Origin of the sequence: Neobacillus paridis (assembly GCF_016765675.1) — a bacterium.
GTDB classification, from domain to species: Bacteria; Bacillota; Bacilli; order Bacillales; family Cytobacillaceae; genus Neobacillus; species Neobacillus paridis.
In genome coordinates, this window is sequence record NZ_JAESWB010000134.1 from 113231 (window position 1) to 162700 (window position 49470).

At 39.9% G+C, this 49470-nt stretch carries 62 protein-coding genes, 4 tRNA genes and 1 pseudogene (1 of these 67 running past the window's edge); 56 read left to right on the plus strand and 11 right to left on the minus strand.

Features of this window, described 5'->3' with window-relative positions:
* From JK635_RS07970 to JK635_RS07990, 5 genes are all read right to left on the minus strand, one after another.
* Positions 1-121, minus strand: the 5' portion of a protein-coding gene (locus JK635_RS07970) for a hypothetical protein (protein ID WP_202653430.1). 47 nt of this gene lie to the left of the window's left edge; the window shows 121 of its 168 coding nt (coding positions 1-121); the start codon lies at positions 119-121; its stop codon lies beyond the left edge, outside the window.
* A 25-nt stretch (positions 122-146) separates the two neighbouring features.
* Entirely contained in the window at positions 147-716 is a 570-nt protein-coding gene (locus JK635_RS07975; RefSeq protein ID WP_202653431.1) for a CHC2 zinc finger domain-containing protein, read from the minus strand.
* Positions 713-934, minus strand: a complete 222-nt coding sequence (locus JK635_RS07980) for a hypothetical protein (RefSeq protein ID WP_202653432.1) — start codon at positions 932-934, stop codon at positions 713-715. The genes JK635_RS07975 and JK635_RS07980 overlap by 4 nt, the downstream gene beginning before the upstream one ends.
* A gap of 283 nt (positions 935-1217) precedes the next feature.
* Positions 1218-1445, minus strand: coding sequence for a hypothetical protein (locus JK635_RS07985; protein ID WP_202653433.1), 228 nt, complete (start codon positions 1443-1445; stop codon positions 1218-1220).
* 121 nt (positions 1446-1566) lie between these two features.
* Positions 1567-2154, minus strand: coding sequence for a hypothetical protein (locus tag JK635_RS07990; protein ID WP_202653434.1), 588 nt, complete (start codon positions 2152-2154; stop codon positions 1567-1569).
* 718 nt (positions 2155-2872) lie between these two features.
* Between JK635_RS07990 and JK635_RS07995 the strand changes: the two genes are divergently transcribed.
* Positions 2873-3319: a DUF6788 family protein gene (locus JK635_RS07995; protein ID WP_202653435.1), complete on the plus strand. Its 447-nt coding sequence runs from the start codon at positions 2873-2875 to the stop codon at positions 3317-3319.
* 389 nt (positions 3320-3708) lie between these two features.
* On the opposite strand, the gene JK635_RS08000 is transcribed toward JK635_RS07995, so the two are convergent.
* The gene (locus JK635_RS08000; RefSeq protein WP_202653436.1) at positions 3709-5181 is read right to left on the minus strand and encodes a LysM peptidoglycan-binding domain-containing protein; all 1473 of its coding nucleotides are present in this window, start codon (positions 5179-5181) and stop codon (positions 3709-3711) included.
* Positions 5182-5584: 403 nt separating this feature from the next.
* Here JK635_RS08000 and JK635_RS08005 point away from each other — a divergent pair, with 403 nt between their 5' ends.
* From JK635_RS08005 to JK635_RS08020, 4 genes are all read left to right on the plus strand, one after another.
* Positions 5585-6007, plus strand: a complete 423-nt coding sequence (locus JK635_RS08005) for a DUF4258 domain-containing protein (RefSeq protein WP_202653437.1) — start codon at positions 5585-5587, stop codon at positions 6005-6007.
* A gap of 224 nt (positions 6008-6231) precedes the next feature.
* Positions 6232-6477, plus strand: a complete 246-nt coding sequence (locus tag JK635_RS08010; RefSeq protein WP_202653438.1) for a YgiT-type zinc finger protein — start codon at positions 6232-6234, stop codon at positions 6475-6477.
* Positions 6478-6600: 123 nt separating this feature from the next.
* The gene (locus JK635_RS08015) at positions 6601-6885 is read left to right on the plus strand and encodes a DUF3784 domain-containing protein (RefSeq protein ID WP_235887968.1); all 285 of its coding nucleotides are present in this window, start codon (positions 6601-6603) and stop codon (positions 6883-6885) included.
* Positions 6886-6999: 114 nt separating this feature from the next.
* Positions 7000-8130, plus strand: a complete 1131-nt coding sequence (locus JK635_RS08020) for a DUF5667 domain-containing protein (RefSeq protein WP_202653440.1) — start codon at positions 7000-7002, stop codon at positions 8128-8130.
* 60 nt (positions 8131-8190) lie between these two features.
* Here the strand turns inward: JK635_RS08020 and JK635_RS08025 are convergent, their stop codons facing one another.
* Positions 8191-8466 (minus strand): hypothetical protein, encoded by a 276-nt coding sequence (locus JK635_RS08025; protein WP_202653441.1) that lies wholly within the window; start codon positions 8464-8466, stop codon positions 8191-8193.
* Positions 8467-8478: 12 nt separating this feature from the next.
* Entirely contained in the window at positions 8479-9021 is a 543-nt protein-coding gene (locus tag JK635_RS08030; RefSeq protein WP_235887969.1) for a hypothetical protein, read from the minus strand.
* Positions 9022-9228: 207 nt separating this feature from the next.
* On the opposite strand from JK635_RS08030, the gene JK635_RS24695 reads away from it, so the two are divergent.
* The 3 genes from JK635_RS24695 to dnaE all read left to right on the plus strand — a co-directional run bounded on the left by JK635_RS24695 (position 9229) and on the right by dnaE (position 13355).
* Positions 9229-9357 (plus strand): hypothetical protein, encoded by a 129-nt coding sequence (locus JK635_RS24695; protein WP_306792922.1) that lies wholly within the window; start codon positions 9229-9231, stop codon positions 9355-9357.
* Positions 9358-9369: 12 nt separating this feature from the next.
* On the plus strand, positions 9370-9885 hold the full coding sequence (locus tag JK635_RS08035) for a hypothetical protein (RefSeq protein WP_202653443.1): 516 nt from the start codon (positions 9370-9372) through the stop codon (positions 9883-9885).
* Positions 9886-10031: 146 nt separating this feature from the next.
* A complete protein-coding gene (dnaE, locus tag JK635_RS08040) occupies positions 10032-13355 on the plus strand; it encodes a DNA polymerase III subunit alpha (protein WP_202653444.1) in 3324 nt (1107 codons plus the stop codon).
* Positions 13356-13384: 29 nt separating this feature from the next.
* Here dnaE and JK635_RS08045 read toward each other — a convergent pair whose 3' ends face one another.
* The 3 genes from JK635_RS08045 to JK635_RS08055 form a co-directional block, all read right to left on the minus strand.
* On the minus strand, positions 13385-13816 hold the full coding sequence (locus JK635_RS08045; protein WP_202653445.1) for a hypothetical protein: 432 nt from the start codon (positions 13814-13816) through the stop codon (positions 13385-13387).
* Between the two features lie 10 nt (positions 13817-13826).
* Entirely contained in the window at positions 13827-14957 is a 1131-nt protein-coding gene (locus JK635_RS08050) for an Alp7A family actin-like protein (RefSeq protein WP_202653446.1), read from the minus strand.
* A 187-nt stretch (positions 14958-15144) separates the two neighbouring features.
* On the minus strand, positions 15145-15903 hold the full coding sequence (locus JK635_RS08055) for a MerR family transcriptional regulator (RefSeq protein WP_202653447.1): 759 nt from the start codon (positions 15901-15903) through the stop codon (positions 15145-15147).
* A gap of 510 nt (positions 15904-16413) precedes the next feature.
* Here JK635_RS08055 and JK635_RS08060 point away from each other — a divergent pair.
* The 48 genes and pseudogenes from JK635_RS08060 to JK635_RS08290 form a co-directional block, all read left to right on the plus strand.
* Entirely contained in the window at positions 16414-18315 is a 1902-nt protein-coding gene (locus JK635_RS08060; protein WP_202653448.1) for a DNA cytosine methyltransferase, read from the plus strand.
* A 138-nt stretch (positions 18316-18453) separates the two neighbouring features.
* Positions 18454-19611 (plus strand): hypothetical protein, encoded by a 1158-nt coding sequence (locus JK635_RS08065; RefSeq protein ID WP_202653449.1) that lies wholly within the window; start codon positions 18454-18456, stop codon positions 19609-19611.
* A gap of 107 nt (positions 19612-19718) precedes the next feature.
* Positions 19719-20216, plus strand: a complete 498-nt coding sequence (locus JK635_RS08070) for a hypothetical protein (protein ID WP_202653450.1) — start codon at positions 19719-19721, stop codon at positions 20214-20216.
* Between the two features lie 180 nt (positions 20217-20396).
* Entirely contained in the window at positions 20397-20657 is a 261-nt protein-coding gene (locus tag JK635_RS08075) for a stage V sporulation protein S (protein WP_202653451.1), read from the plus strand.
* Positions 20658-20717: 60 nt separating this feature from the next.
* Positions 20718-21794: a hypothetical protein gene (locus JK635_RS08080; protein ID WP_202653452.1), complete on the plus strand. Its 1077-nt coding sequence runs from the start codon at positions 20718-20720 to the stop codon at positions 21792-21794.
* 217 nt (positions 21795-22011) lie between these two features.
* A complete protein-coding gene (locus JK635_RS08085; RefSeq protein ID WP_202653453.1) occupies positions 22012-23646 on the plus strand; it encodes a hypothetical protein in 1635 nt (544 codons plus the stop codon).
* Positions 23647-23786: 140 nt separating this feature from the next.
* A complete protein-coding gene (locus JK635_RS08090) occupies positions 23787-24647 on the plus strand; it encodes a tetratricopeptide repeat protein (RefSeq protein ID WP_202653454.1) in 861 nt (286 codons plus the stop codon).
* A 69-nt stretch (positions 24648-24716) separates the two neighbouring features.
* Complete coding sequence (locus tag JK635_RS08095; protein WP_202653455.1) at positions 24717-24863, plus strand: hypothetical protein; 147 nt, start codon at positions 24717-24719, stop codon at positions 24861-24863.
* A 67-nt stretch (positions 24864-24930) separates the two neighbouring features.
* Positions 24931-25530, plus strand: coding sequence for a hypothetical protein (locus JK635_RS08100; RefSeq protein ID WP_202653456.1), 600 nt, complete (start codon positions 24931-24933; stop codon positions 25528-25530).
* A 112-nt stretch (positions 25531-25642) separates the two neighbouring features.
* Positions 25643-26110 carry a hypothetical protein gene (locus tag JK635_RS08105; RefSeq protein ID WP_202653457.1) on the plus strand — a complete coding sequence of 156 codons (468 nt, stop codon included), beginning with the start codon at positions 25643-25645 and terminating at the stop codon, positions 26108-26110.
* 318 nt (positions 26111-26428) lie between these two features.
* Positions 26429-26860 (plus strand): hypothetical protein, encoded by a 432-nt coding sequence (locus tag JK635_RS08110; protein WP_202653458.1) that lies wholly within the window; start codon positions 26429-26431, stop codon positions 26858-26860.
* Between the two features lie 244 nt (positions 26861-27104).
* Complete coding sequence (locus JK635_RS08115) at positions 27105-27467, plus strand: hypothetical protein (protein ID WP_202653459.1); 363 nt, start codon at positions 27105-27107, stop codon at positions 27465-27467.
* Positions 27468-27702: 235 nt separating this feature from the next.
* The gene (locus JK635_RS08120) at positions 27703-28050 is read left to right on the plus strand and encodes a hypothetical protein (RefSeq protein ID WP_202653460.1); all 348 of its coding nucleotides are present in this window, start codon (positions 27703-27705) and stop codon (positions 28048-28050) included.
* A complete protein-coding gene (locus JK635_RS08125) occupies positions 28043-28234 on the plus strand; it encodes a hypothetical protein (protein ID WP_202653461.1) in 192 nt (63 codons plus the stop codon). Before JK635_RS08120 ends, JK635_RS08125 begins: the two co-directional genes overlap by 8 nt.
* Positions 28231-28590 carry a hypothetical protein gene (locus JK635_RS08130; protein ID WP_202653462.1) on the plus strand — a complete coding sequence of 120 codons (360 nt, stop codon included), beginning with the start codon at positions 28231-28233 and terminating at the stop codon, positions 28588-28590. Before JK635_RS08125 ends, JK635_RS08130 begins: the two co-directional genes overlap by 4 nt.
* A 124-nt stretch (positions 28591-28714) precedes the next feature.
* Complete coding sequence (gene recJ / locus JK635_RS08135; protein ID WP_202653463.1) at positions 28715-30424, plus strand: single-stranded-DNA-specific exonuclease RecJ; 1710 nt, start codon at positions 28715-28717, stop codon at positions 30422-30424.
* Positions 30425-30557: 133 nt separating this feature from the next.
* Entirely contained in the window at positions 30558-30968 is a 411-nt protein-coding gene (locus tag JK635_RS08140; RefSeq protein WP_202653464.1) for a hypothetical protein, read from the plus strand.
* 113 nt (positions 30969-31081) lie between these two features.
* A complete protein-coding gene (locus JK635_RS08145) occupies positions 31082-31276 on the plus strand; it encodes a hypothetical protein (RefSeq protein WP_202653465.1) in 195 nt (64 codons plus the stop codon).
* The gene (locus JK635_RS08150) at positions 31273-31941 is read left to right on the plus strand and encodes a 3'-5' exonuclease (protein ID WP_202653466.1); all 669 of its coding nucleotides are present in this window, start codon (positions 31273-31275) and stop codon (positions 31939-31941) included. Before JK635_RS08145 ends, JK635_RS08150 begins: the two co-directional genes overlap by 4 nt.
* A 61-nt stretch (positions 31942-32002) precedes the next feature.
* On the plus strand, positions 32003-33109 hold the full coding sequence (locus tag JK635_RS08155; RefSeq protein ID WP_202653467.1) for a S1C family serine protease: 1107 nt from the start codon (positions 32003-32005) through the stop codon (positions 33107-33109).
* Between the two features lie 221 nt (positions 33110-33330).
* Positions 33331-33444, plus strand: a tRNA-OTHER gene (locus JK635_RS08160).
* 1251 nt (positions 33445-34695) lie between these two features.
* Positions 34696-34962: a YosH family protein gene (locus JK635_RS08165; RefSeq protein WP_202653468.1), complete on the plus strand. Its 267-nt coding sequence runs from the start codon at positions 34696-34698 to the stop codon at positions 34960-34962.
* A 312-nt stretch (positions 34963-35274) separates the two neighbouring features.
* Positions 35275-35347: transfer RNA gene (locus JK635_RS08170), tRNA-Leu, on the plus strand.
* A 10-nt stretch (positions 35348-35357) separates the two neighbouring features.
* Positions 35358-35433 (plus strand) — tRNA-Asn (locus tag JK635_RS08175).
* A gap of 24 nt (positions 35434-35457) precedes the next feature.
* A complete protein-coding gene (locus tag JK635_RS08180; RefSeq protein ID WP_202653469.1) occupies positions 35458-35889 on the plus strand; it encodes a hypothetical protein in 432 nt (143 codons plus the stop codon).
* A gap of 112 nt (positions 35890-36001) precedes the next feature.
* Positions 36002-36076: transfer RNA gene (locus JK635_RS08185), tRNA-Gly, on the plus strand.
* 394 nt (positions 36077-36470) lie between these two features.
* Positions 36471-36605, plus strand: coding sequence for a hypothetical protein (locus JK635_RS24700; RefSeq protein ID WP_306792924.1), 135 nt, complete (start codon positions 36471-36473; stop codon positions 36603-36605).
* A gap of 112 nt (positions 36606-36717) precedes the next feature.
* A pseudogene (locus tag JK635_RS24195) lies at positions 36718-36906 on the plus strand (YwbE family protein); the annotation flags it as partial.
* 349 nt (positions 36907-37255) lie between these two features.
* Positions 37256-37690, plus strand: a complete 435-nt coding sequence (locus JK635_RS08195) for a thioredoxin family protein (protein ID WP_202653471.1) — start codon at positions 37256-37258, stop codon at positions 37688-37690.
* Between the two features lie 328 nt (positions 37691-38018).
* Positions 38019-38204 (plus strand): HAD hydrolase-like protein, encoded by a 186-nt coding sequence (locus tag JK635_RS08200; protein WP_202653472.1) that lies wholly within the window; start codon positions 38019-38021, stop codon positions 38202-38204.
* Between the two features lie 162 nt (positions 38205-38366).
* Positions 38367-38828, plus strand: coding sequence for a hypothetical protein (locus JK635_RS08205; protein ID WP_202653473.1), 462 nt, complete (start codon positions 38367-38369; stop codon positions 38826-38828).
* A gap of 304 nt (positions 38829-39132) precedes the next feature.
* The gene (locus tag JK635_RS08210; RefSeq protein WP_202653474.1) at positions 39133-39351 is read left to right on the plus strand and encodes a hypothetical protein; all 219 of its coding nucleotides are present in this window, start codon (positions 39133-39135) and stop codon (positions 39349-39351) included.
* The gene (locus tag JK635_RS08215; RefSeq protein WP_202653475.1) at positions 39352-39792 is read left to right on the plus strand and encodes a hypothetical protein; all 441 of its coding nucleotides are present in this window, start codon (positions 39352-39354) and stop codon (positions 39790-39792) included.
* A 181-nt stretch (positions 39793-39973) separates the two neighbouring features.
* On the plus strand, positions 39974-40258 hold the full coding sequence (locus JK635_RS08220) for a hypothetical protein (RefSeq protein WP_202653476.1): 285 nt from the start codon (positions 39974-39976) through the stop codon (positions 40256-40258).
* Positions 40259-40795: 537 nt separating this feature from the next.
* Positions 40796-41074 carry a hypothetical protein gene (locus JK635_RS08225; RefSeq protein WP_202653477.1) on the plus strand — a complete coding sequence of 93 codons (279 nt, stop codon included), beginning with the start codon at positions 40796-40798 and terminating at the stop codon, positions 41072-41074.
* A complete protein-coding gene (locus JK635_RS08230) occupies positions 41071-41661 on the plus strand; it encodes a hypothetical protein (protein WP_202653478.1) in 591 nt (196 codons plus the stop codon). Before JK635_RS08225 ends, JK635_RS08230 begins: the two co-directional genes overlap by 4 nt.
* An 80-nt stretch (positions 41662-41741) precedes the next feature.
* On the plus strand, positions 41742-42341 hold the full coding sequence (locus tag JK635_RS08235; RefSeq protein WP_202653479.1) for a type II toxin-antitoxin system PemK/MazF family toxin: 600 nt from the start codon (positions 41742-41744) through the stop codon (positions 42339-42341).
* Between the two features lie 494 nt (positions 42342-42835).
* Complete coding sequence (locus JK635_RS08240; RefSeq protein ID WP_202653480.1) at positions 42836-43228, plus strand: hypothetical protein; 393 nt, start codon at positions 42836-42838, stop codon at positions 43226-43228.
* A gap of 151 nt (positions 43229-43379) precedes the next feature.
* Entirely contained in the window at positions 43380-43760 is a 381-nt protein-coding gene (locus JK635_RS08245) for a DNA polymerase beta superfamily protein (RefSeq protein ID WP_202653481.1), read from the plus strand.
* Between the two features lie 15 nt (positions 43761-43775).
* Positions 43776-44156, plus strand: coding sequence for a hypothetical protein (locus tag JK635_RS08250; protein ID WP_202653482.1), 381 nt, complete (start codon positions 43776-43778; stop codon positions 44154-44156).
* A gap of 176 nt (positions 44157-44332) precedes the next feature.
* Positions 44333-44494 (plus strand): hypothetical protein, encoded by a 162-nt coding sequence (locus tag JK635_RS08255; protein ID WP_202653483.1) that lies wholly within the window; start codon positions 44333-44335, stop codon positions 44492-44494.
* A gap of 183 nt (positions 44495-44677) precedes the next feature.
* Positions 44678-45211, plus strand: a complete 534-nt coding sequence (locus JK635_RS08260; protein WP_235887970.1) for a DIP1984 family protein — start codon at positions 44678-44680, stop codon at positions 45209-45211.
* A 228-nt stretch (positions 45212-45439) separates the two neighbouring features.
* The gene (locus JK635_RS08265; protein ID WP_202653484.1) at positions 45440-46003 is read left to right on the plus strand and encodes an RDD family protein; all 564 of its coding nucleotides are present in this window, start codon (positions 45440-45442) and stop codon (positions 46001-46003) included.
* A gap of 56 nt (positions 46004-46059) precedes the next feature.
* Positions 46060-46932, plus strand: a complete 873-nt coding sequence (locus JK635_RS24200; RefSeq protein ID WP_235887971.1) for an RDD family protein — start codon at positions 46060-46062, stop codon at positions 46930-46932.
* A gap of 94 nt (positions 46933-47026) precedes the next feature.
* Entirely contained in the window at positions 47027-47878 is an 852-nt protein-coding gene (locus JK635_RS08275; protein WP_202653485.1) for an ATP-dependent DNA ligase, read from the plus strand.
* Positions 47879-47984: 106 nt separating this feature from the next.
* Positions 47985-48260 (plus strand): hypothetical protein, encoded by a 276-nt coding sequence (locus JK635_RS08280; RefSeq protein ID WP_202653486.1) that lies wholly within the window; start codon positions 47985-47987, stop codon positions 48258-48260.
* Between the two features lie 127 nt (positions 48261-48387).
* A complete protein-coding gene (locus JK635_RS08285; RefSeq protein WP_202653487.1) occupies positions 48388-48630 on the plus strand; it encodes a hypothetical protein in 243 nt (80 codons plus the stop codon).
* Between the two features lie 366 nt (positions 48631-48996).
* Positions 48997-49470, plus strand: a 474-nt coding sequence (locus JK635_RS08290) for a hypothetical protein (RefSeq protein ID WP_202653488.1), incomplete at its 3' end; no start/stop codon positions are given.

Genomic DNA, 49470 nt, shown 5'->3' on the forward strand with positions numbered 1-49470 from the left:
CTTCCTCAAAAGAAAGATGTTCCAAGGAAAGACGTTTTCGGAAGGCTTGTTCAGCGAGGAATCGTTCTTCATCATAGACCTCCTCCACCCCAACAGTTGCTAAAGAATGAATGAATTCCAATTGAATCCCACCTTTTCTGTAAGATTTAGGAAGCATGAGAAGTACGCCATTTTTCCTTATCTTTGACTACCGCTTCAAACCAGAGATTCCAATAGTAATCTTTCCAGGTTTGGATGACCTCTTTCATTTCTTTTGGACCATTCGGTATTGTAGAGAGCATATTGGTCCAGATTAACCATTTTTCACGAATTTTATTGCCCAACACAAAATAATATCCTTCTCGATCTTCCTCATATAATGCGCGCATGCTTTTCGGATGCAAGGAAAGATTTTGAAAATCCTGTGATTTTAATGGGCAATAGCGTTTAGGTTTTGGCGAATCATTCGAGATAAGTCCCAACTCTCTTTCCCAGAAAGAAACGGCTTCGGAAAATGACATTCCGTGGATATGCATATACATATCCAGGCTTGAGCCGGACTTTCCACAGCCAAAACATTTAAACGTGTTTGTGCTTGGCCATACATAAAAGGATGGTGTCTTTTCAGAGTGAAAAGGGCAAAGACCTTTGTAAGAACGGCCAGATTTTTGCAGGGAAGTGACACTTGAGGCAAGAGTGAGTATGTTTAGTTTTTCTTTGATGATGTCAATGTTCATCGTCCGACCACCTTCTGTAAGGTTAATGAAATAGCAGGGATGATCGTCACTTGTTCAAGCAACAAGGTAACAACCCTTTTTTCTTCCAATAGAAGACGGCCATGTTGAATGGACAACGAATCCCCAAAACAAACGACACGGCGATCCAACAATTCTACTCGGTAGCGGCCATTGCTTTCTGTAATGTAGGCGCGCCCCAAATGGCTTTTGACAAACATATTCATATCCCCCTTTAAATCCCTGTTGGCTACTTGAAAGATGGTGTGTCTTTCCAACAAGGCATAAAGGAATTAGAAAAAGAAACCCTTTCCGCACTTGCCCTACCTCTCAAGTGCCACTGCGACTCTCAAATCGCGCCTGACCTTTTCTAAACAAAATCACATTCGTCATTCTGTCCTTACTTCGGAGTGAAAGAGTTTCTTGATATAGTCAAAAAAGAGAACAGGTTCCGTTCTCTTTTTTTGATACTTGATATGTTAGGGAATGTAAAATCAGAGGGGATTATGGGTGAATGATTTGTTTTAATCTGGATTGGCCGCTAGAGGGAACTCCTGGAGTACCGCCTTTTTCAACTTCCAAGGTTGGGGCGAGGTATTGTACCTTTCCGGGGACATCAACCGCTTTTTGCATTTTTAAAACCGAGGCGTTCGCACTTGCTGCCCCCATTAACGCGACCCCAGCCACACTTGCACCGACAATAAGCGCCATGATTCTTTTGTTCCATTTCATTCAAATTCCTCCTTATTATGAAAAAGTGTTATGATTTATTACCAATACCATTTTAACATAAATTATTCCGTTATTCAATATTTATCACGTTATTTATTACCTTTTCACAAGAAAAGGGCTGTTATAGCCCCTTCAGTATTCTCTCCCCTTCTTTGTTTAGGTTTGTTAAATTTTGGTGGTTCACCTTCAATTCTTGGGCCACTTCTTTTAAAAGCTGTTCGTCAACACCGTTTATACTCACACCCATCGCTCTGTTTCCTTTCAACATGGTAGCATGAAGGCTTTCCAGTGAGGAAACCAGCTTTTGATGGTACTTTTTGATTTCTTGGTCAGGAGGAAGAGATTTTCCTTTCTCTTGAATTTTTTTTAGTTCATATCCGAAATCTGATACATACTTCGAAACTCTTCCTCTCGCATCCTCATACGAAAGGTCTTCTGAAGCAAACAGTACAATCGCTTCCACAAAATAAATCGTGTCATTGTTTATTTTCTGTATATATGGAGTAAGCCCGTTAAAATACTTCACTCGATTTTTCATGATTTGAACAGATTTTTTAGCTGTTACAACCGCTTGCTTATCACTTGATTTTTTTTCGACAGTATGGTGAGAGGAAGAGGGTTTGTCTTTCGGGGTTTCTTTGTCACAACCAACAAGGGATAAAAGGCAGATGGATGTAATCAATAATCTTTTCTTCCAGGACATATTCACTTGTTTCACACCTCAACTTCTTTCAAAAATGTTTTGATTGCTCAAAACGATAAAGGGGGAGATTCTGATGTTGTTTTGAGAGTGAGTTTAAAAATAAGAACTCGGCCACAAAACGATCTCCTAGCCAATTCTTCGTTCGTATGCGTCGCGTGAGAACGATAAACATCACCAATCAGCTATGACCCATCCAAAGAAGATGGGGTGTTTGATTGAATGATGATTTTCGAGATGGTTGTCGTATGTTTTTAAAAGACGCCTAAAAAAGTCGCGTATAAGAGGCGGTAAAACCGCCTTAATGGGGAATGTGAATATGCCCCCTCTTTTGCTTCAAAGTAACCAACTGTCCACAAAAGAAGAGGGTTGATTCCGTTCCTTCCTCATTCCCTTTCTAATGAGTGACCAACTTTTCAAAAGGGAGTTTCTGGAATGAACAGATGTAGAATTCGATTTCTCCTAATGAGTGACCAACTTTTCAGAGAAAAGAATTCTTTCTGGTTGATAGGCCTACAACCTCCCATCTATTTAGTTGGCAGCCAAATAGACGGGATTTGCTGTTTCTGTCTATATTTTATATAAAGTCTCTCTTATTTGTCAATGAATAACGTAATATTTTACAAATATATTGAGTTTTACATGAATATTGGAATAAAATAAAAGTATCAACCAGACTGTTCATGAAGATAAAGGAAATGGATACGTAAAAAAAGGGGGAATTAGAATGGTAATAAAGGAGATTTCAAAGGAATTGATTCACCAAATTGAACACTTGAGCAAGAAATACGAAAGTCTTGAGAGCTTGAAACAAACCATCTTGTCAGATCTTCCAACTCTTCGCGACAAGGTTAAAGAACGGATGGAGGGTACAATCGTTATGAAAAAAATATGCTGCCATAAGAAAAATTGCAGCACTTGTGGCGGTACTCGTAACGAACATGGACCATACCCTCACCTTCAGTGGCGTGATGAGAAAACTGGCAAAATCAAAACCCGCTACATCTCCCGCAAAAATCTTCCCTATTTTGAAGAGCAATTAGAGTTGTCTAAAAAGGTCTTCAAAAGAGAGAGGGTCTTGGTGAAAATCAACGAGCGGCAACAAAAAATCTTCCTCACTTTGGATACATGTCTCTTTCGCATGAAGGGAAAGGAAGTGAACCGGGATGTTTAAAGGGTTTAAATCTTTGTCGCCATTTTTTGTGCAAACATTTTTGCTAGTGCAAGGGATTCTCTATTTTTCCTTAAGCCTATTGTTGGTTAAACTTCATTCTCCGTGGTTTTGGATTGTGCTTGTAGCAAGCCTGTTCAGCATCATCATAGGAATGGGAAAGAGGTTCTTCATCCGAACATGTTTGTGGTTTTTCGTATTTTTCTTGGCGAAATGGTTCTTGGGAAGCGGACTCATCGCTTTTATCATCGCCAGCGCATGTGCAAAAATGGTGTCCCCTTTTCTACCCAAAAAGAGACGCCACTCTCCTCCATTTTACGGAGGTACTTACAGAGCAGAAAACCAACTACCGATAAGACAATAAAAAAGTAGTCCTTCGGACTACCTTTTTTTTAGTATTTAAACTGATTTTTAATGGCGACAGGTTTATTCGGATTTGAAAAATCAAACCATTTTGCCTCTGAATAGGTAAATTGCTTGGTGTTTGGATCATAGGCGTATACTCTTATGGCAGCTTTACCTTCTGGCATTGCAGGAGTCACAACGTATTCTCCTTCATCCTTCGCTTCAAAAGATACACTCGACTGATTCTTCACAATAGGCGTTTGACTGGAAGAATATGCCGCATCAGGCTCTGTTTGATCTGACCATTTTGCAAAGTATTGAACCGTCGGGTGATTCGAGTTATGAACAGGTGTGAACTGAATCTTATACAAGGTTATTCCGTAAACAGTAAATGGCGTAATTCCTGTAATTTCCGGGGCTTTTAAAGGCGTTGGATTTGAAATTTTCAACCCTGCCAGTTTCGTCCAGTACTCACGGATCTTGGTGCTTTCAACAGAAGGAATCTGCTGATTTTCAATGACACCGGATAGGGAGACATCGAAAGGCTTCATTTGATCTACATACTGGATGTTCTTTCTTGCCACAGGCGATCCGAACAAATGAGCGTAATCATCGGCCATAATTTCAGAAGGGTCCCAGTAGTGAGTCCACGACCTTTTAACATCTGACCAAAGAACGGGATAAGCACTCAACATTCTTGCCTTTGCCCAACCATTCGTTCGATCCTCTGCATATCGTCTTTCCTTCTTCGCAAGCCAATAGGTTGTAAAAAGATGCCCATATTCATGAGAAAGTGTGAACGCCATGTTGACAACTTGATCGTTGACATCCGCATTGTACAAATTAATGACACGATTCCCAATCAATTTAGTGGGGCGCCCTTTTTCTTCCTCAAAACTTAAGGTTATATCCCCTGCTTGAGAAGGTGAATAAGAGGTGAGAACAACCATGCTTAAAGCCGTAATCTCTTCACCAATTGCATTCCCTTGAAAGTCAGCATCTAAAGCCATCAGTTTTGATTTTGTCCAAGTAGGCGTGCAGCTCACAAATGCTACATTTTGCTTATTAATGTAATAAGCCTCTACCTTCCCTTTAAAACATACTACATTGTTCACGTTAAATTTAGATGGATTTTTAAACGTGGATGATGGTCCTGAAACTGGTTTTTTTTCAGATGTTTTATTGGATGGCTTTTTCGTTGGCTGCTTTTTCTCTGGTTCTTTCTTTGTTGGTTTCACCAATACTTTTTTCTGTTTTGGTATCTTGATAGTTACACCAGCCCGCACTTTTTTCTTGGCGTATTTTGGATTGGATTTCTTCAAAGCTGTCAAACTGACTTTAAACTTTTTTGCAATCTTGGAAAGAGTATCTCCATGTTTTACCTTATACATGACGTAGTAATTTACGGTTGAGTAACTGGATGAAGTTTTAGCATACGTTCTTTCCTCAAATCCCGAAAACGATAGAAGGCTAAAAATTAAAGTGAAAACTAAAAACAACTTGGTGCTAATTTTAAACATTACTATATTCCCCCTTCTTTTTCGTAAATTTTACCTTTTTTGTCAATTTGCTACGATTCTACTATAATTTTATAATGTCTAATAGATTGATGTCAAACATGAATAAAGGAATAAACAGCGAATATTTAAAATAAAGTAATAAAAACATAGACTTTGAATAACGGAATCTTTATAATATAAGTATATAATTTGTTCATATATGAATAAAAACTTGATTTCTATCAAAAAAAGAGTTTTAATGGAAATAGAGGTCCTGAACCTTTCGATTGACTCATAGAAAGGCATTCAACTCTCCATTAAGAGCCAACCACTCTTAAAGTTTGGCGGTTTTCTTTTTTTTGATTGAAATCACTCCCTGTTTTATTCGCCAAACTTAATAAACCAAAGAAGGAGGTAATGCCTTATGACCAAAAGAAACCATTTACACAATCGAGAGAAATGGGAACGTGAACTTCAGGATATCTGCTTTCAGATTCGGAATCGCAAGCATGTAATCTTCACGAATCACTTTTTGGATTCTTTAAAAGAGCGAGAATTGGAAGTTGGAGAAGTATATTCCATTTTCAAAAATGGTACGGCCGAAATCATCCAAGGGCACGCAGTAGGAACCTATGCCTTGAATGGAGGTAAGCTGAATACGGATGAAATTCGTGTATTTTACGGAAAAACAAAGACCAACAAAATTATTCATGTTGTGATGGCTGTTGCTCCAGGAAAATTCAAGTTCGTCACCGTTTACTTCCCTTCCCTTCAATACTTTGAAGAGAATCTAAAAACCCTTCGCAAAGAGTATCAGTTTAAAAAACTTAATTTCCTCGATGATTAGTTTAGGAGAGTTTCTCTCCCCCCTTATGTATGATCCTTTTAGTGTAATAGTTTAATAAATAATTATGGGGAAAATTTCTCCTTTTCCTAGTTTTCTAGAGAATAACGGAATTATTTGGCATTATCCTACACAAATATAAGAAAGTATGATATGATGAAAAAAAACGGAATAAAATTAATGATGTGTTTTTATAGATTCAAAAAACATGTTTGAGGGGGGAAAACATGAAAACATGTAAAAAATGTGGATCCTTAAGAAAAGAAGAATGGGGGAATCTTTCTTTTAAAAAGGATGGAATTGAGATTTTTTTGACAGAAACACCCTATCAAGTTTGTTCCACTTGCGGCAGTACGGTTCTTTCGGATGATGTAAAGAATCTCATCCAAAAACTGTTGGAAGAAAAGAAAGCCTACCCTGATTCTCCGCCAGCCTTGTACATTCATGTAAAAGAGGTTTTAGGGCATAGGTAGGAAGTAGACACGCCCCTTTATGGGTGCAAAAATTGCATAGATCATAACAGATGAAACCTGCAACTTGTTAAGAACGTATCCATATAAAAGTAAATAAACGAATTATTTAGGAGGTGTATGCGTATGCTTGGTGGCATAGCCGTAAGTGCCATTTTCTTTATTGTTGGATATCTTATATGGAAAAAACAAAAATTATGGCTTATTGCTGGTTATCAAGACAGTGAATTTAAAGGTGATAAGAAAAAACTTGCAAGAGACGGAGGGATTTTTTGCGTTATAATTGGTTTATTAACGCTTGGATTATCACTATTCATAGAGTTAGTTGGAAATATTTTAGGCGTAATCTATGCAATTACAGTAGTTATACTATCAATCATCTTTGTTATTAAAGTTAACATAAGTAAATGAATTCTATTAGGGCTGTTCTAATCTAGGGGCCTTTTTTATTTTTATATATTGTGAATATATGAATATTTACTGTATAATTGAATAATCAAAGCACTGAATCCATAGGAGGTGAAAATGTTGAAAAAGAAACAAACATTCCTTTCAAGCCTTTTAGTCGGAGTGCTTACTATTTCGTTTGTATTTGCCCCAGCTGCATCCGCAAAGAAATTGGCAGACGAATCCGACATAGTGCTTACAGAAGAGGCAGGGTTGGTTCCTGGAGATTTCTTTTACTTTGCCGACAGACTATTAGAGGATATCCATTTGGCTTTGACCGTCAATCCCATCAAGGAAGCTAAACTTTTAGCCAGCTATTCCGCTGAACGGGTGGCTGAAGCGAATCAATTGATTGACCAAGGAAAAGACGAGCGAGCCGTTGAAACGCTTCATAAAGCCGTCGAGACAGAAGAAAAAGCCCTTCAAAAAATGGATGAGGCCCAAAAAGAAGATGCCGCCACAATCGACAACATCGCCGGTCCCACACTCCCTCCGGAATTAGTTCCAATTAAAGACTCTCTCACTCAAAATCTTCAGACCCTTCCAATTGTTTTAGCAAAAGTATCCAATCCTAATCCATTAACGAATAAGACGATCGACGAGAACATCAAAGAAATGAGAAGGCAGTTAGCAAGTAAGGTTTCGATGACAGTAGCCGGAACGAAAGGATCCTCCTCTTTTGATCTGACGAGCGGGAAGCAGAAAAAGACGCTTACCTTAAAAGAACAGTCGAACCGTAACAGGAATAAGTTGTATAAAGATGCCAATTCTTTGATGGGCTTCCTTAATCAAACTGGAAAAAATCAAAAAAGTACACTGGAAGGCCGTGCAACCGGTCAAGTGAATAATTCAAAAGGCAGCGGTCAAGGGATACTCGATAGCATAAAAAACCATGACGACACCAATGCCAAACAGGACAAGTTCTATCAAGGTATCGAAGAAAGAAAAAATCAAATCAATAAAGAGAAAAGGCTCCGTGAAGAACTTCGAAAAGGTCAGCATGCACAGATTGACCAATTAGGAGGAAATCACCAAGGAAAAATAAAATATGCTGACGACTTTGCAGCCGACACGAAAGAACAGGAGCGACAAAATTCGACAGATTTTGAAGTCAACAAGCAGAGAAATGCTGAAGCCTTTGAAAACAACAAACGGGAACAGGAAAGTCAAAATCGAGCAAACTATGAAAGCGACAAAGGCAGCCAATAAAAACAAGCCACGAATCCCTTTTCCATCCTTTTGGGGTGTAAAGGGGCGTGGTTTTTTTATTTAATCTAGAAAATCACTCATAATGCGCCTGGTCACTTTTTTTACAGAATCCCCGTAGGCTTGTTCGACAAACACTTCAAGGACTCTTGTCGCCACAAATTCGGGAGTGATATCAAAGTTGCTCTGCACATATTCATTCAAATCATCCGCAATCAACTGTAACTTATGATGATCACTTCTTGACAGTTTCACGACCATGGTTCGGTTTTTTCGTTTATCCTCTATCCAATCCATCGCATCTAGCACCATATCTATTGCCTTTTCAAACAGAGCCAATGCCTTCTCCTCCTATTTCAAAATGCTCCAGCCGTTTTGGTTGGAGATTGTTCTCTTCTTCTGGTCTGCCCTCATTTTTAAATTGGGGATTCTGCGAATCAACCCAGGCTCCACATGGGGTGCAATTGTTTGGATGGTATCATCATCCATGAGAGCAAATTTCAGCAAAGCATACACCGCATGGGCAAGATATGGTGTTCCAAGTGCATATTGAAATTCCTCCACATTTGCGATCTGTTTTTGTGTGAATTTCATTTTAAATCGATCCCTTTCCCCTTGTATGAGCAAAAACACTTCAAGCGATTCTTGCCTGTTCGCCGGAAAAAAGGTGGTTCGATTCAATTGGTATGGCCTTCTAAAATAGGATTGAAAAAACTCCATGCAAGAAGAACTGGTAAGCGCCTCTATCACAAGCATGACCCCGGTATCCCCTTCGGGCTTGTCCAGAATTCTTGAAAGCCGGTGTACCCACAGGCGATGATTGGTTGAAATATGCGGACGAACTTCTCTTTTTTTATCGCTTCTCACTTTCCTTTTTCGTATCTTGTTCTCCACTATATGACCCTACCCTTCTATTTAAGACGGACAAAACTAGAACACTATTTTTTTCCATTTTTAGATTCACTTTTCCCTGCTAAAAGAAGCTAGGGACTCTGGGATTACGTCCCTGCTTTATTTATATGAGATAGCATGTTTACTAGAACAAAAAAGTGGGAAGACTATCATAACAATAAGAGAACCTTTTAAAGGAGAGAGAGAAACATGTGGAAAAAAACAAAATCCAAACCTAAAAAGAACTCTAACCTGACGCAAGCCCAGATGGAGCGCCTGGTGCGCGGAGGGGAAGATACGGCAAAAAGACTTGGATTAAAACCAAAAAAAAGAGCATAAGGAGATCTTCAAATGTATGTTTGTTTACGTTGCGAAAAACAATTAGATTTATATACGTTTATAGAATGTGCAAAACATTCAATTAACATGGATGAAAGCCCTTGCCCTTACTGTAAACAAGGTTCAGTTGTAGAACTAGACGATGTAATTGCTCCAACCGTCATGGAATTGCGAAGAAAAGGCTACGAAACCATGTTTAGTTGCGGCGGTCATTGGTACGAGGAAATGCCTATTATCCAGATTGTATTCTTATTTGGCTGTGATGAAGTACCAGACGTGACAGATTTACCGGATGGATTCTTCTCCATCATCATTCATTATCCTTTTAAAGAAGAAGACCCAAAAGATGTGACCGAACAACTAGAAATTCTTTGTGAAATCAAAGCGGGAACCATTCCAGACAAGATGACGGAAATTAACAGTCGGTGTATTTCTTTGCTAAAATGGGCAGAGAGACTGCCTACATTTGAACAGGCTTCCTACTTGAAGGAATTACAGGATGGATTAAACGACAAGCAAGCGTTGTGATAAAAAATACTATTAAATAGGCAACGTTAAAATGACTTGGTAAAATCCAAGTCTAATTTTTCCTAACTATTATGAACAAAGGAATAATTATGTTATAATGGAATTAGAATTAAAAATAATGATTCGAAAAGAAGGAGGAACAAGGAATGGAATTTGTTCATTTACGAATGCAAAGTGCTTACAGTCTGCAAGATTCCACCGTTCGGATCGAGGAGGCCGTAAAAAAGGCAAAAGAGTTTGGGATGACACATCTCGCCTTAACGGACCACCACAATATGTACGGAGCGTTTCGGTTTCAAGGAGCCTGTAAGAAAGAAGGAATTGCGCCTATTTTTGGGGTAAACGTGATTGTAGATGGATTCCCTCTTATTCTGCTTGCGGAAACCCAAGACGGTTACACCAATTTGGTGAAACTTGTCACCTATGCAAACAGTAAGGGGAAAAAGAAGAATCTTCCTCAAGTCACTAAAGAAGAACTTTCTTTTTTCACAAAAGGGCTAATTGCTCTTTCAGGCGGCGTATCCGGTGAAATCTTTCAAGCATTACTGCAAAATAAACGAGTTAAAGCCTTTCAAATAGCAGAACAATATGTTTCCCTTTTTAGCAAGGACAACTTCTTTTTGGAGATTGCCTATCATGGGCTTCCGGAAGAACATGATTTGCTTTTTGGTCAATTCCACTCCTTTGTAGAAGAAATCAAACAGCGGTTCGACCTTTCCTATGTTGCCACAAACGACATTCATTACCTGTTAAAGGAACACGCTTACGCCCGTTCGGTATTTAATCAACTTCAAGGTGACACTCCTCCGTTTTGGGAACAGTACACCCAATATTCCAATGAATTTTACTTTACTTCTCCCGAAACGATGCACCGAAAATTTAAACTGTTTCAAGAGGCGTTGGAAAACACGGTTCGTATTGCCAAACGCTGCGAAGGAGTTCAAATTCCAACCGAGCGAAGACTGCCCGATTTTCCCGTCCCCAATGGACATACTGTGGAATCCTATTTCGAATACCAAGCATGGGAGGGCTTTAAAAAGCGTTTTCCTGTCCCCAAGCCTGAATACAAGGAACGACTGAAATATGAAATTGACATCATCAAGAAAATGGGGTTTCCTGCCTATTTTCTCATTGTTTGGGACTTCATTCACTATGCTAAACACGTTGCTCACATTTCGGTAGGACCTGGACGGGGTTCAGCTGCAGGAAGTTTGGTGTCTTACTGTTTGGAGATTACGGACCGATTAGACCCGATTGAACATGACCTTCTCTTTGAACGGTTCCTAAATCCGGAGAGAATTTCCATGCCGGATATTGATATAGATTTTGCAGATCACCGGAGGGAAGAAATGGTTGCCTACGTTCAGAAAAAATACGGGGCTGACAGGGTTGCTCAAATCATCACCTTCGGAACAATGGGAACCAAGACCGTTTTACGAGATATTGGCAGAGTTTTGGGTCTTTCCTTTCATGAGACTGCTGAATTGTCAAAAGAAATTGTCGATGAATCGCTTTCGGAAGCCAAACAACTTCCTTTTTTTCAGGAGAAAATCTCAAGTGATGATCGTATTGCCAAACTGTTTGAAATCGGAGAAATCTTGGAGGGTCTACCAAGACATACTTCTGTTCATGCGGCAGGCATCGTGATCAGCCGTCTTCCTGTTCAATCTTACGTCCCGTTAAAGGAAGAGGATGGCGTCATGATTACCCAATGGGATATGTCGGAAATCGAGCAAGTCGGACTCCTTAAAATGGACTTTTTGGGATTAAAAACATTGACCGTTGAAGACTATACATTCCAAAACATTTTGGAGACCACCGGACGAAAGTTGACGGTGAATGACATCCCTTGGCGAGATCAAAAAACATTTGATCTTTTGCAAAAGGGTGCCACCGGGCGTGTTTTTCAGTTGGAATCAGAGGGAATGAAGAAGACCTTGCGGAATATGAAACCGACCTCGTTTGACGACATCGTGGCGGTTCTTGCCTTATACCGGCCAGGTCCAATGGAATTCATCCCCGATTACATCAAGAACAAAGAGAGAGGCTCTTTTGAAGTCCTCCATCCCATCATGAAACCGATTTTAACCAGTACACAGGGAATTCTCGTCTACCAAGAACAAATCATGCAGCTTGCCCAACAGCTCTGCGGATACACACTTGGTCAAGCAGATGTCCTTCGGCGCGCCGTTGGAAAAAAGAAGAAAGAACTGATCGACCAAGAGCGGAACAACTTTGTCCCTCGGGCAGTTGCAAACGGTATTGACGAACAAGTAGCAAACGAAATCTATGATCTCATCGTTCGGTTTGCTAATTACGGCTTTAATAAATCCCACGCCGCTGCCTATGCCGTAATCAGTTACGATACAGCTTACTTAAAAGCTCACTTTCCGGTTGAGTTCATGGCCGCCAACCTTACCGTTGCGATCGGGGATTCAGACAAACTATCCAGCATTTTAGCAGAATGCAAACGGATGGATATTCCAATTCTCCCTCCAAGTTTAATGCATTCGCGGGATGTCTTCTCGGTGGAGAAGCTGTCAAACGGGTGTCTTGGTATTCGTTTTGGTCTGAAAGGAGTCCGAAATGTCGGAGTTCACCTTGCGAAAGCTATTCAAGATTCTCCTGATTTTGAGACGCTGGAAGACTATTTGAAACATATCCCCTCCCATTATTATTCAAAACAATCATGGGAAAATCTAATATATGCTGGGGCATGTGATCATTTAGGAAACCGCGGAACGCTTCTTCACCATTTGTCCGACCTTTTAGATTTAGCAAGAGAACATCAGGAATGGGAAAAGCAGGGGCAAATGTCCTTTTTCGAACTAGGCATGATTGGGGCAACGCCTTTGGAATATGAAGCAGACCCTCCTGCTATGAAATTGTTCAAGGAGGAAAAACGAGTCCTTGAGATTGTCTTAAGCGGACACCCGATGGATGCATGTGAGGATATTGTTTTGCCGTTTACCACTCATTCGATTGCGGAACTGGACAGCACCCACGACAAAGAATTTGTCACGATTGGCGGAATCTTCACCAACATTAAACAAATTGTCACCAAAAAAGGAAGGCGCATGGCGTTTGGTACGCTTGAAGATCAGACAAGTGAAATGGAAGTGGTTCTCTTTCCGAAAACCTATGAAGAGGTAAAAGAGAACATCAAACCGTTTACCCCACTCCTTGTGAAAGGAAAAGTGGAATGGGATACAAAAGAACAACATCCAAAACTCATTGTAGAATCCATAAGAACGGTTTTAACCGGAAGGCAAGTTTTGTATATCAAAGTCAAACACTTGGGACATGCCAAAACCCTAAAGTGGCATCTCTCCCAAGAAAATGGAATCACAGATGTCATATTCTATGATGAACAGAAAAGGATACTTGAAGCCCAAACCTTTAAGGTGCGGTTAAACAAAAAAACACTGGAACTGCTAGGAAAAGAAGTATATGAACTCTATTTGCACTAAAAAGGACTGCTATATGCAGTCCCTTTTTGTTAGTCATCAAAATCAAACAATTGGTAGGCCAATCGTTTCGTATGTTCGCTTTCCACCTTAAACGGCTTCGATTCAGCTGACGCAGGGATTCTCGAACTTTTTTCTTCCCCTTCTTTCTCTGTACTCCATTCTGCCAAGCTGGGAAAAATTTGATTGGGGTGACGCAGTAGATTTTCAATCATTGCTTGAATCAGCGCTTTGGTATGATCATCGTCTAGCCATCGTCTTTCGTCATCCGTCAAGTTTTCTAATGAAACCCGAACTTCATACTTATCCCATTCAGATAAGGCTTGAAAGAATAATTGAATCATTCTTTGCGAGAACCCCCTGCCCTCTTGCTGCTTCAGTTTGTTTAGTGTATCCAGTATTTCTTTTGGTGTGTCGCTGGGCAGGCGGAAGGAAATGGTGGAACCTGCTTGATAGTGAACCATCCCTCTCACCTTACTTTGTTTCTGTCAATTCTTTTTGTTCAAGATACATCTCAAGAAGTTTAAAATAGGCTCTAGCTATCATCCAAATACTATCGTCCGAATCAATAAAATAAAGCGGCAACTCGTCTTGTTCCTGATTAATCTTTTCGATATAAGGGCGAAGAATGAGAGCTCCTCCACCGATTAAATAGGCGCGGCGAATCGAGCGAACCCTTCCCCATAGCTTGTTCACCAATTTATATTCCTCTTTCGCAAGACGAGTTAAAATGGGCTTATAGATGTGCTGGATAGAAGTTCTTTTTCCTTTAATCCAGATATGCCCTCTTTCCTCGGAGTCTGGATGTGTCAAACAATCCACAATCTCCTTCCGGCTCTTAAAATAGGTCATTTTATATTCCTGTTCCACCGCTTCATTAATTTCATCAAGATAAGGAGAAACCCCTTCCCGAATCCCTTCAGAGTGCAAGTTGTCAACCGAACCATCTTTCATAATGATGGCCGCATCTGTTGAAAGTCCGCCAATATCCTGAATTAAAACATCCATTTTCGTCAATTCTTCGTTTCGTAAAGAACCGTCATCATTTGTCGTCAAGTCCACAAGTGCCGCCACCCCTTCGGTGTTGACGAGCACATGTTCAAAGCGGATTCTTACTTTCATTCCTTCGAGTTCCGGGGTTTGAAGAAATGTGACTTCATGGTAATTGTTGAGAAGTTTCTCTTTGAAACTTTTGCGCTTCCCTCTTTTGACTTCATTTAAAGGAAGGCCGGTTGACAGGTCATACGTTACCTCAATCGTCCCATTTACTGGTTCAAAGGAAGTGGCCGCATCGTAAGCAAGACCTGTTAAAAGAACAATGATCGGCTGATCCGATTCCGATTTTTCGCTATCAGGGGTTAATTCATCGTTGCTTTTGTACCCCGATGCAAGTTTCCCTACTGCAAAAGAGCCTTTCCCCTTTTTTAATGCACCTGATACTACTTGCACATGAAGACCACTTAAAATATCCTGCTCCATGTCGATAATATCCCTTTTTTCCACTGCCGCAATGACGTTAGGAATATATAACCTGTTCTTCTGGTTCCCCAGATACATTTTTAAACCATCGTTACCAATATCGCCTGCCACTTTTTTATAATTCACGCCAATTCCTCCTATTTTCTCTCCTTGCAAACATTATGTTTGCAACTAATTGATATTAGCAAACACTTTGTTTGCATTTCTCGCAAACTCTTAAACTATTGCTGTAACAACAATGTATCAATGTTTTATAAACTTGTAAACATTTTGTTTGCATTTGGCTTTTGAATAGCAAACATTTTGTTTGCATTTACCCAAACCAACCAAAAATACCCTTTTTCTCCTTCTTTTTCTCTTTTTCAGTTTGAACTCTGCTTAAAGTGCCAATAACCTCTTGCGCCATTTCTTTTTGCTCTTTTTGAAGCTCCGTTACTGATGATTGAACTTGTTCCGTTGACTCTTTCATGGTCTGGTTATAGTCTTCCACCTTCTTTTCAATGGAAACCATCTTCTCATTGACGGTCTGATGAATGTTTTGAATTTCCCCTCTTATGTCGGTATTAGCAATTGTCTGGATGGTGACAGCCATTTGCGTTATCATTTCCTTCATGTCAGCCACATCCTCCGACAACTCATCGTACTTCTCCGACAATTCGCCGTAACGTTGCGCCATTCTTTTAATCCCGTCAAAAACATCGACCATATATGGCTTTTGTGATTCGTCTTCTTCTGTTATGACGATTTCCTTTACGATTTGCCCCAACTGGTTGCGAATTTCTTCATTCGGTTCATTCGATTCTTTCATTTTTGCAATCAACTGAAACAATTCAATCGCTTCTTTTCTATATCGCATGGCTCTTCCGTGCCCTGTGGTCGGCAAATACTCCTTAAAGAGATCCGACCACTCTTTCAGTGTGGTTCTCGGCTTTTTCATGATGCGGGCAATTTCAGACAAAGAATAATGGACTTTTTCATAAGTGTAGGAAGAATCCTGGTCTTTATAGGTTTCCGTCATATCATCACCTTCTTTCGTCGCCATATCGGCAAATTTTTTCACCATTTTTGGCATCAATGCCACACTTTGCAGCCTTTCTTTGGGGATTGTCCCATCATTTTCTATTATAACAATCCGTCGTCAATTCGTGAACAAGTTTCCTCGTCATATCGTCATTATCTTTCGTCAAATCTACCTTAATTTCGTTATTTCTCAACAATCGTCGTTGTTCGCCTTCGTTATATCTCATCACATCGTCCTGTTATGCAATTTTGTCATTTATTCATCGTCATTCGGCTTCGTCACATCGTTATCTATTTATATAAAAAAATGAACTACCATAACTTCGTCGTTATTCACCTTCGCCTAGTCGTCATTCGTAGACGGAAGATCTATTTCCTAACATCCATTGAGTAGAGCAATTATAAACGGGAGGGGAGAGGGTCAATACTTGTTGAAAATATAAATACCTGAATTATTTGAGAATATCGGAATATTTAGCTATAATAGAAGTAACCCTTTCCAAACAAGCAACTTTCTTATGGGTAGGCAACTACCGATTTTGATTAGAAAGGGGTTTTGTGTTTGCAAAAGAAACCAAAAATCGTCAGTTTCTTTGCAGGCATTGGCGGTATCGACCTTGGCTTTCGTCAAGCGGGGTTTGAAGTAGCCGCCGCCTATGAGATTGATAAATTTGCTGTGCAGACGTATTTGTACAATGTAGGGAGTGAGGTGGTTCAACAGGATATAAAAAATCTAACATGGGAAAACCTTCCCGAAAGCGATGTTTGGACGTTTGGATTCCCATGCCAGGACCTTTCGCTTGCCGGACAGAGGCGGGGGATGAAGATGTATTGTGAAGACTGCAAAGAAGAGATGGACTATCAAGAATACGTTGAAATCCGTCAATGCGGAAGCTGCCAAAGTAAACAGATACGCCCCGCTACTCGTTCTGGGCTGTTTTTTGAAATCATGCGACTTCTTGATGAATGTAAGATTCACGCTCCGGAGAAACTCCCCAAAGTGCTCTTGGCTGAAAATGTTAAACCTCTAAAAACTTACCTCCCGCAACTAGAAGAAGAATTCAAACTCCGCCATTTCTCCATGCAAGCCCAGCTTTTTAACTCCAAATTCTGGGGTGTTCCTCAAAACCGGGAACGCTACTATGTTGTCGGCGTTCACAAATCTCTACGAAAAGACTTTGATTTCCCCAAACAACAATCCGATTTCATTCCTAAACTCTCCAGTGTTTTAGATCCTTTTGTTGATGAAAAGTATTACATCAGTGACGAAAAAGCAGCCAAAATCATCGAACAGGCCTTGAAACGCCTTCCTAAACTGGAAGAAATCCATGCTTGTTTAACTCCCGAACGTATCCATAAACGACAAAATGGCCCGAGAGCCAAAGAAAACGAAGCTCCGTCTTTCACAATTACCACTCAAGACCATCACGGAGTCATAAAAAAAGAAGTGGTCGGGGTATTGGTGTCAGGCAAATCAGGCTTAAGAGAAGTTGAACAATCCTGCACACTAGATGCTTGCTACTATAAAGGACTTGGGTCGAATCAAAACCGTATAGGGGTACTTGAAATCCTCACCGATGTATGGTGTCTAACCGAACAGAGAACAGAAGAAGCAAAACAAATCAGAAGGGAATACCGCCAAAAATACGGAATAGATTTTTGCCCAAGAAGGGGAAAAGAAGTCGCACCTAGAACTGATGATGTAGCGAATTGTATTACCGCTACCCAGTCCATTGAACAGCAATTGTTGGAACAAAGAATTGAGATCATTCCTATCCAAATCCTTTCCTCTAATGATGTTCTTCATGTAACAGAACAACTTCAATCCCTATGGACTACAAAAGACGGGGTTTCCTATGCAATAGACGCTCATTACTCGAAAGGGACTTCACCTCATGAAGTGGAAAAAGGAAAATCCAGAAGTACACAAGTCATTGAACCATCCATTCATATTGTAGGAATGTTAGGGGATGAAGGTTTTGAATCAATCAGACGGGTGTATGGAATCGACGGCATTGCTCCAACTCTCACCACCATGCAGGGAGGAAACCAGCAGCCGAAAGTTCTTGTCGTTGAGCCTGTAAAAAAGACGGAGGGGTGCGAGGGAAACCTTCTATTTGTGGGTGGAATCTCGTCTGAAAAATGGCTCGATGACGGAAAGGAATTCTCCCGAAACTTTAAGCAGGGGTATCGAGTCTATTCCGTCCAAGGAATCGGAGCCGCTCTCACAGCAAGAGGGGGAGGACTAGGAGGTTCCAGCGGTCTCTATCTTGTTGCTGTGGGCGCACGTTACCGCGTCAGAAAACTAACTCCAACGGAATGCGGCAGATTGCAGGGTTTCCCAATGGAGGCATGGGAACAAGTGGTTTCTGATTCCCAAGCATACAAACAATTTGGCAATTCCGTTACCGTTCCGCTGGTCAAAGCCATTGCTGAACAAATAAAAATATGCTGTTTTTCCTAAAAGGAGGAAAATCTTCTTTGTCTTTTTGTATATCGTATTTTTCCTTGAACAAAGGAATTTAATGGGATAAAATAAAAGTATTGAAATCATTTGTTTGTTTGAAATTGCACCATAACTCAACAAAAGGAGGTTTGTTTCGTGAAGAATAAATGGAAAATCCTCGGCTCTTTTCTCCTGATTTTTTCCCTCATTCTAGCCAACAGTTCAGTATCTTTTGCAAAAACCGTCAAAAAAACTAGCACCTCAAAGCCTAAAGTAACCAGCACAAAAATCATTACTGATAAAGACGGGAAACAATATAAAGCGCAGGAGTATAAGTATACCACCACTATCGTTACCACTTCTGTCACATATAAAAACGTGAAAAAACCGTATACCTACTATGATAATGTGAAAGTGAAGAAGACAGGCTATACAACGGTAAAAACAAAGGTTTGGGTACCTAATAAAAGCGGAGTAGACAAACATTGGGTAGCACAACCATGTGGTCTTGAAAGATCATCATGCAGATGGATGGGTGCAAAAATAGAATCATCCTCAAGCGGTGGTAAATACGTCACCAAAGTAATCAAAAAGCCTTACACCTACTACACAACGGTGAAAGTGAAAAAAACAGGTACAAAGACTGTAAAAGTACCTGTCGTTAAAACAAAAAAGGTCACTACCACACACACAGGAGTCAAAAAAGTCCCCATCAAATCCCCACCAAATAAGGATAAACAAACAGATAAACCCTCAACCAAAAATTCTAATAAAGATTCCAAAAACAACGGAAACAATTCAATAAAATCCGGTTCAACTAAACCAACGAATAAGAATCCCGGTAAAAACAGCGATCCCAAAGGTCCTGGAAAGCCAATTCCTCCAGATGTCATCCCTGAATACACGGTGTATTGGGATGTGTACATCTACTATGTCTCTCCATCTGCTGAAAATCCATGTAATGTCAATGGAGCCTCCTCACCTTCAGGTTCAGGAGTAGAAGTGGCAAACCTTAATACGTCTGGCAGCAATTTAAAATTCGACTTTGCTTTCTCTGACGTAGGAACTTACCGAGTAGACGCTTTTCCGATCTCCAATTTTGGAAACTTCAACTGGAACGGAAGAGGAACATCTTTTAATGTGGTAGTTCCATCCAAATATGTAGATGTTGACATGTCCATTCCTCCGCAAAAATGCGTAAAAGAGGTTCAACATTTCCTCTCTGGCGGTGGCGGTGTATTTAAAGGCAACAAGAATCAGATCAAAGACCACGACCAAGAAGTGGATAAAAAAAGTCAAAAAGGCTCAAGGTAAGAAACTACAACAGCTTGTAGAGGAAAGCCGTAAGAACGAATAGGAGAGGGAGATTCCTTCTCCTTTATAAAATTTTTTCTATCATTAACGAGAGGGTGTGTATATTCTTGTCCATTCATATGTATCTGCCTAAAAAAGCGTTCATTCCTATTTCATTTTTTGTCGTGATTCTCCTTTTTTTCGTGTCTTTCTCCTCAAATACCCAGGCAAAGGCTTTGCCTGCGTCTAAAAATCCATCCCTCACCATCCCTCAAACCAATTCCGTTTACAGCACCTTGTATGTGATATTTCCAAAACAAGTGTTTGAACAGTCCAGTCAAACAACCAATGCCTACATTCATAATCCCCAAACTCCTTACCAAAAGGTCATGAACTATGTAGACCAAAACCTTTACTACCGTGTGACTTACTACATAGAACCTTTTGTCCAGTATGCATACGCCAAACAGAGCATCACCATTGGGATAAGAAGTCCTATCGCATCCCCACAGAGTTTTCTCTCTATCAGAAGGGATCAGAAAAGAATGTTGACTTACATTCAATCGATCGCTATTCCACAAGAACGGTCTATTCTAAATAATATTTCAAACTATTCTTCCCGTTAAAATATGAAAAATATTTTCATGAATTACGGAATAATACTTGAAATATGTAATATAATCATTCTACTATAATACAAGAAACCCAAGCTTTCTATCTATTAGACTATTAGATAGAGAGCTCTACTCTTTATAATCCCTTTTTAAGGGTTTCATATACAAAACGATCATCAAGGAGGAAAGATCATGGAAATGAGAGTTAGCGCCAAAACCCATCCAAAAAGTTTAGGAGGGGCTATATTTAAGGCAATAAAAGATCATGGCGAGGTGACATTAATCAGTATTGGCGGGGGAGCGGTCAATGCTTGCAATAAGGCCCTCATTGTTGCCTCAAACCACTTTAAGCATGCGAAATTAAACGTCTCCTTCGAACCCGCTTTCACGGAAACCAATGTTCCTGATAAGGGAACTATTGTGGCGGTCTCATGGATTGTAAAAAAGCTATAAAAGGCTTCTTCTTTACTAATAATCGAAGCATCAAAACAGATGAAATAGAGAGGAGTGAGAATGTTGAAAGGAAAAAAAGTGAAGGAAAATTTTCTTAAAGCTGTAAATGTCATGGCATTAACAGGTCTCATCGCTTCTGGATTCTTGGTATCGTCTGGAGGCCATAAAGCCTATGCGGACACGATTGTTGGCACAAACAAAGGACAGGATGTCTATAAAGATGAGCAATCAGGAAATCTATACAAGATTAACTGGATTACTGAAATGGTGACTGAATATCGGGAAGTTACAACGGTTGTCCCGGAAACGAAGTACCGTGATGTAGAGCAAACAATCACAACGACCGAGTACAAAACAGAAACACGGACCCGCTATGATACGGAGTATTACACGGTTACGGTTCCTGACTATGAAACCCGCTACCGAGATGTGCAGTATTCCACTACATCCTACCGGACAGAGTATCGGACTGAAACCTACCAAGAACCAGTAACAAGGACGATTCAAGTACCACGCACAGTGACGTATATGGAGACATATAACTGTGGGAGATATATTCAGACTGTTTGTACACGTCCAGCAACCAAAACTGTATACGACTATCGACAAGTAACAGAATATGTAACCAAAACACGCCAAGTTGCCGTTGAAGTGCCTTACACTACCTATTACACGGTTAGTGAACCTTACCAAGTCCAAGTCGGCTCCCATGAAGAAACTCGCTCCCGTACAGTCCCCGTGAACTACACCGTTGAAGTGCCTTACACTACCACCAAAACCATCACTGTCCAGGAGCCTTACACAGTGATGACAACGAAAACGGTACAAGAGCCTTACGATGTCATCGTTCGTAGGACTGAAAAAGTGGACTATACCCCTGAACTTTTGGTCAATTCAGAAACCGCTATTAACCTCCAAGACTCCCCTGAAGAGTACAAAGGCAAAACCCCTAATCAGGTTCAAAGTCTTCTTTTGGAAAAACTGAAAAATCACCAATACGACCATGAAGTAAAACAGCAAATCCAACAACAAAAAGCCAATGGAACTCTACGCTTGAATCAGGATAACAAGTTTAATGCTTGGATTGATGAGTGGCTTAATAGAGGAATGGCAGACAACGGTAGTTCGAAAAAGTAATGACATCCCCCTTAAAAGGGGGATTTATTGCTATTATAGAAAACTATTATTGAATATATGAATAATACTTGAAAATAGGAATATATCAGATATAAAATAGAGGCTAGAAATCGTATTTTCTGGTCTTTTTTATTTCATCATAAATAGGAGGGTACTCTTCATGAAACGAAATAGTATGAGTCTATGAAAATCAAAAAAATGGAAAGGAGTGAAGAAAATGAAGGCCAAAAAGAGTGTTAAAAAAGGGCTCATAAAAGTGATGAATATCATGACTTTAACCGGGTTCATTGCCTCTGGAATCTTGATTTCACCATTTCAAACGCAAAAAGCCCATGCGGATACGATTGTCGGTAATTACAATGGAAAAGACATCTTTCAGGATGAAACTGGGAACATGTACACCATCAATTGGGTGTCTGAATTAGTGACAGAATACCGAGATGTTGTCCAAGTTGTTCCGGAAACCAAATATCGCACTGTTGAAATAGAAATCCCCACCGGTGAATACAAGACAGAAACGAGAATCCGCTATGACACCGAATACTACACTGTCCAAGTCCCCGTCTTTGAAACCAGGGCCCGCACCGTCACCGTTGATAAACCAGAGACTAGAACCGATTACACGACGGAATACTACACTGTTACCGTTCCCGACTATGAAACACGCTCCCGAACCGTTACCGAATACAAAACAGAAACTCGATACCGTAATGTGCAAAAAACAGTGACAGAATATGTTACACAAGAAAAAACAGTGACAGAGAAGGTTCCTGTCGTTAAAACGAAAACAGTGCCGTACACTTACTACGTCACAGAAAAAGTGAAAGAAGAGTATACTTACTATGTGACGGAAAAAGAAAAGTACACGTACTACGAAACGGAAAAAGTAAAGAAGACCGGCTATCGTACTGTAACGGTAAAAGTACCACACACAAGAACGGTAATCGTCGACTATAAGTACCAGACTGAACAAATATGTTCCGCACCTCAAGATCGTATATATTGTCGATGGGTTCAAGTAAAGATTCCAGTTTACGGGAAAGAGACCTATTACACCTATGAAACACGAACAGAACCTTACACTTACTACGAGGAAGTAAAAGTGGCCAAAACCGGATACCGTGATGTCAAAGTTAAAAAAACCGGCTATCGTATTGTGGAAGTGCAAGTTAAGAAAACCGGTTATAAGGAAGTAGAATATACGGAAATGGTAACCAAAACCAAAAAAGTAACAGAGAAAGTCCCTGTCACGAAGACCATTACCGTTCAAGAACCTTACACCGTTCAAGTTCCATACACACATACCGAGTATTACACTGTTCAAGTCGGTTCTCATCAAGAAACAAGGTCTCGCCAAGTGCCGTACACCTATACGGTTACAGTTCCATACACTTACACTGAATATTACCAGGTTGAAGTCGGCACAAAAGAGGAAACGAGATCCCGCCAAGTGCCAGTGGAATATACAGTGGAAGTCCCTGTCACTCAAACCATTACCGTAGAGGAGCCTTACACGGTGATGACCACTCAAATCGTGAAAGAGCCTTACCAAACCATCGTCCGTATCCCTCAAAAGGTAGCCTACCATCCTGGAGAACTAGCAGTATCTCCATCTTCCATCCAACTTCAAGACACCCCTGAAGAGTATAAAGGCAAATCAGTCGCAGAAATTCAAAGCATTTTGTCAGAAAAGCTAAAAGACCGAAAATACAATCACGATGTCAAGAATCAATTAAAAGAGGAAAAAGCCAAAGGGTCTCTTCACTTAAAACAGAACCAGTATAATGCTTGGGTGGAGCAATGGCTGAACAGAGAGCAATCTAATCACGATAAGAATAACGGCAAGGATTAAAAGGAAGGTAAAAAAAGAAAGTCCCCCCCCTTTTTTTAGGGGGTCTTTTTATGAATAGATTAGCAAAATATTGAATATCGGAATAATTAATAGTATAATAGGAAAAGAAAACAATCATCATATAGGAGGTTAATGACTCTATGTATGACATGAAAAAAGTCTTCATTTTTCTGCTTTTGCTTATCCTTGTTGGAGGCGGTTCAGGATATTACTTGTATACAATGAAAGATTCACCCAAAGCAAATTCTGAAGTGAGACAAAATAAGGATGTTCCGAAACAAAAGGGAAAAGAGATAAAACAAGGAAATGATTCAGAGCATAAAAATAAAAAAGGAAAAGAAGACGGAAAGAAGACAGACCATAAAAAAGAATATACAACGTCTCCTATTCATTTCCAAAAAGTATATGAATTGTGGAGTAAAAACGACATCCCCGGCGCCCAGAAGGAAGCAGAAAAGATCCTCGCGAAACACCCCGACAATCTAAATGCTGCCATGCAAGCAGCCTACGTCTACAAATCCACCACAGGCAAGCCTGAAAAATCCATTGAAATCTTAAAATCCTTTGATGAAACCTATCAAGATAATGCTCTCCTAAAATCCACATTAGGCTTGTACTATGCAGATACTTTCGATCACACACAATTTGAACAAGCACTTGACTATGCCAAACAGGGATACAAAATAGCCAAAAATGAAAAGAAGTCAGATAATGACATGGTTTTTCATGTGGATGCCTACGCATGGACACTTGGTTTGATGCAAAACTTCGATGAAAGCATCTATTTGTATCAAAAGAAAATTTTTGAAAACAAAAAAGTGACCATAAAAGATCCCAATTCGATGCTTCATTACGGAATGGTGTTGGTTTTAAACAATAAAAAAGAGGAAGCCAAACCAATTTTTGAATCCATACTTGCCTTAAAGGTAGAAGATGTTCCAAAAGAAAAACAAAACGACCTATTTGTTGCTCAAGCAACAGCCAAGGCCAATCTTGAGTAAAAGAAGCCCTTTTTAGGGTTTCTTTGTTATGTTTCTTTTTTATTTAACCGAAGAGAGAAGGGGGCTGGAATGATGAAGAAGGCAAAGAAAACGACGATTGGAGAAATGACGCAAACACGCATGGTGTGGAAGATTCATCCTGGAACGCGAATCGTAAAAAACAAAAAAGGAAAAGGCTCCTACAACCGGCAAAAAATAAAACGGGTGGATTGGTAGCCTCTCATCCGTCTCCTATTTTAAGGGAGATTATGTTTTCTTAATTCTTAAGGAGGTATAACCTTACATGATTTGCCAATCTTGTCACATCAAACACAACCCTGAACAGCCGATTCCCTTTTACCGCTATCATGGAAAGGTTCTTTGTATACGCTGTGCAGAACTGGAGTCCATTGCTGTTATTACTACTGAAAACATTCTCGGAACCCCTCCCAACCGTTTCATTGCGCCTGTTTTCAAGGAGATGGTGCTGATTTTACCAAGTCAAGGAGTACTTGCGATATCCCACTACATGGAAGGAATCAAAAAACAGCTTCTTAATCAGGCCAAAGAGCAGGCAATCAAAGAAAAGGGAAATGCTATTGTGGATGCCAATATGCAAATTTCCCGATTGGAAGGCATGCATTTTCTCGTTTCTTTTTCTGGAACCATTGTTTGGTCAGAGGCATGGGAAACATCCCAAAACGAGGATGAGCCTCCGATTGAAATTCCGACTCCTCAAACAGAACTCTCTGTTCCTGAATCTACCCCAATCCCACATTTAAAAGTAGTACAGCCTACAAAAGAACCTGTAAGTGAAGAGGAAGAAAGTGTGGTCGGAAAATATCCAGATGTTGGCGGAAATAGACAGATGAATCTATTCCGTAAAAAAATCAGTCAAGACTAAACCTAAAAATGGAGTTGTTTTTAGGTTTTTCTTTTTTTGTCTTTTGAATAATGTTATAATATTAATATAGTGTAATAATTTTGATATACGAAGATATAGGAGGGAATTGTTCATGGAAGCAATTAAAAAGATTGGAAGATTGCATGAACTAAAAAAAGAAAAAGAAGAATTAAAGAAACAATTGGATGCGCTTGTTGCCCCTCTTCAAAACCAACTCCACGCTCTTGAAGTGGAAGAAGAGGAGATCCGTTCCTTTTTAGAAGAAGAGGCGATTCAAAACGGGCAACAGGCTGCTTCCAAAACTGGCACTAAAACCTCTTTGTCTTATCCCGGTCTTGGTTCTGTCAGTGTGACAGAAAAAGAAGAATGGGACATTACCGACAAAGACGAAGCAAAAGCGATTGTCCTTGAAAATCCCGTTTTTGTGGATGCACAAAAAATAGACGTGGACAAAAAGGCATTCGTAAAAATTGCTTTGGAAATTCAGAAAGAGACGGGCGATCTTGTGTCTTGCGTTGGAAAAGTGAAAAAACGCACCACTCGCATCACGCTTGCAAAAATTGGGGAAGAAGAGGAGTAAGAGTGAAGAAACTCCCCTATTCGAGGGGAGTATTTTAGTACAATCCAACTATTTTTTTGGGGGTAAAATTTCTATGAATGAAATTTTGAAAGCACTTGTCGCCAAAAACAATGAACTAGAGTCCATGAAAAATATGTCACTGACGAATAGCTTTGAATATCATCAAAGCAAAACAGGATACGATTGAAGACATCTACCAGTTGATAGATAGTAAATGGACACAACAAATATTGAATTTTGGAGAATAAGGTGCTAGGTGAGTAACTCTCTCTTAAGAGGGAGTTGTTTTAAAAATCATAACAGGAAGGAATGAGGAAGATGGGGTTTGGAGAAGTCAAAAAGTTCGAAAATGGATTGATCGTCAAGAGCCGTAAATCCGCCATCATTTTGGAAGCGGATGAAACGAAACTTAATGGATACACCAAGATCTTTAGATTTACAGAAAAAGAGTTTCAGGAGTTTGTCGCGTACATTCAACTTGCCTCCAGTAAAGTATGGAAAAATGTGACCCCCAAAGAAGCACAAAGCGAAGCATCGGATTTCTATGAATATTACGACAAAGAATTAGACAATAATGGCTATTTACGAATTGGTGAAAGTCATTTGTTGATAAATCGACCAAGTTTAGAAAGTAATCGGATGTATCAATTTAATAAGCGAAAAATGGAGTCTTTTCTATATGATTTACGAAAGAGTGCAGGGGGAGTGGCAATGAATTTGGAGGAAATCAAAAAAACAGACGATTCTTGATGGCTTGCTCATTTTACGGATGAACACCATCTTTGATTCAACCCAAATCAAAGCTCAAAAAGACTGGCTTATCAAAGCCGTAGAAGTCCATGAGAAAACTATTCAACTAGCATTAATGACCTTGGAGGACCATCATCTGATGGGTGAAGAATATTGGAAAAATTTAGTCCATCTTGGATGACTTGTATCAATAATCCTAGAATATAGAATACTCATATCACACCAAAATGAGGGGGTATATGAAATGAAGCAAAATAACTATCACCGCTCGGAATCAAACTACGATTTCAGAACAAACAACATTTCTCCACAAGAAGCAGCTCAAAGACGTATATTGCGAAATAAGGAGTTAGAAGAAGAAAAAATAAAAAATGTTTTAGATCGATTAAAACAGCAATATAGAGTATACGAGAGAGAATTGAAAGAAAACAATGAAAATGAAGATAGAATGATTGATTTATCAATTGCATGCATATTGGCAAATTCAATTCCATATCTTCTCAAATTGATTGAAAACGCAGAAAATGAACGAATCAAATCTTTTCACGAAGGGTATAAACAAGGTTTATTTGACGCAGAAATGAAACGCCTTACTGATGAAGACTAATTCACAATACAACACACTAATAAAGTTCAACAACCTCTCAACTGTGAGAGGCTTTCTTTTTTTGTCAAGTAAAAATGAAAAAACTACTAAAAAATACTTGACACAATATATAGTGGCCGTTTAGCATTGGAGATACAAGATACATATTGGAAAATGTTTGCAGCATGATTGCCCATCCTAGAATTGAAAAAAGAAGGAAAAGGGGGGTCGATCAAATCAAAAAGGAGTGAGAGAAATGCTAACAACTTGGATGAGAAAGAAAGTAGAATGGGAAGAAAGCCTGAAACCGGAAACGATCAAGCTGCCAGAAACGATGGATCCCGCATTAAAAGAGCTGGTGTTAAAAGAGCGGGTAAGGATATCTATCATGAGTCTTTTAAAGAAAGCATTCATCATAGAATTCGTTGTTTTGGCTTGGCTCTTCATTAGCCTTGTTTTTCTCCAGCATGTTCTCTTGGTAGGTGGCGCAGCACTGACCCTTGACGTCATTGGCGTCACGTTTTATTTCTATCAAAAATATCGTAAAATCCGTTACACCTTTAATGGAGGAATTGTCGGACCGAGTGGGGTGTACCATGAATAACGAAATCAACCGCATTCTGCTTCATGTAGACCAATGGGAACAAAACAGAAAAAAATGTCTCGCTTTAAAAACCGCTCTTACCCGATTGTTTTCCTTACCAAGCGGGGATGAAGCGGAAGATAGAAAGAAAATCAGAGAATTCATCCATCAAGTGAAGACACGCCCTGAAGATAGAAAAAAGTGATGGAGACTCTTCAGCAACTCTACCATTCTTTTGAAACAGAAAGAGAAGAGATTTTTGATAGTATTATCGCTCATTTGTTTCAATCTCCATTTGGTGTTGTTGTGATTCCTGATGACTTTTGGTTCACCAAAGTCGGGCGAGCGATGTCACAACTCAAAAATGGATTTCCGCTTATTTTGTTGACAGCGGGAGATGTTTCCCATCTGCTTGGGGTAAGCAGGCAATATATCCATGAAGAAATGAAAAAAAGCATTTGCCCTTTCAACAAGTGGGAAAATATGAAATCCTCCAACTTTCAGATGTTCTTCTATATGCCAGAGACAGGTGCTAGAACCTGTTTTTCCATTTTCCTCTAATCCGCTCCCTATTATTAGATGTCGTATTCTCCATGAAAAAATTGACAATTCCTATAAAAACTCCATAAAATGAATATAGGAATAAAGAATGAACGTATGAATGCGACAAGAAAGGTGTGAAAAAATGAACCAGACCAAAGTCCAATCGAAGTGGAAAGTCGCGCCGGAGATAGACCCGTCTTTTCATCAAAGATTGAATCGACAATTGAAAGGATTGGGAAAAAGAAGCATTCACCCGCTTGTGGCGAGACATTTGCAGTCTATGGGAATGACAAGCGTTCGTGAAGCCATTCAATTTCTATTTCCAAAGAAAGACCATTGCCACTCTCCATGGAAACTAAAAGGAATGCGTGAGACAGTTGAGCAATTAGAAAATGCTATTGTAGGCGGGCTACCGATCACGGTGGTAGGGGATTACGATGTTGACGGCGTGATGGCCACTGCCATTGCCTATCAAGCACTTCAGGAGCTTGGAGCTGTTGTGGACACCTACCTTCCGCACCGGACAAAAGAAGGCTATGGAATCAAACCTCTCATCGTGGAAAATCTCAAGAAGCGGGGGACAAAAGTGATCCTTACAGTGGATAACGGAATTGCGGCTCATGAAGCAGCGAGTCTTGCCAAACACTACGGGATGACGGTCCTCATTACCGACCATCATACGCCAGGAGAAAACCTGCCTGTTGCAGATAGCATCATTAACCCTCATCAAGTTGGATGTTCCTACCCCTTTAAACAAATTTGCGGCGGGGCGATTGCTTATAAACTTGCTCAAGCCCTGTTTGAATACATGGGAATGGATGATGAATTAGTTCATCAATTTGATGAGATGCTTGCCATTTGCACGGTGGCGGATGTCATGCCTCTTCGGGATGAAAATCGCTATTTTGTCCTGAATGGGCTTAAAAAAATGAAGAAAAAGCCGTCACGACCTGTAAAAGATTTGTTAAAAGCGCTTGGGATGACCACTCAACAATTAGATGAGACAGCCATCGGCTTTTACATTGGGCCCGCTCTAAATGCACCGGGAAGACTGGATTCAGCAGAGGATTCCCTGAAATTGTTTCTTTCGAAAACCCCTCATGAATCTATCATGATGGCCAACATGTGTGTGGAAATGAATAAAAGGCGAAAAGAATTAGTAGAAAAAACCATGAAAATCGCAGAAACGCTCATTACGCCTACACCTGTCCAAGTCCTGAAAATGGATGTACATGAGGGAATTGCGGGTATCATCGCTGGACAAGTCAAGGAGTCTACCGGTTGTCCGACGTTTGTGTTGACACCAGCTCATACCGAGTCCGGACAAATCATATTAAAAGGATCCGCAAGAAGCCATGAGGGGTTCAGTTTGTATCGGTGTTTGAAAGACATATCCGATAATCACCCTGAATGGTTCCTCGGATGGGGAGGACATGCTGCCGCAGCAGGTCTTTCTATTCGACCAGAATATGTAGAAGAATTTGCGAAATCTGTAAATGACCTCTATCATTCTGTTGAAATAGAAGAATCTGCGCCGTACTATCTGGATACCATTTCCGAAGATGCTATGGAAGATCTCTCTTTTGAACTCGCGCGTCTCGCCCCTTTTGGTATGGGACATCTCCGCCCTGTCTTTAAAGTAGATTGCCATATTGTCGAAAAGAAAATATTTGGCCCGAAACAAAACCATCTTCGCCTTCTTTCAGCAGGCGGCAAGGAATATACTTTGTTTCGCGGGGCAGAGTTGCCTATTACCACTAACCAAAAGGCATCCATCTATGTTTCCATTGGACGTTCAGTTTTTGCTGGAAGAGAAAAAATGGATGTGTTCATTGAAGATATTGAGCAATAGAGGGGATTTCCCTCGATGATGACCCTCAAAATGAGGGTTTATTTTTTGTCTAATTATGAATAACGTGATAAAATAGGAATATATGAATAAATTTCGGTCGATGAAAAAGGAATATATAGGGGGTAATTAAAACATGATCTTGAAAATCATTGTATTGTTAGCAGGACTAGGGATGCTCCTCGCCACCTTTCTTTGGTTAGAAGAGCAGAAAAGACAGAAACAATTGGAAGAAAAGTTGAAGACGTTTTTCATGCAGAAACATATTTCTGCCCAAAACATGCCTCATGAATACCCAAAAGACCAGCAACCATCTGAACAACCAAAAAGGAAATCTATGAAGGTTCCGACATTAAACCAAATGCTTGATACCTTCGACCAACCAGAAGTTTTGGCTATGCAAGAAAGCGGGTTTTCCTCTTTTGAGAGAAAAATGAATGGAGACATCGTAACGTTTCCTTCCCGTCATTTTTTTCATCCAAAAGACCCTGTTTACAATCAATTTTTGATGGATGCATCTGATGATTTTCAGGGGCAATATCATTAACCCAAAAGAAAATCCTCTCATAGGGGATTTTCTTTCATTTTATTGATAAATTATGAATAACGGAATATAATTAGAATATATTCGTAATTTAAGAGAAAGTAGGGAATACTTTGATGTTTGCTCTTCAATCGGTAAAAAAAGAAATTGAAAAGTATGTGGAAGAGGAAATAAAGGAACTCGAATTTCAAGAAAAATGGCTGCTTCAACATTTGGAGGACACCCAAAAAAAATTAAAAAACATCCAAGAGAAAAAAGAAGAAGCGCTTCAGTCTCTAGCCGAACTCAACAAAGAGGAGGAAATGGCATGAAATGTCCTGATTGTGGGAGGGGAGTATTACGTCCTATCCAATCCTTTTTGATTTGCAATCGGTTCCCCGTTTGCCGTCACAAAGAACTGAATACGCATGTTCAGGCAGACCCTTTTAAAGGGAAGACCTATGTCGTGTGGGATACTGAAACTACAGGACTTTCCAATTCAGACCAAATCATTGAGATTGCGGGTGCGAAAGTTGTCAACGGGCAAATCGTGGATGAGTTTGAAGCCTTAATCAATCCCGGCTTTTACATCAACATGAGAATCACCGAAATTACAGGGATCACAAACGACGACTTGAGAGGAAAACCTTCCGAACAAGAAATCATTCCCTCCTTTTTAGAGTGGTTAAACGGAGTGGACTTTTTGGTAGCTCACAATCTTCCTTTTGATGCGAGGATGTTAAAGGCAGCTTGTCGGCGTGTTGGTCTGCCGCTTTTTTCTGGTGATGGGGTTTGTACGCTTCAGATAGCCAAAAAGCTGTTGCCAGGTCAAAAGAGCCATAAACTGGGTATTTTGTGTGACTATTTCGGAATTCCTTTAATTAATGCTCACAGGGCCATCAATGATGTTCGCGGGACGGTAAAGGTATTTGAGAAATTCAAGGAACAAACACAGGACATTCCAATGAAACCATTTCAGGAATTTTGCAAGCGTTAAGCGGTAAGTCCGCTTTTCGGTTATACTGCTTTGCAGTTTACTTCATTTTAGGAGGAAATTCATGTACAGTCTATCTCCGAAATCCTTCATCATATCCATCATTCTTTCTGCTATGCTCGGATCTACTTTTACTCTTTTCATTCAACAGTTTCAAGCAAGACCCATCCCAACCCACCAGACTATTTCGATTCTAAAGCAAAATCCCCCGTCGATTGTGAATGCTGTTGAGACATCCAAAAGAGCGGTTGTGGGAATTTCTGTCATGAGGAAAAACCAATCGGATGGGAACCCATTAACAGAAACAGGCGGCGGTTCCGGCATCTATTTTGATTCTTCAAAAGGCTATATTGTGACAAATAGCCATGTCATCGAGGGGGCTGATGATGTGGAGGTGGTGCTCTATGACGGCTCAAAAGTAAGAGCCAAGGTCATTGGAAGTGATTTTTTCTATGATTTAGCTGTTCTTCAGGTGGATCCCATCATTTTCTACCAAAAAGGCATCGCACCAGCCATATTAGGAGATTCTACCAAACTTAAGCAGGGAGAAACCGCCATCGTAATCGGGAATCCTTTAGGAGAAGATTTTGCTCAAACGGTAACGGCTGGCATCATCAGTTCCACGAACCGAAAATACCCGATGAAAGACGAATATGGGAACACCTTTTGGGAGAGAGTTGTATTGCAGACAGATGCACCGATTAACCCCGGTAATTCCGGAGGGGCTCTCATCAATAAAAAGGGGGAAGTCATTGGCGTCAACAATGCTAAAATAGCGGAACAACATGTAGAAGGCATGGGGTTTGCCATCCCGATTTCACAGGCCAAACCAATCCTTGCTCAACTCATTGAAAATGGGAGTGTTATCCGTCCTGCGCTTGGCATTGAAGCCTATACTTTGCAAGACTTGATGGAAACAAGCAGACCAAATGTACCCGTTCAAGAAGGGGCAGTCATTTTGCATGTGTCCAAAGAAACCACGCAATCTGGCTTGAAAGAAGGGGATTGTATTGTAAAATTGGCCGACAGAGATGTGAAAAACATTGTAGATTTACGCACTATCCTTTTCTCGCACCTCCCCAATGAAATCGTGACAGTAGAATTCTTTCGAGGAAATAAAAAAATGACCCTTCAAGTGAAACTCATTCCGCTAAACCTAGATAAAAAATAGCCATTATACTTGATTGAATAAAGGAATAATAGTATAATAAGTTCATAAATCAAGAGAGAAGTTCTGTTTTTCCTATTCAGAGCTTTCTCTCTTTTGAAGAGATAACATAAACAACCAAGAAGAATGTATCGTTTCCATATGAGTAAGTGCCCAAGCGCTCAAAGGAATCGGACTTCAAATCCTGTAATCGTGGGTTCGAATCCCACCTTACTTCTTTATGTGCATGAATGGTGTAACGGGAAGCACTCTTGGAGGAGGAAGTGGTTGGATTCCACTTGAAAATAGTGTACGCAGCATTCTTCTGGGGAGAGCGGGTTCAAGTCCCGCTTCATGCCATTAGCACCACTGCCAGGTTGTAGTGAGTGTTCCTGGAGATGTTCTTTTCAAAAAAACAGCTCTTGATTATAGAAATCCCATGCAGTTTGTACGTTTGAAGCACGACTCGGTTTCTCTCCTATCCGCTTTGATTCCTGCTAAAAAAAACGGTGAAGGATGAGGGGAACTTAAATGGACAGAAGGTTGCCGCGGTTCCTGCGGAAGTTCCGATGGAATCGTTTGATGGTCACTAGCGTATGTGCAGGAAAAAAATCTTGCCGTTTGGGATTTCTTTTTATTTAGGCTGTTTTCGTAAACTTCGTTGTTTATGTGATATAAAACTTGTGATATATCGAGAAGGAATATTCAGAAAAAGGAAAGGGGTGTCAATTTATGTTGTTTTTCTACTTACTTGTGATACCACTATTAGGAGTTTTATGGTTTTTAACTTTCACTTCTTTTTTGAAGAACTTAAAGAACGGTAAAAGCACTCACAATCAAACTATTTTAGGTGCTGTTTTAACATTTATTTTCCTATTTGCACTCATGTACGTCTTCGTTGCTGTACATTAACAACTAATAGACCTAAAGAGACATACCTTTTATCATTTGTTCTGATTTGCTTAATTCACAGAAATCTTCATATACGACTTCCCTCATACTTGAACGCCTCCTAAACCGCATTATATCATCCTATAAATAGTATATAGTCATGAAAGCCACAATCTATACGAAAACAGCCTTTATTTATGAGTCTCCTTTTATTTGCGGAGAAAAGGGGATTGGGATGAAACACTCCCCGCACAACCGAGTGCCAATCCGCTTGGCGTTAAATGGTTTCCGCCAATTCAAGGGTTACAGTTTTCCTGCTCCTTCAAGCAAAAAAAACGAAACCATTTTAATCGGTGTTTGATGGTTCGCGCCACAGGTAGAACTCCTGATTAAAAAAGTGAAATCATCCCCAGAGCGACAGGGTTATCATGCAAAGCTGAAGGAATGGCTCGGCTTTCCCTGCTTGGAGGGCGTAAAAATGCCAAGTATCCCTGCTTGGGGCTTACCCAAGCCTGCCATTCATTATGTGTCGCCTCACGAGTCCATGTAGACTCCTTTTTTGCGGCAGGGGGAGATTTCCCCTTGTCGTATTTTTATTTCTGTTAAAAAAAATGCCAAATTGTTGAACGAATAACGGAATAATGATAATATAAAGTTATAAAAAAATTACCTCTTGTAACAATTGTTTGATTAGTACGAATGGAGGAGGAAAGAATTCAATGAAATACTTTGAAGTAAATACACCTTATTACGCTTTGATAAAAGCTAAAAACAAAGAAGATGCAATGAATAAGTACGTTGAATTTGTAGCAGAAGATGATGGCACTTTAGGAGAAGAAATGAAGGAAGTTAGCAGAGATTATGCCCTAGTGAAATTTAGCAGAGCATATGACGAAAACCAAAAACTATTGCCAATTTCAGGAGTTGTTGAGGAATTTAACTGTCAATCAAATGAAGTTATTGTGGTTGACGGTTCATTAATTTAGTGTGCCGTAGTCATGATGTGAAGGAGCGTAAATGATGATAATAACTTTTAATTAACTTATTTGAACAATGGGAAGGCTCAATTAGATTGGTTTGAAAGCCAAAAGGAAATGTAATTTTTCATTGATAATAATAATTTAGAAGGCATTTTTGATGCTATAAAAGTTACTGGATGTAGAGAATTAGATATTTACTTTAATTAAATAAGTAATGCCTTTAACATATAGGGGTGTAGTTTAACGGCAAAACAACAGACTTTGACTCTGTTGAGTTTGGTTCAATTCCAGCCGCCCCCGCCAATCTCTATTTACTTTGCGGGTGTAGTCTAATTGGCAGAGACCACAGGTTTAAGCACTGTCTAGTTAGGTTCGATTCCTATCACCCGTATTTCCACTATTGGGGAGTAGCCAAGTTGGTAAGGCCGCGCATTGTTAATGCGTCTAGCGCGGGTTCGAGTCCCGCATCTCCAGCCAAAAAAACTATCAGGAGTGGTAATCATGCACATCATGGTCCATTCGCTTGACCAGATCCAATCCTTTTTTCCTGATACCACCAAGAAAAATGTGTTAATTCGTATTGAAGAAAAACCCACTTTGCTCACGCCTTTCTATGAGGATGTCCTGCATCTTTCTTTTAGTGACATTACCCAGGAAGAATATGACGACTTGCGGGGTCAAGGGCTTTCTCGCGGATTTCAGTTGTTTTCTATAACTGACGCAAAAAAGGTTCTTCAATTTGTGAATCAGCATCTTGATGCAGATGTTCTGCATATCCACTGTCATGCCGGGAAAAGCAGGAGTGCGGCCATGGGAATCGGGATTCAAAGAATACTAGGGTTGCCGGATGACGCGATCCAGTTTCGAAATGCTCCTATCATTCCAAATGAGACGGTGCTGAATATTTTGTTACATGCTGCTAATAGAGCTTAAAGCCTAACAATATGTACAAGTAATTTCAATCGGTAGAATTGTCGGCGAATTGCGGATTCAAGGCCTGTCTTGGACATTGGAAAGGGAATATCCTTTCTTCCCTTTTCTCTATGTGGAGTTAGCTTAACAGGAAAAACATTGGTCTTCCAAACCGAAGCTGTCGGGTCGGTTCCGATACTCCACTCCAACAATTAAAAATCGAGCAGAAGTTCAAATTTAGGGCATATGTTCCAAGGCTGGCGAGTGGATCTCCAAAATCTGCTGGATAGGTTCAATTCCTGTCGCCCCTGCCAAAAAATTACTTTAAACACTGAATTTAAAAAGAGAAATACAATCCATTGAGAGAGGAGTTCACTCATAATGGAAGCCAAGTTCTTAAGAAATATATTTTATGGGTAACAACTAAACATGAAGATGGATGTTCCTCCCACTGGCAGGCTAGAGTAGAAATCTACTTTTGACTTACAATGAAGCATTAAAAGAAATAAGAGAATTATACTATGAGGTAGAAATCATAGAATTCTAAATAGACAATAAGTCTGTCATAACATTTATTTTGGCAAATAAAGGAGAAGAATTTCATGAAAAAATCAAAATGGATAGGTGCAGGGGTTGTGGCTTTAGCCGTTCTTTTGATCGGGGCACCATTCTTTCAGCGTAATGGCAGCCTAAAGAAACCTAGAACACATTCAGTCCGTTCTAAAATGACCAAGTAGAGTGTATCTCCCAATAACCAAAAGGAAAGATCGAGGGGATGATTCCAAGTGATACTTTCCCCTTTTATGGGGAACAACTCCCATTATTTCATCCTGTAAGGAGGCAGCCCTTTTGAATCCGTGTGTTCGATCTGATATTCAAATTGGAATGGAAGTCCGTGTGGTGTTAAAAAAGGATCAGCCGACAGGAAAACTCACCTCCGGGGTAGTCAAAGACATTTTGACCAATCAGGAATATCATCCTAGAGGCATAAAGGTACGATTAATAAACGGGAAGGTGGGGCGCATTCAGGAAATTGTCTCTCCCTCTCTTTCTGGTAAAAAATTGTGGGACTGCATCATCGAGTGCCGGGCATGTTCTTCCATCACAGAGCTGTCCCAACATTTTGCGAAAGGGGAAATTTACATTAACGGGGAGAAGACAAGTGACCCTGACATCGTACTGGAAGACGGTCGATATATTATCCGAATCGGAAAAGAACATTCGCTGGAACTCTATCTCACGAATGGAGAAGTCCGTAAACAAAGAACGAGAAAAATGTGAAAAGGGGAAATGTTTACTTGTTCCCATCTGAAAGAAGGGTTCAATGCTATTTCATCCTCTAAAAGAAGTCCACTCAATCTAATACCCTTTCGTAAAGGAGAAGAAAATGAAAAAGAATCGATTTGCGATTGTTGTATCTGTTTGTGCAATTTTTCTAATGGGGGTGATGTTTGTCTATAAAGCAACCTCAAAAGACGAAGGAAAACCGGACAGCAAAATGGAAGTGGAAAAAGCCATCACCATTGATGGAAAAGACATCTTTACTCAAAATGAAGACAAATACCTCGTCTATTTCTACCAGGATGACTGCCATTTTTGCCAAGAGTTTACCCCTACATTAAAAAAATACCTCAAACAAAAAGACCATCTTCCGGTCTACAAGGTAAATCTCCAAGAAAAATCTCAACTCAAATATTGGACCAAGTACAAAATCGACGGGACTCCAACGATTTTAGTCATCCAATCCATTGACGGCAAAAAGCACGAAGCAAACCGTTTGGTTGGGATGCAGACTTTAGAACAGCTAAATGCCATTCAATAAAGACCTCTCTTTTAGGGAGGGTTATTTTTCCTCTCGCGTGAAGCTGCAGAAGCAAAAATCGAGACATTCAAATCGAATCTACGGAAGGAACTTGCCACCAAAGAAGGAATTCTTCAAGCCTTGTTCCGAGAGTGGAACTGCAATCATGCATCAAGTGACGATAAGGACTATATGAAAACAAGAATCCTTGATGTCTTCGGCGTGGAAGTAAAGTGTTAAGTAGATTATCTAAAGAAGAAAGCCTCCGATCCTCGGAGGATTATTGAATATAGGAATAATATTTGAAAATTGGTATAATATGAATAACATCATATAGCCGAATCCTGGCATGATTTTGCGTCTAGCCGAAAAACACGATGTTGATTTGCACCAAAGTTTCATGATTGGCGACAATGAAACGGATGTTGTGGCAGGCAAAAAAGCAGGATGCAACACCATTTTCATTGGTTCGGATGAAACAAGTGCGGATTTTCAGGCAGATAGTTTAAAAGAATGCGTAAAATTGATTTTGTAGCTAAACAAAGAGAGGTACTTCCTCTCTTTGTTTATGACCAACCTTTCAATGATTAATGCAGAAAATATCGGTTCTATTATTGAATATCGTAATAATATCGTTATATAGTTAAATTAAAAGTATCATCTTATACGAAAAATGAAGGAAACAGGGGGAGTTTGCATGAAATTGACAGTCGTTAAAACCAACGATGGCTATGAATTGTTCGAAAAACGGAATGGAAAGGCGAATATCGGAGATCTGGTGTGCGTGTTACCAGAGATTGTTTTTGATGAGAAAAGAATAGACCGTGCTTTGTTTTCCGTAAAATCAGTCACGGATGGCTTCATTGAAACATATCAAGGAGATTTCCAGTTTTCGCATCATGACTACGTTTTGGTTGGAAAAAGAGTAGTTATTAACAATCCCTACACGGACTGGATTTTGCGCCTCCTGAATGCAGACAGATTTACCGGCTTTAAGTCTTTTCAAACAGTAAACCTCCTCTTTAAATGGGCGGTTGTCCTGCAAGAGAGGGCAGTCAATCTGAATGAACTGCACAAAGACATATTGAAACGTGGAAAAAAGGCACAAGAAGAACTGTTTTCCATTTTGGATGACATGTTGTCAGATTGTGTCGAATAGGGGGCACAATTCAAATTGTGTTTTTCGACGAAAAGTATCGGTTGTGGGACCATGATAAATCGCATAAACCCAACAATCCGTGCCCGGAATGGATCCTTCGTTTTTTGGAAGGAAAATAAGGCCATTCCATCGTACCCACCCGCCTTCGCTTGTGGGAAGTATCGCTTCCTAAAGAAACTCATACTATTGACGATTTAAAAACCCAACAACCTGTCATTCGAAAGGTCAAAGAATGACAGGTATTGTGGAAGAAATGATTTCAGATTGTGGGGAGTAAGTAAAGAGAATAAAGGAGGAAATGTTGATGGCAAAGGGATTTGACGAAACCACCACACTCGCCGTTCGTTGGCGCAAAGCGGAAAAAGACAGGGTGATTACCTATCCCAAGATAAGTTCAGGTTGGCTCATGCATGATTTCTTGTGTGAACCAGCCTTTCAAGCCTTGATTAAGGAATTAGCTGAAAGAGGCTATGACCTTTCCACACTTCGGTTTTCCGTTAAACTAAAAGAGGGGGAACAGTAAATGAACCAATCTACTCTCATGGAGAAAACGTTCGATGTTAATGGAGTCTCACTCATCGTTCAAATGGATTTTTCTGCGATGGAACAAACCCTAAAACAGATAGAACAAGAATGGGAGCCGGGAGCGTTCACCGAAGTCTTTTCCTGTGAAGAGGGAAACGTCACCGCGGACGACTACTTCGGAGACATTACACGCATGCGAGAAGGACTTCAATCTATTCAAAACCACCCAGGACTCCTAGAACACTTCGTCAAGAAAGTCCGCAAGAAGAAAAACGGGGATTTTTGGATGAATTCCGGCACTACCATTGAAACCATGGACTTTGTCTCCACCTACTTCACCGATTTTACGAATGCGTGGAGTGTCCTTCAGTTAAGGCTGGAAGTAGAATCAAACCGGGTTTGTCGCCTGACTCTTCACAAAAGGACGGTGACAAGCTGATGAAACCGATTGTCGTTAACTCGTATCTCATTCCATTTGAAATCGACAAGCAGACCGTATCCATTTTTCTTCAATTTGAGGTAGATGGTAAGCCTTGCGTGTAGCCGATTACCGAGAATGATGCAAGAACCTTGCATCATCTCTTTTGGATGGAAAAAATAAAGAAAGAAGGGGAAAATTCATGAATAAAGTTGATTTGTTTACCGTTAACCGGGATGTCCGATGCTTGAAATGCGGCAATAGAGGCGCTGTCAAGTTCTATGGCCGCTACTATCCAAGAGGGGTAGGAGAAAAAGCCGACACTATCAAATCCTATGAGCCGTACCGAAAGAAGCCTTACATGAGTCCAGCTGTGGGCTTTGGCGGGACTATTCCACATGAATGCCTGAATTGCGGGAATAGAGGTCTCATAGATTTTGGCGGTCTTGAAGGCTATAAAAAAGCATTTACAACCATAAAAGAGTAAGAGAGAAGAGCCCATTCTCTCTTTTTTCTTGTTTGAATATCGTAATAATGTTAATATATAGTTATATAAAATGAAATATTTCACTCGAAGATTGAAGGATAAAAGGGGGATTTACCGTGAAAACAAATAAAAAAAATTCATCATCGACACTTTGCTAAAACATGGATGTGGCATTTGCGAGACTTACAAACCAGACCGAGGTGAATTGAGAACAGGAGAAAACTTCCTCATTTCAGAAGACGGCTCTACGGCTATCACAGTGAAAAAACTGGTATTGACTGTTCATGAAAAACACCGCCATTTTCCCAAAGACAGCCCAGGATCGTAAACATATTTTTAGGAAAGGTGGGGCTACCGCGCTTCGCTTGCTTTCTTCTAATTCGCGTTTGCTTGCTTCGCAAACAAACACTCATTACGAAGCTATGTCCCCATCCAACCCTATTCAATTTGAATCTCATATTTAGTTTTCAAAGAACAGGTATTAGATTATGAGCCCTAAAAATTAGGCTCAAACATAATATACAAGGGGGAAGTATCATGGAAATGATGACTGAAAAAGAATACGTTCAAATGCTTGAAAACTTGGTTGTTTTCTTGTGTCAAACGTATGAGAAAATTCACAAAACAGCACTTGAGGAATGCAAGAAAAATGGAAATGAATTTGCTTTTAAAATGCCGACGATTCAAGGAACGCCAAATGTGATTGCGATTAACCGAATCGCCAAACTCATAGAGCATCCAAAACCTACTCGTCCCTTGACGCATCTAGCCTATGAAATGAGAAAACGTCTTAAGGAAAAGGGGGAGTCATCATGAATGGTCTATTTTGGGAGTATGCTGCGATTTTTGTTCGATCTCTCTTGTATGTAGGAATACTCTTTCTTTGCAAATATTTTCTTCAGAAAAAAGGGAAGTCTGAAGTCATCATGCGCCCACTTGTATTAAAAGGAATACTTCTCATGGGGCTTTCGCTATTCTTGAATATTGCTGAAACCCGATATTTCGGTTGGAATGAAACAGCCATGTCAACGGAGGAAATGGTTTGGGATATCGTGACCACTATCCCGTATGTGCTGTCCATGGCTATGGTCTTTTTCGGGTTCTTTCCAGAGAATCTATTTTGGCTGACAAAAACAGAATATAACATTCTTTTGGAAAACAAAGAAGTGCGGATATCCGCCATACGGTTCAAAAACTTTTTTGTTCCGGAATATGACGGGTTGTATCTGGCGTTCTTTAATAAAGTGGAAAATCGGTTCACTTCGAAACTGGTAGTTGAAACGAAAGAAAAAGACAACCGCGAAAAGCTGATTCACCTTTTCCAGCAAAAGTATCCAGAATTGCTTGCCATTCCAGGTATTCAAGCTCTCTTAAAAGGGGAGAAAAAATCAGGTAATGAATAGAAAGAAGGGATTCTCTTCTTTCTTTATGATTTTTGGAATATGCTATAATAGTTTCATAATTTGGAAGAGGAGGGTGACATTTGCCAATTCACGCAACGAAGTTGCTGCAAGCAAAAAGAACAAACCCGAAAAAAGTAGTTTTACATGAACAGACCGTATCCAGTCAGCTCCGCTACACCTTATCAGACACCCGAAATGTTTTGGAGCAAAAAACGGTAGAAAATGTGGTGCCATACATCCTATGGAATGACACTTGGAACAAAATAGGATTTTTTGGTCCAGATAAAGACCATCCCACTACCCATCATGCCGGAAAACGCTATTCCAGAGGGAGAAAGGTCTTTGTGGATTTTGGCTTAAATGCAGGACGAGAAGCCTCTCTGCCACATCCAGCGATTGTGATACAGAATTTTAAAGATTTAGTGTTGGTTGCCCCTACAACCAGCAACGACGGAGGAGCGTTGGATCCGTCCATAGAGAAAGTCATTCTTTCGGTTCCAGGAGACGGAGTGATATTCCCGCAAGACACCTTGATTGAATTACATCAAATGCGATGTGTCGCGAAAAATCGAATCATCAACGATTTGAAGGTCAATGTCGATCAGTATATCGTGCCAAATCGTGTGGTCGACACCTTAAACCAACAAATGAAAAACGCATTCCTTATGGCTCAAACCTAAAAGAAGTGTTAGAAGCCAAAATTTGTTTCCATTATGCTCCTAATATGTTCCACCAAAACCTTCGATTAAAAATGCAAACGGAACAATTAATCCATGAAAAGAGGGAATTAGAAAGAGAATTGCAAGAATTAAAGGCAGTCTATCAACAAGCTGCCGCCAATCAGGAAACACCTTAAATCGTTTGCAGAATAAAGATTGAATATTGACAAACATTCCAGAATGATTTAACCTATAAGTGAGATTACTACTACATTGCCCTTCTAACGAATGTTAGATGTGGTCATCAATCAACTGACATGCGCCGTGAACGATGGTTCATGTGCTGAATAGGAGCTTTCATCCTCTGGATGAAGGCTCTTTTACTTTTTTAGGAATCATTCAAGTGGAGAGTGTTTATCAGTTCCTTTACATGAATAATGGAATTTTGATATAATATAGTTATAAATTTAGAATGACCATGAGGAAGTAGAAAAGTCGAACAGGAGGATGATTCGATGAAGTGGCTTAATAATCAAAAAGGTAATTTTGATTTCGGTGTAGGACATGCTATGATAATCTTTCTAATTGGGACAATCATTTCAATGGGTATTGTACACATGTTCTATCATGAAAAAAAGACGTACACCATTGAGGCGATCATATCCGATAAAAAATATTCCGTACCAAAATCAATGGCGACATTCAATTTTGACACCAAAAAAAGAGTTTACACTCTTGTCATCTCTGATGGGAAGAACCACACATGGGAGGAGAATGTTTCTTCCAATCTTTATAAAAGTGTTGAACTAGGGGACCGTGTCACGCTGAAGATCACTAAAGAAGAAAAAGAAGTTGTATCCATCGAATTTCCTGATGACAAAAATGACAAGAACGAGGTTAACTTTTAACAAGGATATACTCCTTGTTTTTTATTTTCCTGATTCGAATATCGTTATAAATATATAATGTTGTTATAAAACATTAATATCACAAAGGAAGTCCAACGGTTCTATCCTGATATTGACATGTCCTACTTTACCAAAAAGAAAGAGGAATAAGGTGACACTGCAAAAAAAGAAAACGAAGAAGAAGGAGAGGAAAATGGTGAATCTAGCATTTCAAGCTGTCGTTGGCAGTCACAACTATAACCTGGTAACACCAACATCCGATAAAGACAAAAAGGCATTCTTCTTTCCAAATTTTTACATACTTTACAAAGGGTTTCAGCCGGCCTCCAAAGCCATCACAGGAGAGACAGAAGACATTGAGTATCATGATATCCGAAAACTCACGCACTTACTCTTTAAATCAAATGTCAATTTCCTTGAAGTGCTGTTCAGTGTAGAAGTAAACACGTATCATCCTGTGTATGGAAAGTTAAGTTACCATCTATCATTGGATTTTCTATACCGGTCTGTTTTAGGAATGAAAGCAACTTAAAAAAAGGGAATACCATTGCAAACCATCATTCATGCCGATGACATCTATCAACTTACACATCAAGAAGCGCGCGAATCAGCTTCCAACAAACCAAATGCTGTCATCATCCCGATGGCGTTTGCTGTTTACTTGGATGATACAGGGAGAATCAAAGGATATTCTGCACCGCGCCTTGATCGTGCACTAGGAAAATACTTGATGTCTGCAACCAATCTGAACCTCATAGCCGAGCATAATGAACTTCATGCTATGCTGCTGGAACTGGATGCTGTTGTGGAGTTTCACGAACCTTGGGAATCCGTCCATGGGGAAGAACACCCCTACAACGAGACGTTCCAAAAGGCATGGAAACTCTTAAAACGATATGAAGAACTTCATCCAGAAGAAGGGGAATAGGCTCCGCATCATGAGTTCAAACTCTTTGTGAAGAAACAGAAGGATAGTTCCTTCTTTACTCCATTTCGTAAAAGAGGGAATTCCCTCTTTTTTATGTAATAGACTTCACCACTCTTTTACGTTTAATCATTTCAACTATTAGGTGAATTTTATACGTTAGCGAGGAGGAATTTTCGATGTTCATTAATCTCATTCAAACTCTTGTATTTTTAGGTGTTGGATTTATTTTGTTTACCAAGGTGAAATTGTTCACTGTTCAAGCAAAATCCTCTAAACATCCTCAAAAACGCAAGATTGTGATTTCCGATAAAAATGGGAATTACATCTCATCCAAATAATACGATGATTTGGTTAGGAAGATCCTTTTATCTTCCCTCCCTTATGGCGGTTTTTGCCATCTTTCGCTCTTTTAATCTCAACTTTTTTCAGTAAAATCTTTGCATAAATTTATGAATAACGTTATAATTATTATATGTAAAAATATATTTGGAATAACGGAATATATATTAAGGAGGATACAAGTGAAACAAGCCATCACATTAGCTGAAGCGGTTCCGTTAAAGGGTATCATTTCACGTCATATTCAAGAATTGATACGGGAGAGAAATGATGTGGCATTTGTAGAAGCGGAAAAAGGGGAAGAGTACGAAAAACCCCTTCGGAGCGTAGAAAAAATCACAGAGGAACTAGAACGTGTCCGTAAAGATTTTCGAATGCTAGACATCCTGATTAACAAAGCCAATTTGGAAAACACGATATGCTGGGATGAAGAAAACATCTCTATCAAAGAAGCGATTGAACTGGCGAAACAACTTCGGGAAGAAGCGAACCGCCTGAAAAGCCTTGGAAATGCCAAAAAAATCGAACGAACCTCACGGGGGTTGTTAAACAACCATTTGGTTCTCCTTCGGATTGCTCAATTTGAACCAGAAGAATACCGAAAAAGGGGCATCAAACTGGAAAGGCAAGTCAACAAACTGTCTGCCTTGATAGAACATGCCAACCATTTTGTCACTATCGAGTTTGATGACACGAAGTATGCAGGAGAGGAATAATCTTCTCCAATTATGGTGGGAAACCGCCTTTTAGCAGGAAAGTGTGGACACCGCTTTTTGGAAAGAGAGACCGAGACGTTCTCTTCCCTCTTTTTTGAGCGTATCAAAAAAACACACGTAAAAGTGTACAAAATCTATGTAGATTTCAAATCTACCGGACAAGAAAAAACGGATCACGCTTGAACGATTTACGTTTCGAACGATTTACCAATAACGGACGTATTTCTTTTGAGCAGATATAAGTTCAAGTCCCGTTTCCTGCTTCTTTATGTTTTTTTAAAAAAGGAGGCGACAATACTGCAAACATCAAACGAGAACATTGCAAGTTTTTGGTGGAGAGTACTCGCTAATTTCATTGACGGAGTCATTTTGTCCTTTGTCGGAAGTGTCATTTCCATTTTCGGGCAAATCATATTCATCGTTGGATTCGGGGTAGATACTTCAGATACCCCTGATGAAAGCGGTCTATACTTTGGACTTGGCGCCTTTTTAGGTGCTTTAATATTCTTCATCATTTACCTCGCTCTTTACTGGCTATACTACGCTTTGTTTGAATCAAAATTGGGAGGAACACCAGGAAAACTTGTCTGTCAACTGCAAGTTCTAACAGAGAATGGCGATAAACTCTCATTCAAGCGTGCTACAGGCCACTACTTTTCCAGATGGATTCCATTTTACTGGATTACTGCGATGTTTACCGAGAAAAAACAAGGGATTCATGATATATTGGCTCATGTCATCGTGATCAAAAAATCATCCTCTCCTGTTCAAGTCCCGAAACAATCTCTTTAGGAAAGGCTTTGTCCTTTCTTTATGAGTTCCATATATTTTAAAAGGAGGAATTATTCATGCATTCACAGGAACACTCATTCCCACAGTCCAATCCCTATCCAACCCAACCATACTATCAGAACCCCCGACAGGAGCCCGCACAAGAAAATCCGTCTCCTCCTTCTCAAACACCCTATTTTACTCATTCCCACTATGAGCAGAGAGAATCATTCTATCCGTCTCAAGAGCCTCATCAGCCAAACTTTCCACATGTGCCACCATATCCATCGTACCAACAAGACCCTCGAACAGGAAATGCATTTACACAAGGATACCAACAGCCATACTCTCAAGAGCAAACCAACTTTCACCAGGAAAATCCGAACCTTGAAAGTTTGTATCTCTCCCAATTCCAACAACCAAACCCATTTCATCAAATGAATCAACTGCCGTATGAACAGCAGAATACTCAAGTTCCATACGGAGGGATGCCGAGTTCAACAAGATATATGGGCCCCCATATGGAATACGGTGGAATTTTGCAAAGATTTTTGGCCAACATCCTAGACAGTATCATTTTAAGTATTCCTTTCGGTGTGTTGTTTAGCGTTTTTGCAGGAAACTCCACAAAAGCGTTGGAAAATGGCGATTTTGCTGGATATATCGGCGCTGTTAGTCTGTATTTCCTGGTATCAACCGCCCTAACAATTTTGTACTTTGCTGGCACATACAGCTCCAAAATGCAGGCATCTATTGGAAAGCGGATATTGAAGCTAAAAGTGGTGGATGTAAGTGGCAACCGCATTGGATTTGGAAAATCATTGATTCGTTGTCTCGTTCAGTGTATCTTAAGCCCGATTCTCATGATTGGATATATTGTGGCATTTTTCAACCCACAAAAACAAACCCTGCATGATAAACTTGCGAAAACTTACGTCATCAAGCGATAATCAAGAAGACTCTCCGCGGGGAGTCTTTTTGATTTCCAGTATTTACAATGAAATGGAAATGGCTTGATCTGCTACAATGAAAGAAGGAAGGAGAATGACTATGTTTATCTCTCCAATGCTACTGGAGAAACGGGAAGAACCGTTTAACGACAAAACGTATCTGTTTGAACCAAAAGTGGACGGCCACCGTTTGCTTTTTTCATTTATAGACGGCAAAACCACCCTATATACCAGAAACAAAAATATGATTACTCACAAGTATCCTGAACTTCTTACCCACCCTTTTACCAAAAGTGTGATATTGGATGGGGAAGTGGCAGCACTTAATCAATCCGACATTATCGACTTTGAAGAGATCATGATCAGATTTTCTGCTTCCCGGTCTGAAAAAATCAAAAGACTGCAAACAGAAATCCCTGTTATATTTGTTGTCTTTGATGTATTGTATTATGACGGCAAAGATGTAAGAAGACTAAAACTTGAGGACCGAAAAGCTCTTCTCGATGAGATTCTTCCTCCTCATCCTGTATTCCAAAAGATTTTGAGTGTGGAAGGGGACGGTAAAATGCTTTATCAGGCCATTCAAAGTTCCCCGTTTCGGGAAGGAATGGTTGCCAAGAAAAAAGGGACTCGCTATGAATCAAAACGCAGTAAATCTTGGTTAAAAATTGTCAACTACCGATATGATGAGGTATTTATCCAAGGGTTTAGAAAAAACGAATTTGGTCTTCTCTTATCATTTGATCAAGAGGGACACCAAACAGCCGGAATCCTGGAACTTGGAATGCCAAGAGAAGCGAAATCGTACTATTTTCAAAAAATAAAGGATATAAAAATAAAAGAAGACGAAAGGTTTGTGTATACTCATCCAGTTCATTGCCGAGTAAAATGCCGAAACTTAACCCACAAAGGGCTTCTTCGGAGTCCATCCTTTGTTTCCTTTTAAAGATTGTCTAAAAAATAGACAATCTCATTTTTTTATTGTATAATGAATAACGGAATAAATGCGTGATAATTGAATGAAATATAGCCGTATTATAAGGAGGAATCGTATGAAAAACAAGGTAGATCAGTCTGAACCCAAAGAGAATTGTTGGCGCAATGTCGCTCTTTTTGTTGTCATCTGTATCATTACACAATCTGTCTCCTATGTTATCCTTCGGCTTTTTCTCCCTCTATATCTTTCTTCATTCATTTCCTATTTTTTCGCCTTTTTGCTTGGCTATTACATTCCAAATAAGCTGGATAAAAAACCAAACTCCTTTGATCATGCCTTTTGGTTTAGTGCAATGTGGTCACTCATTTTCTTCTTTTTAGGAATTGCTTAACGAAATTCCATAAAAATCTTAATAAATATTTGAATAACGGAATAATATTATTGTATTATGAAATAAATAGATGGATAAAAATAACAACATGACACAAACGAAAAAAACAATAGAATGGAGGTGTCAAATGGATATATCCGCAGAATACATTCTCCGTCTGCTTCTTCAGGAAGGGATTTCCTTTAGCATTACCCAAAGTGGATTTGTCTTTAAAGATGTTCTGGAGCAGAAAAGAGCCAATGAGATTTTACAGACTAACCATCTTCCCATTTGTTTCCCCATTCATACTACGATCGTTCGAACCATTCCGTTAGGCCTTTACCAAAAAGTGCATCCCAAGAGCAAACTGTATAGACCCGTTCACCCATAACGAAAAGGGTGAAAGCATTCCCTTTCACCCGCATATCTTTATGAAAAGAAGGCTTGGACTGGTGGAGCCGAGACCCGGAACAGGCTTGGACTCCAATAGCCGAGACCATTCTTTTCTTGTCAAAATTATTACGAAAGAAGGTGTGCATCATGAATGGTCCAACTACTCAAAACACTTGCCCAAACCACGGAGACATTGATCCTCGATTCATCGTTTTAAACGGAAACCTCACTCCATTCTGCCCGATTTGCTTGATTCCGCTTAAAATTGCAAAAGAAGGGTAAGAAGACCCAGCGTCGTCATGCTCGTTCCCACCTTTACACTCCTTTTTATGTTTTTGATTCCACATAGAAAAGGAGTTCTGCTATGTTTCATGTAAACGTATCCCCCGAACAAATTTCCTACGTTGAACATCTGATAGAAAACGTAAATTTTGGGCGAAGGGGTGTATTTGATGGGAGCAAAAATCAGCAACGAACCGGTCTTATTGGACAGGTTGTTCTCTCTGATCTTCTTGGTGTGGAACGGCCGAAAGGTGGAGGGTTTGACGGTGGAGTAGATTTCACCATTGAAGGATTCACCGTTGACTTAAAAACAATGGGAAGGACCGTTGATTTTAAGCCCTCTTACGTCCACAACTTTACCGGAAGTCAGATCCACTTTGATACCGACATCCTCCTATTTGCAAGCCTCAATATGAGAAAAAACATCCTTACCGTCTGTGGGTACCTCCCGAAAGACGAACTCAAAACAAAAGCCACTTTCTTTAAGTTTAAAGAAAAGCGATTCCGTGATAACGGAACCTACCTGTTGGTTCGCGACCCCAAAGGCCTCTATGAA

What these genes read in the sequence shown, in the direction of transcription:
- JK635_RS07975 (WP_202653431.1), bottom strand. Translation starts at nt 716, where the DNA reads ATGAACATTGACATCATCAAAGAAAAACTAAACATACTCACTCTTGCC.
- JK635_RS07980 (WP_202653432.1), bottom strand. Translation starts at nt 934, where the DNA reads ATGTTTGTCAAAAGCCATTTGGGGCGCGCCTACATTACAGAAAGCAAT.
- JK635_RS07985 (WP_202653433.1), bottom strand. Translation starts at nt 1,445, where the DNA reads ATGAAATGGAACAAAAGAATCATGGCGCTTATTGTCGGTGCAAGTGTG.
- JK635_RS07995 (WP_202653435.1), top strand. Translation starts at nt 2,873, where the DNA reads ATGGTAATAAAGGAGATTTCAAAGGAATTGATTCACCAAATTGAACAC.
- JK635_RS08000 (WP_202653436.1), bottom strand. Translation starts at nt 5,181, where the DNA reads ATGTTTAAAATTAGCACCAAGTTGTTTTTAGTTTTCACTTTAATTTTT.
- JK635_RS08005 (WP_202653437.1), top strand. Translation starts at nt 5,585, where the DNA reads ATGACCAAAAGAAACCATTTACACAATCGAGAGAAATGGGAACGTGAA.
- JK635_RS08010 (WP_202653438.1), top strand. Translation starts at nt 6,232, where the DNA reads ATGAAAACATGTAAAAAATGTGGATCCTTAAGAAAAGAAGAATGGGGG.
- JK635_RS08015 (WP_235887968.1), top strand. Translation starts at nt 6,601, where the DNA reads ATGCTTGGTGGCATAGCCGTAAGTGCCATTTTCTTTATTGTTGGATAT.
- JK635_RS08020 (WP_202653440.1), top strand. Translation starts at nt 7,000, where the DNA reads ATGTTGAAAAAGAAACAAACATTCCTTTCAAGCCTTTTAGTCGGAGTG.
- JK635_RS24695 (WP_306792922.1), top strand. Translation starts at nt 9,229, where the DNA reads ATGTGGAAAAAAACAAAATCCAAACCTAAAAAGAACTCTAACCTGACG.
- JK635_RS08035 (WP_202653443.1), top strand. Translation starts at nt 9,370, where the DNA reads ATGTATGTTTGTTTACGTTGCGAAAAACAATTAGATTTATATACGTTT.
- dnaE (WP_202653444.1), top strand. Translation starts at nt 10,032, where the DNA reads ATGGAATTTGTTCATTTACGAATGCAAAGTGCTTACAGTCTGCAAGAT.
- JK635_RS08045 (WP_202653445.1), bottom strand. Translation starts at nt 13,816, where the DNA reads ATGGTTCACTATCAAGCAGGTTCCACCATTTCCTTCCGCCTGCCCAGC.
- JK635_RS08055 (WP_202653447.1), bottom strand. Translation starts at nt 15,903, where the DNA reads ATGCCAAAAATGGTGAAAAAATTTGCCGATATGGCGACGAAAGAAGGT.
- JK635_RS08075 (WP_202653451.1), top strand. Translation starts at nt 20,397, where the DNA reads ATGGAAATGAGAGTTAGCGCCAAAACCCATCCAAAAAGTTTAGGAGGG.
- JK635_RS08080 (WP_202653452.1), top strand. Translation starts at nt 20,718, where the DNA reads ATGTTGAAAGGAAAAAAAGTGAAGGAAAATTTTCTTAAAGCTGTAAAT.
- JK635_RS08085 (WP_202653453.1), top strand. Translation starts at nt 22,012, where the DNA reads ATGAAGGCCAAAAAGAGTGTTAAAAAAGGGCTCATAAAAGTGATGAAT.
- JK635_RS08090 (WP_202653454.1), top strand. Translation starts at nt 23,787, where the DNA reads ATGTATGACATGAAAAAAGTCTTCATTTTTCTGCTTTTGCTTATCCTT.
- JK635_RS08095 (WP_202653455.1), top strand. Translation starts at nt 24,717, where the DNA reads ATGATGAAGAAGGCAAAGAAAACGACGATTGGAGAAATGACGCAAACA.
- JK635_RS08100 (WP_202653456.1), top strand. Translation starts at nt 24,931, where the DNA reads ATGATTTGCCAATCTTGTCACATCAAACACAACCCTGAACAGCCGATT.
- JK635_RS08105 (WP_202653457.1), top strand. Translation starts at nt 25,643, where the DNA reads ATGGAAGCAATTAAAAAGATTGGAAGATTGCATGAACTAAAAAAAGAA.
- JK635_RS08110 (WP_202653458.1), top strand. Translation starts at nt 26,429, where the DNA reads ATGGGGTTTGGAGAAGTCAAAAAGTTCGAAAATGGATTGATCGTCAAG.
- JK635_RS08115 (WP_202653459.1), top strand. Translation starts at nt 27,105, where the DNA reads ATGAAGCAAAATAACTATCACCGCTCGGAATCAAACTACGATTTCAGA.
- JK635_RS08120 (WP_202653460.1), top strand. Translation starts at nt 27,703, where the DNA reads ATGCTAACAACTTGGATGAGAAAGAAAGTAGAATGGGAAGAAAGCCTG.
- JK635_RS08125 (WP_202653461.1), top strand. Translation starts at nt 28,043, where the DNA reads ATGAATAACGAAATCAACCGCATTCTGCTTCATGTAGACCAATGGGAA.
- recJ (WP_202653463.1), top strand. Translation starts at nt 28,715, where the DNA reads ATGAACCAGACCAAAGTCCAATCGAAGTGGAAAGTCGCGCCGGAGATA.
- JK635_RS08140 (WP_202653464.1), top strand. Translation starts at nt 30,558, where the DNA reads ATGATCTTGAAAATCATTGTATTGTTAGCAGGACTAGGGATGCTCCTC.
- JK635_RS08145 (WP_202653465.1), top strand. Translation starts at nt 31,082, where the DNA reads ATGTTTGCTCTTCAATCGGTAAAAAAAGAAATTGAAAAGTATGTGGAA.
- JK635_RS08150 (WP_202653466.1), top strand. Translation starts at nt 31,273, where the DNA reads ATGAAATGTCCTGATTGTGGGAGGGGAGTATTACGTCCTATCCAATCC.
- JK635_RS08155 (WP_202653467.1), top strand. Translation starts at nt 32,003, where the DNA reads ATGTACAGTCTATCTCCGAAATCCTTCATCATATCCATCATTCTTTCT.
- JK635_RS08165 (WP_202653468.1), top strand. Translation starts at nt 34,696, where the DNA reads ATGAAATACTTTGAAGTAAATACACCTTATTACGCTTTGATAAAAGCT.
- JK635_RS08180 (WP_202653469.1), top strand. Translation starts at nt 35,458, where the DNA reads ATGCACATCATGGTCCATTCGCTTGACCAGATCCAATCCTTTTTTCCT.
- JK635_RS24700 (WP_306792924.1), top strand. Translation starts at nt 36,471, where the DNA reads ATGAAAAAATCAAAATGGATAGGTGCAGGGGTTGTGGCTTTAGCCGTT.
- JK635_RS08195 (WP_202653471.1), top strand. Translation starts at nt 37,256, where the DNA reads ATGAAAAAGAATCGATTTGCGATTGTTGTATCTGTTTGTGCAATTTTT.
- JK635_RS08200 (WP_202653472.1), top strand. Translation starts at nt 38,019, where the DNA reads ATGATTTTGCGTCTAGCCGAAAAACACGATGTTGATTTGCACCAAAGT.
- JK635_RS08205 (WP_202653473.1), top strand. Translation starts at nt 38,367, where the DNA reads ATGAAATTGACAGTCGTTAAAACCAACGATGGCTATGAATTGTTCGAA.
- JK635_RS08210 (WP_202653474.1), top strand. Translation starts at nt 39,133, where the DNA reads ATGGCAAAGGGATTTGACGAAACCACCACACTCGCCGTTCGTTGGCGC.
- JK635_RS08215 (WP_202653475.1), top strand. Translation starts at nt 39,352, where the DNA reads ATGAACCAATCTACTCTCATGGAGAAAACGTTCGATGTTAATGGAGTC.
- JK635_RS08220 (WP_202653476.1), top strand. Translation starts at nt 39,974, where the DNA reads ATGAATAAAGTTGATTTGTTTACCGTTAACCGGGATGTCCGATGCTTG.
- JK635_RS08225 (WP_202653477.1), top strand. Translation starts at nt 40,796, where the DNA reads ATGGAAATGATGACTGAAAAAGAATACGTTCAAATGCTTGAAAACTTG.
- JK635_RS08230 (WP_202653478.1), top strand. Translation starts at nt 41,071, where the DNA reads ATGAATGGTCTATTTTGGGAGTATGCTGCGATTTTTGTTCGATCTCTC.
- JK635_RS08240 (WP_202653480.1), top strand. Translation starts at nt 42,836, where the DNA reads ATGAAGTGGCTTAATAATCAAAAAGGTAATTTTGATTTCGGTGTAGGA.
- JK635_RS08255 (WP_202653483.1), top strand. Translation starts at nt 44,333, where the DNA reads ATGTTCATTAATCTCATTCAAACTCTTGTATTTTTAGGTGTTGGATTT.
- JK635_RS24200 (WP_235887971.1), top strand. Translation starts at nt 46,060, where the DNA reads ATGCATTCACAGGAACACTCATTCCCACAGTCCAATCCCTATCCAACC.
- JK635_RS08275 (WP_202653485.1), top strand. Translation starts at nt 47,027, where the DNA reads ATGACTATGTTTATCTCTCCAATGCTACTGGAGAAACGGGAAGAACCG.
- JK635_RS08280 (WP_202653486.1), top strand. Translation starts at nt 47,985, where the DNA reads ATGAAAAACAAGGTAGATCAGTCTGAACCCAAAGAGAATTGTTGGCGC.
- JK635_RS08285 (WP_202653487.1), top strand. Translation starts at nt 48,388, where the DNA reads ATGGATATATCCGCAGAATACATTCTCCGTCTGCTTCTTCAGGAAGGG.